We start from the raw sequence: 57,671 nt of genomic DNA on the forward strand, positions 1-57,671 counted from the left end.
GTCACTAGCTGTCTAAGAATATTTGGCTACGTGTAGGATTCCGAAGAGTCATATTGATTTATTTGAAGATTGGCTCGACACCCACCTCCGAGGAGAGATCATGCAAATTGATAATGTGGCAGAGCTATCTGATGAGTTGGGAATTAAAGAGATTTTAGCTTCTCAGGATATCCAAAGCCTTGTCGCAGTCCCAATCATGCATGAGGGGAAACCATGGGGATTTATAGGAATTGATTCAGTAAGAGTGCAGCATACTTTTACAGAGAATGAGATCAATCTGGTGAAAGTATTTGCTGCCATGCTGGAAAATATTCATCAAAAATTCCAGAATCTCAATAGTTTGAATGAGAGGATCAAAGAACTGTCCTGTATCTTCAAAATCTCGGATTTAACCCAAAAGAAAGATCAAACATTAGAGGAGTTTTTTTCGGAGATAGTGGAAATTCTCCCATCTGGCTTTTTGTTTCCGAAAGAGACTAGTGCAAAATTAATTTACGATGAGCAGGAGTTTGAAAATTCAGGATTCAAGCCTTCAAAAAACATCTTATCAAGAAGCACTTCTCTGGAGGAATCCAAGTGTTTGAGTCTTGAAATCCACATACCCGAAAAAAAGTTTTTTTTAGATGAAGAAAAGCAATTGGTCAAAGGAACCCTTTTGATTATTCAGAAACATCTGGAAAATCAGCTGCACCTTGCTATCATCAAAAAAAATGGTGAAGAACTTCAAAATATTTTAAGCTCCCAGACCAACTACCTTGTACGATTTGATCAAAACTTTGAAATAACCTTTGCTAACAACAAATTTATTCAAAGCTATGAGAGAGAAATAGGCCCTAGACCTGAAAACACATCAATTTCATTTTTTGAGGTCATCGCTGAATCTAATAAAAACTTACTACAGGAATGTATTTCAAAAGCATCCCAAAAACCAGGAGAGATCATCACGAGCGAGTTAGCATGCTCCAAAGAGGGCGATCTCCAAAAAATCTTTCTCTGGGAGTTTGTCTGCATTAATAAAGAAACAATTCAACAATTTGAAATACAGGGTATTGCGGTAGACATCACTCTCCAAAAACAAGCTGAAAATGCTCTAGCAGCAAGTGAAGAACGCTTTAGAAGCATTGCCGATAATTCGGGTTCCGTTATTTGGGAAGTGGATGCTACCGGACGGTATACTTATTTAAGCGCTGCCTGCCACCGTGTTTATGGTTACCTCGAAAAAGAATTATTAGGCAAATATTTCTTTGATATTTTTCCTGAAAATAAACGAGAAGAATTTAAAAAGATAGGTATTCAACTATTGGAAAAAGGAGGAGATATTCAAGCCTTCGAAAACCCCATCCAGAAGAAAAACGGGGAAACTATTTGGGTAAATACCTATGCTTCTCCTATCCTGGATGACCAAGGAAACCTAGTGGGATACAGAGGAGCGGACAGTGACATCACAGCGGAGAAAAACGCCAAAGAAGAACTCCTCAAATTCGAAATCATTTCAGATCAGGCTCATCAAGGAAATGTCATTATCGATGTGGATGGAAAAATAACCTACTGCAATGAGGCTTTTGCCTTAATGCATGGATATCAACAGAGTGATTTGATAGGTCAAAAAATTCAGTTGCTTCATACACCAGATCAATTAGAATTTCTAGAAAGAGAGTTATATCCCAATGATTTAAAAAACAGAGAATTTAAATTCAAGGAGTTAAAAAGAAAACGAAAAGATGGAAGTATTTTCCCTTCTATTTCATCATCTAAGCCAATCTTTGACGAATCTGGCAAGCGAATTTTCAATGCAGGTTGGGTCATCGATATTTCAGAGAAAAAAGAACAAGAGGAACGGCTTTTTGCAATTTTGGATGCTATTCCTGATATGATATTTGTCAATGATCGTGAAGGGAACTACTTAGAGCATTATGACTCCAAAAGCGGAAGTGAGATTGGTGATTTCAGCCACTTAGTGGGACAAACAATTGGTGATGTTTTTGACCCAAAATGGACCAAACTACATCTTAAGAAAATCGGTGAATGTCTAGATACTGGCACTTTGGTCACTTATGAATATCCTCTAGCCATTCAAAATGAGGATAAATTCTTTGAGAGTAGAGTGGTCAAGTTGAGTGACACAAAGGTTCTCCGGTTTATTAGGGATATTAGTCAACGAATCCGTTCTGAAAAAGAGATTCAAAACCTCAATCAAACACTAGAAGAAAAGATAAAAATTCGAACTCAAGAGCTCGAGAGAGCAAACTTATCACTCGAAGAAGCAAAATTAGAGGCCGAAAAAGCCAATAAAGCCAAGAGTGAATTCCTGTCGCGAATGAGCCACGAGCTTCGCACACCGATGAACGCGATTTTAGGTTTTGCTCAATTGCTTGAACTGACTCCACTTACAGAAAAGCAGCTAAAAAACCTGGAATATATTCTCAAAGGTGGCCAACATCTGCTAAGTCTGATAAATGAGATTTTAGATCTATCCAAAATAGAAGCTGGTAAGATCAAAATGAAAGTAGAACCAATTGATCTCAATGAGATTTTGGAAGAAACCATTCAGACTGTTCAGCCATTTCTAATAAAAAAATCAATCCATCTGATCAAGAATCAATCAGAGTCACTTTTTGTATTAGCCGACTGGCAAAGGTTAAAGCAAGTATTTCTTAACATTCTTAACAATGCTATCAAATACAATAAAGCCAATGGGAAAATTGAAATTTCTCAATTTGAGGTTTTAGATAGGGAGCACAGTAAAATACGGATAGAAATAAAAGATACTGGAAAGGGGATTCGAAAAGAGGATTTCCCTAAGCTTTTCGAGCCATTCGAACGAATTGGGGCCGAAATGACGGAAACTGAAGGTACGGGATTAGGCCTTGCCGTGGTGAAAAAACTTCTCGAATTGATGCAGGGTGAAGTAGGTGTGGAAAGTGTTTTGGGACTAGGAAGTACATTTTGGATAGAGCTCCCCTTAGCACTTAATCAAAGCCAACCGACTTCTGTGAATAGTATAACAGGAAATAATAAAGGCGAAGAAATTGAAATAAAGAAAGGCACAGTTATCTATATTGAGGACAATATTTCAAACATTCAATTAGTCGAAGAGATTTTTGAAACTACGCTTCCCGAAATTGCTTTGGTTACTGAAAACTATGGTCAGGAAGGGATAAAGTCCTGTTCCAGGATTTTACCGGATTTGGTTCTACTGGATATTCATCTTCCCGATATTTCAGGAACCCAAGTTCTTTCTGAGTTAAAATCGAATCCATTGACCAGAGATATTCCAGTCATTATCCTGACTGCCGATGCACAGACTGCCAACTCGGAAAGCTTAAAAAGTAAAGGGGCTTTTGCGATTCTTTCTAAACCTTTCTATGTGCCTAGCTTTATCAGTTTGGTGAAAAAGAGCTTAGAGATAAAAGCAAATCAATCATGATCTAGAGAATTATTCTCAGTAAAGACATAATGATATTCTAAATCCAAATTAGGAATACCAGTGGAGTGAAACATATTTAGCAAAAATTGTAGAAGGAAAAAACGGTATTCCTACGTCAAAAATGCAATATATTAGAAAACCGAGAAATAAGATATTCTCAAAAATTTGATAAAAGGCTTTCTTGAAAAAACATTTTTGCACAATTTGAAAAGATGCCGCTTTTCAAAAAAAGAAATTTTGTCTAAATCGCCTTTTTATAGACTGGTAATTTGAAATTTGATTAGAAATGCCCGGATGCATTAAAATATAAAAACAGAAAATGACAAACTTTGACCTCTTGATCGTCGACGATGATCCTGCTTTTCGAAAAATCCACGAAGCACTCGTTAGACGTTCAGAATTCCATGATGCCCCTGTTCTACTAGAAAATGGCCAAACAACAATTGAATACCTAGAGTCTAATCCTAGCGGCAACAAACTCCTCCTTCTTGACATTTTTATGCCAGTAGTGGATGGTTGGGCAGTTCTAGACTATATCGAAGAGCTCAAAAAACCTGAATCAATCAAGGTTATCTTAATCACATCTTCGGTCAATAAGAGTGATAAAGTCAAAGCCATGGATTACGTAAGTGTAATCGAATATATTGAAAAGCCGCTTGTCGAAGATTACCTTCGAATGCTGAAAAATCAATTCCTATTCTAATTATCGAATCAGGCGGAAGGTCAGATTAATTCTTTCGCCTGATACTTTTTTTGATTTGGGGATTTGATGCTCCCAATGATCCTGACAAGCCCCCTTCATGAGCAAAAGACTTCCATGTCCCAGCTCAATTTGTAGCTTTTCTTTTTTGTCCACATAGTTTCGAAATTGAAATCTGCGGGGAACCCCAAAACTTACCGAAGCGATTACAGGCTCAGGTCCTAGACTTGCTTCATTATCTCGATGCCATCCCATAGAATCTTGACCATCGCGGTAGAAATTCAGTAAAACATGAGAAAATCTCGCTTCAGCCACTTCCTCCACTTTACCTTTGATTTCAAGAAGAGTTTTGGACCAAGGAATCGGCTCCATCGTAATCCCTGAATAGCTGTAAGTAACACTCTCGTCACCATAGAGGGCTGTTAACCGAGGTTGCATCACTTTTTTTCCAAACATCCAAATGGCCTCATGCTTCCAGGAAATATCATCTCGGAGGATATTGAAATACTCATCAGCTTTTGTTATTTCAAAAAGACTATCAAAGTAAAGCACTTCACCACTGTGAGGTAATAAGTTTTTTGTATCAAACGGAAACAAGTTAGCCATCATAATGCTCAAACTCGATATCAATTAGCCTGTTTAAAAATACCTACAGAAAATAATTTTTCGACAGACTGATTATATTTGATAAAAATCAGTGTTATGAAGAAATTTGGCTGGATAGTAGGAATTTTCCTCATCGTTTTCCTTTCTGTATTCATGTGGTGGAAATACTTTTTCGTTTTTGGAGAAGGTGTCAAAGCCGGATCTCTAAACTATTTCGTAAAGAAAGGAGTGGTTTTCAAAACTTATGAGGGCAGAGTAGTACAAGAGGGCTTCCAAAGCCCAACTGCAGGCGCATTGCAAAGTAATGAGTTTCGGTTTTCCGTGATTGACGAAGAGGTAGCACTACAGCTTGAGCGATCCTCTGGAAAATTCGTAGAACTCAGATACAAAGAATACAACGGAATGCTACCCTGGAGAGGTGCCAGTAATTTTATCGTCACAGAAGTGCTGGACGTAAAGGAGTCAGGCAAGACCTCTACCTCAGGGGTACCTTTCGATCAATAAATCAAGGCCGAGTCCAGTAGTCTACTACCAAAACCTCCTTTAGGTGCGGACCTAGTATTTCACCAAACTTCTGATGAGCAGGATGCGGTAAGTAGGCATCTCTGTCTTCATTGGAGTGAAAAGTGAGCGTAAAGGCATGCGTCAATCCTCTGTTCAACCCCTCAGGACTTGAATTTTCTCCCCATTCAAAGGATTGGATACCAGGAATGTCATTTTGAAGATTTCTAAAAGCATCAATTACCATTTGGATATCTTCTGGAGAAGAAGAGTCTTTAAATGAAAAGTAAACCGCATGTCTTAATACAGAATCCGGTTCATTTTGTACGGTAACTTGATTTTCACTCATTTGATCGGCATTGTTTTCAGGGTTTTGACAAGCAAAAGCAAATAACAGAAAGGCAATTAATCCAAGGTTCTTCATCATATGGGTTTCTTTATTAGGTTTTTCATTGATAGGTTTCAAACTCACTCGCAAACATTTTAATAATTCGGTAGTGTGAGCAAAAGCAAAATCAAATTAATCAAAAATATTGATCCGCCATCTTGGTTTTTGAAGTAAGTCTAATTACCTTAAATTAAATTTAAATAGTAAAACTATTTTATAAATAGAAATGAATTGTAACCTCCCTCCTACAAGGAGAAGGTTATGACTGACGAAAACTGATAAAAACAGATGAAAAACACCCTCCCCTACTTCTTGACTTTGATTTTTTTAGCTTCTTGCGGCCAAAATGAGACAAAGGAAACCGAAACGAGTATTTCCGAGTATTCAATTACAAAAATTGATTCTTTCGAGGTAAATAATTTAACCCGGGTATTTATTCGGGATTACTCAGCAGAACTAGACAGGTATTTTGGCTATGCCATGGTCGAAGATGATCTTTTGGAGATTTCTGGCGAGGGTGAAATCATCAAACGGACTCATAAAAAAGGTGACGGTCCTGGACTTTATGGTAACTGGAATCCAATTGGAATCAGTTTTGGACCAGAGCAAGAACGAATCGTAGAGTTGCCATTTCAGATACTTTCCTATGATTCTACGTACTCTGTGATTCATAGCCAGCGCATCCAGTCACCACTGCCGATTCGAACCTTTGGCCCCATGGGCCGAACGGAATACTTCCAAAATTCTGATAGTACTTTTTACCTAGTTGGGCCTAGCAATTATCTTTCTTCCCATTACTTGATTCAAAATGAAGAAGGTCGGGACACCTTGAAGAACTTTTACAAAATCCATATTCAATCAGGGGATATGAAATCCATCATCCCCTATCGCGAATCAAGTCCCTACCGACAAACTGACAATATTTATCAGGAATTAATGACTAAAAGCTTTCTGGTCGATCATGAAAAGCAGGAACTACTTATCCTTCATGCTCTCTCGAAGGAAATAGAAGTCTACAACTTACCTGCCTTGGATTTTTCCCGGAGCATACCAATTACCCACTCAGAATTTGTTGAATATTCCCCTGTCCCATTAGGAACCATGGGAAATGATGACCGAATCAAACCGCTACGCTTCATGGCAGGGCGAAATCAAAATTTGATCAAAGTAGATTCCGATACTTATCTGATCAAATATTTTTCAGGAGTATCCGAAGCTGAATATGAAACACGAATAGCCAATGATGCCACCTACCTTCCCAGTTCTGACCCTGAAGAACAGGCCATATTGATCATCAAAAATGGAAAGCAAGTAAGTCAGGAGCTTTCAGGAATTGCAGGTAGTATTTTATTTGGCCTAGGTGATGGCAAGTTTTTGGTTCAGGAACCTGAAAATCAAGAAGTAGAGGAAGAAAAAACCCGCTTTTCTATCTACCAAATCAAAAGTTCATAATCATGCGAATAGCCTTCTTTAGTACCAAAAAATACGACCAGGACAGCTTCTCCTCTTTGGTCAAAGATTATGGTTTTCAGATCGATTTTCTGGAGGCAAAACTCGATCATCAATCAGCTATGTTAGCACAAGGACATGATGTAGTATGTGCATTTGTCAATGATCAAATCGATTCTAAAACGCTAGAAATACTTTCGAAGGAAAGAGTCAAATTGATTGCGCTTCGATGTGCAGGATATAATCAAGTGGATCTAGAAAAAGCGAAGGAACTGGGAATCCGAATAGTCAGAGTGCCTGCATATAGCCCAGAGGCAGTCGCCGAGCATACTTTTGCACTCATCCTGACCCTCAGTCGCAAAACCCATAAAGCCTATAACCGAGTCCGAGAATCAAACTTTTCCCTCGAAGGGTTGACAGGATTTAATATTTTTCAAAAAACCGTCGGAGTCATCGGTACAGGAGCAATTGGTAGAGCATTTTGTAAAATCGCACTAGGATTTGGCTGCAAAGTATTGGCATTCGATGTCTTGGAAAATGCCGAAATGAAAAAAATCGGTGTTCAATATTGTTCGTTAGACAAGCTATTTGCCCACTCCCAAATCATTTCCCTACATTGCCCCTTGACTCCTGACACCCATCACATCATCAATAAGAAGGCGATGGAAAAAATGAAGGACGGCACCATGCTGATCAATACTTCAAGAGGTGCACTTATCGACACGAAGGCTGTGATTTCTGCTTTGAAAAAGGGAAAAGTGGGCTTTTTGGGAATCGATGTCTATGAGCAGGAGGAGGACCTTTTTTTCCAAAATCTATCCGAACAGATCCTTAAAGACGATCAGATTTCCCGCTTGATGACCTTTCCCAACGTATTGATTACAGGTCATCAGGCTTTTTTGACCAAGGAAGCCCTTCATCAAATCGCCTTCACCACCCTCGAAAATATAGCCGCTTTTGCTTCAGACTCCGAGCTTGTAAATGAGGTAAAAGCATAAAAAAAGCCCTGAACTAGAAAGTCCAAGGCTCGCTCATTGTATTGGAAATTATCTTACCACCTTTACATTGACGGCATTCATTCCTTTCTTCCCTTCGATGACATCAAAGGTAACCTTGTCATTTTCTCTGATCTCGTGTACCAAGCCAGTGTGATGTACAAATACATCATCGCCATTGTCAGCTGGTGTGATAAAACCAAAGCCTTTGGTTGTGTTAAAGAATTTTACTGTTCCTTCATTCATGATTACTACTGTTTACTGTGATTTATTGGAGTTTTGTTGATTACTTTTTTTGCCTTTAGGATCTTCGGGTTCGGGAGGAGTTTCGGAGAAATTGCCGAACTCATCTACATACATAATCATGTCCTCAAGCTTTCCACTTTTCGGCTGATCCTTCCGGGCTTGCATTTTTTCTTTCTTTTCTTTCTTTTTTCGTCTTTTCAGTTCAGCTTTTTGCTTTTTGATAAAGGTGTTCTGATTTTTTGACATGTATTAGTTTTAGGTTACAGAAAGAGCCATTAACCGTCTGGTCAAGGCAGAAGCTCCAGACTTTTCAAATTGAAAAACAAGAAACGGGAATTTAACAGGGCACTGTTTATTCTGATACAGAAAAAGTAGATCAGAAAGCGAAAACCTTGGGGGCACTTACGCCGAGGGATACTACTCAGGCAGGTTTAAAAACCAATTACTAAACTATTTCAACGTGAAGGTCCTATCTTGGCGGAACTTCTGGTTTCAAATGTCAGCAGAAGTTTTTGTTTTTCCTAATTTTTAAAAAAATCTAATTTTTCCCAAACTCCCTGAAAGACAAAAGATTCAGTGTTTATTGAATTCTAAAATTTGCAATTAAGTTGACATGAAGCAAGCCCACTTTATTGTATCGCTGACCTGCTGTCAAACCATCAGCATTCAAGGCTTCCTTATTCATCATGAGCAAATGGAAATCCATCTTCGGGGTGCTTGATGGTCTGTATTTCACCCCAAGATTAATCTGCCGATAAGAGGGTAAAGCATATTTATTTGCCGCTGCATTCTCAACCTCAGGCAACCAATGAAATCCCAAATGGCCATAAACTGTCCAATTAGCCGAAGGATAAAACTCAGCCAAAAAAGTGGTCGCTGTCAAACTTTCAAAGCCTTCGTTTCGCTCTCTTGGAATGAATGTAAACCAAGCGTCTTTACCCCACTCTCTAGGACTTAGCCACCTGCCATTTCCACCAGTTTTTGTGAAAGCAGAAATCAGTTTCCACTTTTTGATTTGCAAACCTCCCTGAGCAGAAAATGCCCAATTTTGATCCATCGGATCTTTATACCTCAAGATCGGATCAGGATTTCCTCCCTCCCCTATTCCATATTGAAAACCTGCCTGAGCACCCAATATCCAATTAAGCTCCTTTGAAGAATTCGTCAAATTATAATTCCACTCAGCCCAAAAAGTAGAGGAGATATTTTGAGCTAATGTCTGTGATAAGCTAAACTTGTGGTCATTGGTATGAAAGTCTACCTGCAGAACACTCACAAAATCACTTTGGGTGTTTCCTACATATTGTGAGGGGGATCCATTCAGGTCGCGACCACTTCCATAAATACCGATTGACTCTCCGATAGGAAGATACCGATTTGTACCCCTGACGAGAAAACGATTGATATACCATCCAGAGAATTTCCATTTTGAATTGGGAGTAAAACTGGCCGAAGCCCCTTCCATCAGTGTAGGAGCCAATCGTCCATCAGCAGGATTGACCCAAGCGGTATTAATCCCCATCCGCCCAATAGCTAAATGCCACTTCTCAGTTTGATAGCTTACATTTAAAAGTTCTAAGGTCCCAAAAAGATCCTTTCCAGGCTCTAAATAATTGAAAAGACCTGTTTCGTATCGATTAGATTGGCCGGAAATCGGATCTACCTCCCAAATATCCGAACTCCAAATATTGGCAAAACCACGATACGCGGCTTGAATTTTCCATCGATCTGAAATTGTCCCTTTGACTCCCAAAGAAAGGGAAGAACCTAAGGCATAGTCATCCTTGAACTCACTGGAATACGAAGTGCTCATCCAAAAAGTCCGCCAATGAACTGTCGGCTGGATATCCAGCTTATTTTCTTTGACTTGACTGTGGGATAAAAAAGGAAGGAAGAATAAAATCAGGTAAGCGCTAAACCTCATTGAGTGGAAGCTTTTGCTTCTTGAATAGGTTTAAATGGACCGTATTTGTGCTGCTGCTCTGAGAACGGATCGCTGTAAGGCCCAAACGGATGATCCATCGGTTTTTTGGAGATATCGGGCCAATCACCAGTCAAATCTTTACTAGGTCGCTCAAGGCTATTGACATAAGCAGCCACATCCCAAGCATCCTCATCTGACATCAAGGGATTTTCATAAGTCGCTCCAAGTGGCATATTGGCCTTGACATAGCCCGCAAATCTGGATAATCTGTAAAGTCCGGCTCCTTGATTGTAGCTATTTGGACCCCACAGCGGAGGATAGATATAACCACTTCCATCAGCCTTTGCTATTCCCTGACCATCTGCTTGATGGCAGCTTTGGCATTGGCTATCGTAGACCGTTTTACCTCTCACAGGATCAGCGGCTCGATCTAAGAGCGGTAATGCATAGATTCCGGCCCCTTTTGGCTTTTCACCCTTAGGCACACCCTGTCCCAGCCATTCCATATAGGCTACCATGGCGATCATTTCTTTGGAATCACGCTCAAGACCTTGACCATTCAAGCTCCGCTCAAAGCAATCATTGATTCGCTTCGGAATATCTTCAGATTTCCCTGATCGAGCTCTTACTTTGGGATATGTGGCCAATGCTGCCCCATAGTTATTTCCTAAAGGAGCGGTCCCTGCATTGAGGTGACAGTTTTGGCAATTAAGGCCATTGGATATCTTCCGTACACTTCCATTTGGCCCCAAGTAAGCTGCTGTATTTGCAATCAATTCCCGCCCATATTTGATATCCGCTGCATTAGCTTCCGCATCGACAGTTGACCAATCAGGAGCTGTCCACATTCCGACGGGATCCATCAGTGCTTTACTTTTAGGCTCTGGAACTACTGCTGCTGCTAAAACTTGCTCATCCCCTGTTCCAAATTCAGGCAATTGCACACCAGCATAGGATAAATAAATTACCACACCTATGACTGCTACCAGGGATGTAACCAAAGCCAATAATCCGACCATCAGGCCGATTAATTTTATGAATGTTTTGCCGAGTTGATCCATTTTCATTTCTAATCTAAAAACAAAAATCGAGAATCATTCCCTATTGGTGCTGTGACTTGGATCACATGATCAGATAGATCTTTTAAAATCAAATCTTAACGACAGCTGAAAACACCTTCTTTTCGCCCACCTGACCCAAAATCTGAAGCTCAGAATCCAGCCTTTTAATGAAAAAATCTACTTGATCTCCCAAAAAACATTCCGCTAAATAGTTGATGGATAGAGATTCAATTTTTAAGCCTTCTTCCTGCATGAAATCCTCCACCCACCTGATATAGCTTGTGTTATTGACGTGATTTTGCAAGTCTAAATCTGATGCACATACCTTGATTCCGGTTGCAGACTTCTCAAGCGATTTCAACCGATGTCGCTCAGGAATCCATGCGGGTTTTGAATTAACTTTGAAAAGATGATCAGGCAAAGCCTTTTCCGGCGCAATGATTTTTTTGCTTTGACTATCCAACAAAAGCCAGCTACTCATCCCTGCGGCAAGTGTTTTTCCTTTATCCCCTAGCATCAAAAACTCCCTAAAAGCAAAGAGCCCTTCTACTCCCCGACCAGCTGTGAAAATTTCCACCTGATCTCCCCAACTCGGTAAATCTTCACATTTGATTTCAAAGCGGGAAAGAACCCACATCTGATTAGCTTCTTGGAGTATTCTACCAAAATCTGCTGAATCCGCATGTCTCCAAGCTACTTCCTGAAAGAGATCCTCCAAATCCTTCCATCGAAGCTTTCCATCGGGATTGACTTGGAATGAACCTATTTCGAACACTTTACTAAACTGAAATGACTCGGACTTACTACTCATGCATAAATGGTTTTGGATTAAAAACCTCAGTTCTGATCGTTGATAAAAGTGCGATTCCCAATCCATTAACTGCTATTAATGAAAAGGATGTCTTTAAATTGAAAAGATCGGCAATAAATCCAATCAAGGGAGGACCTATCAAAAAACCGAAAAATGAAAGCGTCGACACTATCGCCAAAGCCACTCCAGGTGAATAAAGAGTTGATCTTCCGGCGACGCTGTAGGAAATCGGGACTATGGAAGCAACTCCAAAACCAACCAATAAGAAACCTATCGTAGCCCAAAGCAATACCGGTGCTAATACCGAAATCAAAAGACCCGAGAAAATCAAAACACCGCTGAATCTCAAAACGGGTACTTTTCCAAAACGCTGAATAATCCGATCAGAAATAAAACGCCCAGATGCCATCGTGCCCATAAAGGCCACATACCCTAAAGTGATCCATTCGGCAGGCGCTTCCACTACTTTTTTGAAATACACCCCACTCCAATCAAACATACAACCCTCTGTCATCATTCCCAGAAATGAAATCAGGCCCACTCTTAGCAATAGCGCATCCGGTCTTTTCAATACAAGCCCTCCTCCATCTCCTCTGGATTTTTCCTCCTTGATGTATGGCCGAGTACTCAAAATGATAGCAGCGGAAATAAAGGCCACAAACAAATAATGGTAAAAAGGAATCCAGCCTAGGCCAATCATCACTGCACCTATCCCTGCCCCTACAAATCCTGCTGAACTCCAAAGTCCATGAAAAGAAGCCAAGATACTTCTACCCATCTCATCTTCGAAGTCAAGCGCCTGCGTGTTGAGTGCAATGTTCATGATATTCCCAAGCATACCAAAGAATACCAAAACGACAATCAGCATCCAGAGTGAAGGACTAAGCCCTATCAGGGGCAAACTGAATGCATATAAAAAACTACCCCAAAGAATAACCGAACGGCTCCCATAGTGGTGGACCACCCATCCAGCAATCGGTAAACCTATCATGGACCCTATGGGCAGAAAAAGCAAAATACTTCCCAGCTGTCCTTCGGAAAGATCAAACTTTGCCTGAATATCAGGAATACGGGCTGCCCAGCTGGCAAAACATAGGCCCAAGAAGAAAAACATGCTGCCTAAAGCAATGCGGCGACGCAATAAAGACTTCATAAGATAGGTTTGAGGAATCGGACTGCAAATTACGGATTTTATACCGCTTGTAAAGATTCGTATCCCCTCTCAAACTATTCATGATTAGCAGAGTTAAATCGGAAAGTCAAATCATGGAATTTATTATCGTAGGCGGCATCATCCTGACCGTTATTTTTCTGATTCGTTTTATCATCCAACGGGTATTTGGAAAGCCTTAAGTCCTTAAGATTCTTTCCCTCCACTTCCTTTAAATTGATCTTCCTTGTAGGCAAAAAGCACATTGAAAGTAGTCAATGAGCCATAGCATCTAGTAATGTATTGTTGTAAATGAACCCGATCTTCATCGTCTAATTTAGGGTGATTATTGATGTTTTGCTCTAAAACCCGAAGCTTTTCCCGGACCATGACTACCTTATGGAAAAAAGTATCAATGGGAATTTCCTTATTCTGCAAACCCTCATCACCGGGATAAATCACCACTTTGCCTCCAATCCATTTCCCTCCTAACGGGACGATAGGCATTCGCTCTGAAGTCTGAATCAGTGCCTCTCTGATGGCCTTTTCGACATCCTTTTGTGTTAATATTGGAAAATCCGGTTTTTTGGCCTCTTCGATTTCAAAGCCATCGTAATCCCTTGCGAGTGTTTTTATTTCCTCCGTATTGTAAAAATAGATCTTGTAGTAGCTTTCATCCGCTGATAAAATCATCCCAAGTCCAAACTTGGGATGTCGTAATTTGCTTCCTGGAGCGAGTTCACTGGTGGACATATCTTAGATTATTGTGTTTGAAGTGGTCTAAAATAGAAATAAATTGGTTTTCAAATATCAAGTATTACTCCAATAAGTAACATTTTGGAATCTCAATCATTTCTTGGAAAAACTGAATTATGAAGCCCAGACAAAAAAGAATACTACTCAATCTAATTGCTATTTTTCTTGGCTTTACCTTTTTCGGTGCAGGTATGAGTAAGCTTTTTGCTGATCATCAGTTTATCGGCTGGATAGGTCCGACTTGGCTAGTGGAGCGCCTCGAAGAGTACGGATTGGGTTTTTACGGGAAGTTCATAGCCTACTCACAGGTACTCATTGGCTATCTGCTGATCACTACCCGATACAAATTGATAGGGGCAGTCATGCTGGTTCCTATGCTTTTGAATATACTAATGATTACGATTTCGCTTGAATGGAGAGGCACTCCTTATGTATTGGTCTTTCTTCTTTTTTTGAATGGCCTTATCCTTTGGCACTACCGAGACTTTTGGTATATACTTTTACATGAAGGTAATGGGGATAAAAGAATTCGCTTGAAAGGGAATAAAACCCCATTTGGGGACGCTGTTTGGTTTATAGGCTTAACTCTTCAATTTTTGGCTATTTCGGTGTCTTTTCATCAAATATGGATTGGGTTAGCACTCTCATTAATCGGCTTGGTCATATCACTTCTTTCATTTCGTCTTGATCAGATAAATTCAGTTAGAAAAGCTGAGATTACCTGAATTTTCGATTCAGAAAAATTCAATTTCATAAACACGCAAATTTCATTTATCCCCAACATAAAGAGCCTCAGCTTACTAGATTCCTGTTCAGGTTTTTCAGGGATAATCTTAGAAGAAAAAATTGGATTGAGTGGAATTTGCCGTATCTTTGCGCCCTAGCGGCACGACCAGCTCCTGCCAAATCCCCCAGGTCCGGAAGGAAGCAAGGGTAGGCGGTTGTAGCGGTGCGATGCCGCTTCTTTTTTTGCCCTTTTTTGGCTGTAGATTTTAGGATTTCAGTTCCTTATCCTGATTTAAATTTTAACTTTGTCAGATAGCCTAAATCTAATCCGAAAAACCATTATCCTATGAAATTCTTTATCGATACCGCCAATCTTTCCGAAATTCAAGAAGCTTATGACCTTGGTGTATTAGACGGTGTCACCACCAATCCCTCACTGATGGCCAAAGAAGGCATATCTGGGGATGAAGCCGTAAAAGCTCATTACAAAGCAATCTGCAATATCGTAGATGATAAAGTTAGTGCAGAAGTGATTGCTACCGATTTTGACGGAATGATTCGTGAAGGAAAGGAGCTTGCTAAAATTGATGACAAAATCGTGGTGAAAATCCCGATGATCAAAGAGGGGGTCAAAGCCATCAAATACTTTCACAGTGAAGGAATCAGAACCAATTGCACCTTGGTTTTCTCAGCCGGTCAGGCACTTCTAGCTGCGAAGGCAGGAGCTTCCTACCTTTCTCCTTTTATCGGGCGTTTGGATGATATTTCTTTTGATGGACTGGAGCTTATCCAGCAAATCGTACACATTTATCGGACCTATGATTTTCAGACTGAAGTGCTTGCAGCAAGTATCCGTCACACTATGCACTTGATCAAATGTGCTGAAATCGGTGCAGACGTAGTCACTTGTCCCCTGAAGGTAATCACCGGTCTATTAAATCACCCATTGACGGATAAGGGTCTGGCACAGTTTCTGGCAGACCATGCAAAGGTAGCCGGAAAATAAATTGAATAACCAAGGAAGCGATCCATGTACATCATCAAAGTAAAAGGCAAGGCCAAAATCCCGGATTATATACAAATACGGGATGAGAATTTCGTTCTAGTGGCCTATTTCCGTGCTGATCGACCTATGAAAAATCCGGAGAAATTTGGATTAGAAGGGAAGGAAGAGGCCCTTCAAAAATTGATCGATGAGTTGCCTTTTGGAAAACTTCAAAAACTGGAATTGTAATTAATGGATTTTAGCAAAGACCCTGTACTTAAAGTTGAAAAAGTGACTGTTTTTCAGGGAGTAGATCCTGTGCTCTCAGATGTGTCTTTTGCTGTAGAGCAACATGAATTCGTGTTCCTCATTGGGCAAACTGGAAGTGGTAAAAGTTCCCTTCTCAAAACACTCTATGCTGATTTGCCTTTGAAGTCAGGCTCGGTTGAGATTGCAGGATTCGACCTGAATAAGATAAAATCCAATGAAATTCCTTTCTTGAGAAGAAAACTTGGAATTATTTTCCAAGATTTTCAACTATTCAATGATAGAACAGTCGCAGAGAATTTGGCCTTTGTCATGAAAGCGACCGGCTGGAAAGACAAAGTGAAAATCAAAGAGCGAATGGCAGAAGTCTTATTGCTTGTAGGTTTACATAACTCCTCTAGCAAAATGCCTCATCAACTCAGTGGCGGAGAACAGCAACGTGTGGTAATTGCAAGAGCTTTGCTTAATGAGCCATCTATTCTGCTTGCAGATGAACCTACAGGAAACCTAGATCCAGATGTGGCAGATGGTATTTTTAAACTCTTCCAAGAGATCAATAAAAAAGGAACAGCTATCTTGATGGCAACCCATAATCATGACTTGCTTCGTAAGTACCCCTATCGAGTACTCAAATGCGAAAAAGGAAAACTACTTGATAGTCAGACACACGACGTTTCTTTCGGATCAAGTTACTAATTATAACAAGGCCTAGCTCTCTTACGTTATCAGATAAATATATTCGCTTTAATACCAAAAGAACTATTTGCCGTTCTAAGTTTCCGTAAACAATTTCCGAAGATTTCGATCTTTAGAATTTTATCTCTTGAGCAGGGGTAATTTTATGGAGATTCTAGTCCCAAGACCCAGATAGTTATATTTCACTCGAGTATGAAAAAAATAAAAATCCAGAAAGCTTTCTATCTGATAGCTTTCATTGCACTAGGTGCTTGTAATAGTGAAGATCAAAATCCTCCACCGGTAGATCCCGGAAGTGATGTAGCCGTGAACCGATGGATTCAAGAGGTCATGGATCAGGTTTACTTTTGGTTGGATGACATGCGCCAACCCATCGCTGAGACTTCCGCACCTGAAGATTACTTTGAATCTTTACTTTTCAGACCCACAGATCGATTTTCAGCCATTTTCTCAGATTATCAAGAGCTTATCAATTCACTCAATGGAGTGACTTTGGAGTCTGGATATGAATTTATCCTTTTTAGAGAAAGTTCGACTTCTGACAACGTCATCGCTGAGATAACTTATATCAAGAAGAATAGTCCAGCTGCATCGGCGGGATTAAGACGTGGAGACATCATCCGGACGATAAATGGTCAACAAATGACTGTGGAAAATTTCCGAGATGTTTTGGAAGATATATCCTCCACTCATACGGTTAATTTCCTACGATTCAATGAAGAAACAGCCGCTTTCGAAAATCAAGGAGATGTAGAGCTTAATGCAGTTCAACTTGCCGAAGATCCTAATTTCCTTGACACGGTCTACACGATCAATAATCAAAAAATAGGCTATGTAGTTTACCATTTCTTTGCTCCAGGTCCTGGTAGTGGCAGCACTGCTTATGATCAAGAAATGGATGCAATCTTTGCAAAATTCAAGGCAGAATCAATCAATCACCTAATTGTCGACTTTCGGTATAATGGGGGTGGCTTTGTTTCTTCTGCTGTTAACCTAGCGAGTCTTATCGCTCCTGGAGTCACTCAGAATGATATTTTCTCGAAGACAAAATACAATAGTTTCCTGAGTGGCTTCGACGATTTCCAAAATGTACAGACACCATTCCGAACCAAAGCACAAAATCTAGGAAATATCTTGAGCGGAAATCGGGTATATATTTTAACCTCAAGTCGCACGGCTTCGGCTTCAGAATTAATAATAAATGGGCTTCGTCCTTACATGGACGTGTTTCTAATTGGTGATGTGACTACAGGAAAAAATGTAGGTTCTATACCTTTCGAAGACGAGGAAAACCCACAAAATACCTACGGCATCCTACCCATCGTCACCCAAAGTGCCAATAGCCAGGATGAGTCTGATTATACCAACGGATTTACTCCAAATATCTCTGCTAGAGAAGTGGAAGAGCGCTTAAGACCTTTTGGTGATGTCAATGAGCAACTATTGAGAACAGCGATTGCTGAAATTACAGGTCAATCTCCATCTGGCCGTTTTCAAAAGCTATCAAGGTCAGATTTGGGAAGTACCCTTGATTATAAAATCAGAACTGGTCGAATGATTGAAAACATCAAGTTTGAATAATAAAAAATTTAAACCTCCGGTTCGGAAGCAAGCTCAAGGAGCTTGCTTTTTTGCTTTATTATCAAATCGTTAACATTTGAATCCACGGTTTTAAAAGCGCTTAATTTTAAGTTATTTCGAGCCTATGCAAGAGATCGCTAGCTTTGTCTTGATTTTGGCGGTATACTTCCTGGGAATATTGGCCATCGTTCAAGAAGTCTCCAATCCGAAGTACATCAACTTTAGAAAGAATTCCAGAGAAATGGTGAGAGTACCTGTCAACTATGGAAAAATCCTAACCGTCAGTTTCCTATTGGCTCTTTTAACCACTGCTCTCGCTTACTATCTTTTTATCTAAAAAAAAACAGCTCCCAAAAAGAGAGCCGTTCTTCAATGCGGCCTGATCTAATTATGATTGTGCCTTCTTCAAATTTTCTTTCGCTAGATCAAAAGCAGGATCTAATTCGATTGCTTCTTGAAAAGCGGTAGTTGCCTCAGATTTAGACCCCTGATCCAAATAGATCATGCCCTTTAGATTAAGTGCTGCAGCCTTGATACTCACTTCCTGAGTTTCTGTCTGAGACTTTGGAAATCCGATTTTTTCATCCGATTTAGCATTCTTGATCAGCATATTGGTAGAATTGAGTGCTTCCTCATATCGCTTTAAGGAATATTGTAAAAATGCTGACTTATATAGGCTGAAGTTATCTCCCGTCAAAAGGTGTAAACTCTCATAATGAGGGAGTGCTCTATCAAGTGCCCCTACCTGCTCCAAAGAATAAGCGGCTATTTCTAATGCGCCAATATTTCGATCATTTACCTCGAGAATATCCATGGCAACGAGGGCTGCAGAGGTGGATTGGCCCAATTCGAAATATAATGATCCCAAAAGCTCTTGATATCTCAAGTTTTCTGGATTTCTAACGATTAATCTGTATAAAGCAGATTTAGCAAGCTCAGGGTCATTGTATCGCATTGCTAGCTGATAGGAAGCCTGATCCTGAATATTAAGAGCAATTTTGTCTTTGGGATCCATTTGTACTGTGGAGTCAGCACTTTGTGCTTGTGCGTATCCTATTGAGAGGACAAAGGCAAATAGGGTGAGTAAACGTTTCATCTGTTTATAATTTGTTTTTTAGAGGTCAGATGGAATCTTGCACATTTTACAATCATCCCAGTGTGTATTGCTTGCGTTGTGCTCGATTTCATATAATTAAACTTTCTGTTGTGGTATATTTCTTTGAATTAAGTCGGAAAGTAAATGCTTTTTTCTAATTCTATTTATTCTTTTGATTTGACTTAAACAGATTTTAAGATCTTTTATTTATCGGAAATCCCCATCCGTTTTGCTATGTCGTGCATCAGGCCTCTAGCCTCTTCGGGATTATTTTTGATTTTGCCCTCTAATATAGCTTCTTTGATCTCCTCTTTGATATCGCCTACTATTTTGGAAGGCTTTAGATTGAAAATTGACATAATTTCCTCCCCACTAATTGGTGGCTGAAAGTTTCTAACTTGATCTTTCTCTTCTACCTCTTGCAATTTACGCTCTACTTTATCGAAGTTTTCCAGGTAGCGTTTTACCTTTTTATCATTCTTGGAAGTGATATCAGCCCGGCAAAGCATCATCAATTCGTCGATCGCATCTCCCGCATCAAAGAGTAGGCGTCGCAAGGCAGAATCCGTGACTTCATCCTTGACCAAAGCTATCGGCCGAAGGTGAAGGCGTACCAATTTCTGGACAAACTTCATCCGCTCATCCATCGGCAATTTGAGACGCTTAAATATCCCCGGCACCATCCGTGCGCCTTTATCTTCATGCCCATGAAAGGTCCAACCAACTTTAGGATTAAACCGCTTAGTGGCAGGCTTGGCAATATCATGCAAAATAGCCGCCCATCTAAGCCAAAGGTCATCACTCACTTTGGCTACATTGTCGAGTACTTGAAGTGTATGATAAAAATTATCCTTGTGAGACTTATCGTCAACAGTATCTACACCTTGAAGCTCGACCATCTCAGGAAAAAACTCATGGATCAATTTACCTGCAAAAAGCAATTTAAAGCCGTAAGAAGGAGTAGGTGTTTCAATGATTTTATTTAGCTCGGTAATGATTCTTTCAGCGGATACAATCTTAAGGCGGGCTGCATTGTCTTGAATAGCAAAAAAGGTATCTGCTTCTATGTCAAAATTAAGTTGAGCTGCAAATCGTACCGCCCGCATCATCCGAAGAGGATCATCCGACAAAGTTACATTGGGTTCTAGGGGTGTTTGAATGTTTTTTCTTTTCAGGTCCTTTTGTCCGTTGAAAGGGTCCAACAACTCCCCGAAATCCTCCTGATTGAGAGAAATAGCCATCGCGTTAATCGTGAAGTCCCTCCGCTCCAAGTCTTCCATCAAAGTACCGTCTTCCACGATTGGCTTTCTGCTTTCAGATCGATAAGATTCCTTCCGGGCTCCCACAAACTCGAGTTCATAGTCTCCCCAATTGATCATCGCAGTCCCAAAATTCTTGAAGATTGATACAGGAACATCATTTCCCAAAGCCTTTGAAACTTCTTTGGCAAGTGCAATTCCACTACCCACGCAGGTAAAATCGATATCTTTATTTTCTCTTTCCAAAAGTAGATCACGAACGTATCCGCCTACTACATATGTGGGAAGCCCCAGTCTTTGACCTGCCTCTCCTACAATTTTGAAAATTGAATTTTGATCTAGTTTCTCTTTAAAATTCATCCCTTGATGATTTTCACATCCCCTTCTGGGCTCAAAAATAGCTCTTTCAAATTAGGACTAAAAAGCGGAAAAAGCTCCTTCACCTGAAAGTCCACCGGGCCTTTTACATTTTCCCATCTAGCCATGAGGAGTTTACTTGCTTGAAACAAAAAACCATTCCAGGCCTTATCCCTGATCAATGCAAAGCGAATCTTTCCATTTTCAGGCAAGGCTTTGGGAAGTAGGTCAGATGCCGGGCTGTGATAGATGGTTGGTTTGGAAGCATAATCTACGATATCTAAAGATACCTCCGAAAACTGCTCTGCTACCGATCTAATCTGAAAAACATCAAACAAAAGAAATATCCAGTCAGACCCCAAATCCTCCTGCCAGGTATCTGCATACTGGAAATGAATGACACTTCCATTTCCTTCCTTGATGAATAGACTGCCCTTGGTTTTTAATGTTTCGATTAATGGTTTGTAATCCAATTTCTATTGATTTTTTGCAAAATTAATCAGATATCTGAGAGCTTACAGATTAATAGAAAAAATGTACTCCTTAAAAAGAATAAATTACCCGAATAGAAAAGGAAAAATATTCCTGAACATATGAAATCAACCAAAAACGAAGTAATAAAAAAAGCGGAACTAGTCCGCTTTTATCAAAATAAACAAGTGATATTTATCCTCTTAGCCAGTTGATAAATGTCTGATAACCAATACCGATCTCTCTAGCAAAAGCAGCTTTGGTCTTTTTACCGGTAGCTTCTACCTTCTTCCACTCTTCAAGAATTTTTGATTTTTCTTGATCAGAGAAAGTTCTTCTTTTGGATGTTTTAGCACTTGACTGTCCTGTAATTAAAGCAATTAGTTCATTTAGGTCATTTAAAAAACGTCCGTCTGTTAGATGCAATCCTGCATTCTCCAATTTTTTAATAACATCATCTTTTGGGTTTACAGGAGTAACTGCAATACCTCTGGCAGCAGCTTCGTGAAGATCTACTCTTTTACCTTCAGAAGTTACATAAATAAAACCATCATTCTTTTTAAGATCTGCAATTGCCTCTTTAATAAGTTCTCTCATAATCGTTTTTGTTTTTAGGTAAAAATGATGGAGCAATATATTATTTCATAATGAGAATGAAAAAGCTTTCTGATATTTTATATAAAAAAAATTAAAAACTATTTACTATTTATTTCTTGATAGAGTATTAGCACTAATCATTGAACAACAAAAGAGGTAAAATGCTAAACCAAAAAGTTTACTCTAAAGCATAAAATTAAAAAGTTTTAACATAGATAGGTTGGATTATATTACAAATTCGTTGAATTACATTTTATATCTAAAGCAAAAAATACTGTTTAACCAATCATGAAGCAAAAGAAAAAATTAGGCGATCGTAGTTGGATTTTTTAGCTCAGAAAAAATCTCCGTTCAGTTCTTTCTCGGATATTTTCCGTAATTTTGAGCCCCATAAGAATCCAAATAGAAACAACACGCTCACCCCATTCTTATGGCCTCATCAACCAAATACATTTTCATCACCGGAGGAGTTACCTCCTCATTAGGAAAGGGTATTATTGCCGCTTCTTTAGGCAAATTACTCCAGTCCCGTGGCTTTTCTGTCACTATCCAGAAATTCGACCCCTATCTAAACATTGATCCAGGCACTCTCAATCCATACGAACATGGAGAATGCTATGTGACAGATGATGGAGCGGAAACTGATTTGGACCTTGGCCACTATGAGCGATTTCTAAATACCTCTACCTCCCAAAGCAACAATGTCACGACAGGGAGGATTTACAACAATGTCATTACCAAAGAGCGTAAAGGAGAGTTTTTGGGAAAAACCGTACAAGTCATTCCTCATATTACCGACGAAATCAAAAACAACTTTTACAAGCTAGGCCAAGAAGGTAAGTATGATGTGATCATCACCGAAATCGGAGGTTGCGTAGGCGATATTGAATCTTTGCCATTCATTGAGGCAGTTCGACAAGCTCGATGGGATCTTGGCCCCAATAATTTCTTGGTTATTCATTTGACGCTCATCCCCTACCTGAAGGCTGCGAAAGAGCTCAAGACAAAGCCGACTCAGCACTCAGTAAAGCAACTCCTAGAGGCTGGTATTCAACCTGATATCTTAGTATGCCGGACCGAATATCATCTTCCCGCTGAGGTAAAGAAGAAATTGGCGCTTTTCTGCAACGTACAGCTAAATAGTGTCATTGAAGCGATGGACGCTGATACTATTTATGATGTGCCACTTTTGATGAAGAAAGAAAAGCTAGACGAACGCGTATTGTCAAAGCTTAAGCTTTCATCCAAACAAAATACTGACCTGGAAGAATGGAAGGACTTTTTGGGCAAACTCAAAAATCCAACGCAAGAAGTCACTATCGGGCTTATCGGAAAATATGTTTCCTTACCCGATTCCTATAAATCCATTATTGAAGCATTCACACATGCAGGGGCATCCGTAGAATGTCATGTAAACTTAAAGTTGATCTCATCCGAAGAAATCAATCTGGACAATTTCAAATCAAAGCTCAGTGACTTGGATGGGATTTTGGTAGCACCCGGATTTGGTGAAAGAGGATTTGAAGGCAAAATCGAAACGGTTCGCTATGCTAGGGAAAAGAAAATTCCATTTTTTGGAATCTGCCTTGGCATGCAAGTGGCAGTGATAGAATTTGCAAGAAATGTCCTACAGCTACCAAATGCAAACAGTACGGAAATGGACGAAAACACCCCGCATCCTGTCATAGATTTGATGGAAGAGCAGAAACAGATCGAGCAAATGGGTGGAACAATGCGATTAGGTGCGTATACTTGCGAACTCAAAAGAGGAAGTAAGGCCTATCAGGCCTACGGAACCAAAAAAGTTCAAGAACGACATAGACATCGCTATGAGTTTAACAACAAATACTTAGAGCAGATAGAAAGAGCAGGAATGCTTGCTACGGGTAAAAATCCTGACACTGGTCTTGTAGAAATTATGGAGATCAAAAACCATCCTTGGTTTGTAGGCGTTCAATTTCATCCCGAGTACCGAAGCACCGTCTTGAACCCACAGCCACTTTTCGTGAAATTTATTGAAGCGGCGATAGAAAATAAAAAATATAAGTAAGTAGTCCCGGTAATCCCGGGCAATAGCATTTATGGATAGAAATCAAGCGACAGGACTGATATTATTTGCAGCAGTCATCCTTATTTACTCAATTTTCTTTGCCTCGGGGCCTGAAATTGATCCAAGTGAAGAAACCATCGCAGTAGAAAACACCGTAACTCCCAATCAGGGAAGTATTGAAGAATTCCCGCCGATCCAAAAGGAAGAAACCGACTCCCTATCAGAGGACAAAATCAACAGATATGGTGTCTTAGCCACACTTACTCTCGGTAAGGAAGAAATAGTCACTTTGGAAAATGATGTCATCAAAGTCGATGTATCCACCAAAGGCGGGACCATCAAAAATGTAGAGCTAAAGGAGTACAAAACATGGGAAGGCAAGCCCCTGCTTCTTTTGGATGAAGAGTCCTCCTCCATGTCTCAAATGCTAGAGACTACCAAAGGCCCTGTTCTTTTGGAAGATTTCTATTTCTTTCCCGAACTGACTTCAGAGACTTCAGAGGATGGCAAGCAGATCCAAGTTCTCACACTTCAGACTGGAACGGAAAGCGGTACTTTATTGCACCGGTTTGAATTAGTAGAAGGGTCATATCAAGTCAAAAAGTCTTTCGAGATTAACGATTATCAAGGGGTTTTTACCCAAAACCACTTAAGCATTTCTTGGAATGATGTGGCGAGAGCCCATGAGCAGGATTTGGCTGAGTCTCGTAGAAAAACAGAAGTCAACTACTACACAGCTGAAGGTTCCTATGAAAACCTTGGCGTAGGAGATTCTCCAGAGGCTGAGAGCCCAACCGAAGCTGTAAAGTGGATTGGTTTTAGCCAGCGCTTTTTCACGGCAGGGATTATAGCTGACCAAAATTTCTCCAATGTTAATGTAGCTCAAAGCACCCCAACAGATAGTGCCTTTGTCAGACAAATGGAAGCAAGTTTTTACGTTCCTATGACAGAGGGAAAGGCTGATTACACCTTTTACTTTGGGCCAGATCGATATAAAGTACTTAAGCAAGTAACAGAAGGGTTTGAAAAAAACGTTGACATGGGTTACTTCTTTGTCAGTTGGGTGAATAAGTACATCATTGTTAATCTATTCGCATTTCTTGAGAAATACTTCAGCAATTATGGAGTAATCATCATTTTGATCGTATTGATTATCAAGTTGGCCTTATCTCCTCTTACCTATAAGTCCTACATCGGCATGGCAAAAATGAGGGTGATAAAACCTGAAATCGACGAGCTTAAAGAAAAATACGGAGAAGATCCAACCAAGATGCAGCAAGAGCAAATGAAGCTATTTTCGCAACTTGGCGTTTCGCCAGTAGCGGGCTGTCTTCCTTTACTCTTCCAGATGCCCTTCCTTTTCGCGATGTTCTTCTTTTTCCCGAACTCGATCGAACTTAGGCAAGAATCCTTCCTGTGGGCCAATGATCTTTCTACCTATGATGAGTTTATCAAACTGCCATTTACCATCCCATTTTATGGTTCTCACGTCAGTTTATTTACTTTGCTGATGACCATTTCGCAGATTGTTTACACCCACTTCAACAATCAGCTTACCACAGCCACTGGCCCGATGAAAAATTTGGGCTACATCATGCCCGTAATGTTCATGTTTATCCTGAACTCTTATCCAGCAGGCTTGAGCTTTTACTACTTCGTTTCTAATATGGTGACTTTTGGTCAGCAGGCATTGATCAAGCTATTTGTAGACGATGAAAAGATTCGCCAAAAAGTAGAAGCCAATAAGGTCAAAAACGCAAATAAGAAGAAGTCTAAGTTCCAACAAAGACTAGAAGATGCCATGAAGGCTGCCGATGCAAATCGGAAAAAATAAATAAGAAAGGGCTTCGGCCCTTTTTTTGCGGATTAGGCTGATTCGTGTTTCGAATCAAATTGAGTATCACTTGAGAAACTTTAACAATCAGGCATGCCATTCTCCACTAACTTTGTTATCTTCTTGATCTTCAATCAAAACAAATAATCTAGCCTAGAACAGCATTCAAAAAACCATGTGATTATTTGAACTGCTTCCTAGAAAAAAGAAAAAAATGAGTCGACAGAGCCGGGATTTTGTTTAATATTGAAGTTAAATTTATCGTATCATCATGGGAAAAATCATTGCAATCGCCAACCAAAAAGGTGGAGTAGGAAAAACTACTACCGCGATGAATCTTGCTGCCAGTTTGGCGGTTTTGGAGTACAAAACCTTGGTGATTGATGCTGATCCACAGGCAAATACAACTTCAGGCCTTGGGCAAGACCCAAAATCCATCAGTACCAGCATCTATGAGTGTATGGTGGATGGAATTCCCGTCGAGGAAATCATTATCCATACCGAAATCGAATACTTAGATCTTGTCCCTTCTCACATAGACTTGGTCGGTGCAGAAGTGGAAATGATCAATATGGAAAACCGAGAGGAAAAGATGAAGGAAGTCATCTCTAGTTTGAGAGAGAAATATGACTTTATTATCATCGACTGCTCTCCTTCCTTAGGCTTGATAACGATTAATGCACTGACTGCGGCCAATTCGGTAATTATCCCTGTGCAATGTGAATATTTCGCATTAGAAGGTCTAGGTAAGCTTTTGAATACGATCAAGATCATCCAAACCAGACTCAATCCTGACTTGGAGATCGAAGGAATTCTTTTGACCATGTATGATGTGAGACTCCGCCTATCCAATCAGGTTGTAGAGGAAGTTCGCCTCCATTTCAAAAACATGGTATTCGAAACCATCATTCCAAGAAATGTGCGATTGGGCGAGGCACCAAGCTTTGGATTACCGGCTATTGCTTTTGATGCAGAAGGAAAAGGATCTATTGCTTACCTCAACTTGGCCAATGAGATTGCTGAGAAAAACGGACTAAAAAAACCAGAACAAGCTCATGGCTGATAATAAACCCAACCGAAAGAAAAGTGCACTTGGTCGCGGCCTAGGAGCCCTTCTTCAGGATAGTCCTGCTAAAAATAAAGGGGAAGAGATCCTTCCTGAAGTTCAGAAGACCGGCATCTTTGAATTGGAGCTTTCTCAAATTCAGGTCAATCCTTTTCAACCTCGGACCCACTTCGACAAAGAAGCGCTTGAAGAACTTGCAGAATCCATTCGCGTCCAGGGAATTATTCAGCCAATCACAGTTCGAAAACTGGATCAGAACGATTATCAACTAATCTCAGGTGAGCGGAGATTTCAAGCATCCAAGCTTGCTGGCTTAGTAAAGATACCTGCCTATGTAAGGACAGCCAATGATCAGCAAATGCTGGAAATGGCCTTGATCGAAAATATTCAGCGGGAAAATCTTAATGCGCTAGAAATCGCACAATCCTATCAGCGACTTTTAGCTGAGTGTAATCTCAAACAAGAAGAACTAGGCGACCGGGTAGGAAAAAACAGAACTACTGTCAATAATTATCTACGATTACTGAAACTTCCTCCATCGATTCAAGCAGCTATTCGAGATCAAAAATTATCAATGGGGCATGCCCGGGCACTTATCAATGTGGAAGACATTGACAAGCAATTGGCGATCTTTAAAAAGGCTATTGATGAGGAGCTAAGTGTAAGAAAGGTAGAGGCCCTAGTCAAAGCATTGAATGAGGCACAACCGAGCAAAAAGGAAAAACCCGAATTAGATCCTGTCAAAAAATATGAGTTGAACAAGCTACAGCAGCGACTAGCATCTCATTTTGGGACAAAAGTGGCCCTCAAATCTGATCCAAAAAACCGGGGAGAAATCAAAATCCCTTTTCATTCAGCATCTGACCTCAATAGAATTCTCGAAATTCTTGAAATCATTTGATTTTGCGTAGCCATCTACTTTGTAAAAGAATCCTCTCCAAATTAAGTCGCATTGGAGCGATGGGGTTTCTCGTGTGGCTTTTGGTCAATTCCGCAGCCTCCGCACAGCAGGATACCATACGAGTAGAAGAGCGAAAAAATAAAAAGGAAAAACCTGATTACTCTTCACTTCCGAAAAACCCTAGAAAAGCCACCATGCTTTCGGCTATTTTGCCTGGAGCTGGACAGGTTTACAATGGTAAAGCATGGAAAGTACCCATCCTTTACGCAGGTTTTATGGCTGATATTTATTTCATTGGATATAATAACAGCAGATACCAAGTTTTCCGAGAAGCCTTATTTGCCTTTGATGAAGGGGAAGACAATTTATTCCCTAGTCTGAATCGGGATGCTTTGGTTCGAAATGTAGATTATTGGAGGCGAAATCGAGACTTGACTATCCTGCTGCTTGGAGTCATCTACGCCTTGAATATCATTGATGCAAATGTGGACGCACACCTTTCCGGCTTTGATATCTCAGACGAACTCAGTCTTGCTATTGAACCCAGCGTGCAACAATTCGCAGCCCAAAACCAATCCTTGGGTTTAAGTGTAAAATTGAAATTCAAATAAATGAACATTATTATTCTAGGATATGGAAAAATGGGGAAAATAATAGGTGAAATAGCCGAAACCCGTGGTCATTCCATCCTTGCCAAAATTGACGAAAACAACCGAGAAACGCTCAATGACTTGGATCTATCCAAAGTCGATGTAGCAATCGAGTTCAGCCAACCTGAAGCTGCCGTCACCAATATAACTTGGTGCCTTGAGAACGGAATCCCAATTGTATCAGGTACAACGGGGTGGTTAAAACACAAGCCTAACATAGAGAAATTAGCAATCGAGAAAGGCACTCCTTTCTTCTATGCCTCAAATTTTAGTATCGGTGTAAACGTATTTTTTAAAGTCAATCAGTATCTTGCCAAACTGATGGGTGAAACAGCTGGATACCAGGTAGAAATAGAGGAAATTCACCATACGGCTAAAAAAGATGCTCCTTCTGGCACTGCTATCACTCTGGCAGAGGGTATCTTGGAAGCCCAGAGCGGCTTGAAGGGCTGGTACTTGTCCGGGGAAGCGCCCGAAAATGGACAAAAACTTCCGATCATTTCTAAGCGCATTGATCCGGCACCTGGCACACATATCATACGCTATCAATCTGAAATTGATGATATTGAGATCAGCCACACAGCTCACAGTAGACAGGGATTTGCGCTTGGCGCGGTTTTAGTTGCCGAATGGATACCTGGAAAAAGTGGAGTATTGAATATGAATGATTTTCTGTCTTTTTGAATATTAAAGTATGAGTTCGAAGAATAAAAAGAAAAAATCTGCTGCGAGGGAATGGCTCGATGCCTTGGTTTTTGCAGTAGTAGCGGCCAGTTTGATCCGCTGGTTATTGCTGGAGCCATTTACCATTCCTACAGCTTCTATGGAAAAGTCCCTATTGGTGGGAGACTTCCTTTTTGTAAGTAAAATGCACTATGGGACTCGGATTCCCAAAACTCCCTTACAGGTACCACTAACCCATCAAAAGATTTGGGGAACGGAAATTCCCTCCTATTCTGATGCTATCCAGTTGCCATACATGAGACTACCTGGCTTTGCCGATGTAGAGCGAAATGACGTTGTTGTATTCAATTACCCAGTTGAATTTGAATACCCCAATGACCTGAAAACCAACTATATAAAACGGGCAGTCGCTGTTCCGGGTGATGAATTGGAAATCAAAGATGGAGTTCTATATATCAATGGTGAATCAGCCATGCAGCCGGAAGAAATGCAGTATTCATACAATGTCTTGGCAAGCCGAATGCTAAATGCCGATTTTTTTACAGAATATGGAATTAATCCTGCTAGCTTTCATATAATGTCCGATGGTTCATATGTCGTTTTTGCCACAGATCTAGTGATAGAAAGATTAAAAGCATCTCCTTTAATCACCACTGTGAGAAAACAAATCATGTCACCAAGAGGCGAGGACAGAATTTTTCCAGATGGAATGAAGATGGGTTGGAACAGAGACCAATATGGTCCTTTGACCATTCCCGGAGAAGGTACAACGATCGAATTGAATGCAGATAATATCTTGCGATATGGCTCCACCATCAAAAACTATGAAGGACACGAGCAGGTAGAGATCAGAGAAAATGAACTTTTGATCAATGGACAAAAAGTTGAAAGCTATACCTTCAAGCAAAACTATTACTTCATGATGGGAGACAATCGTCATGATTCGCTTGATTCACGCTATTGGGGTTTTGTTCCTGAAGATCACGTAGTAGGAAAAGCCTGGTTCCTTTGGCTTTCACTGGATGAGTTCGAGTCATTCTTCAACAAAATCCGTTGGAGCAGGATATTTAAAAGCATCGAATAAATAAAAGGCCCTCATAGGGCCTTTTCTTTTTGTGTTGAAATCACCAATCAATTGATTTCAAACCTTTCTGCTCTAAATAAGCATTAGCCTGAGAGAAATGGCGACACCCTAAAAACCCACGATGAGCAGAAAGCGGGCTCGGGTGAGGCGCTCTCAATACCAGATGCTTTGACTGATCGATTAAATCAGCCTTTTTTCCCGCATAGGCTCCCCAAAGCAGGAATACCACATTTGATTTGCCATCGCTGATTCGTTGGATCACCCGATCTGTAAATTCCTCCCAACCTTGTTTTTGATGTGAACCTGCCTCGCTCTTTCGGACGGTAAGTGTAGCATTCAACAGAAATACACCTTGTCTTGCCCAGCGGGTTAAATCTCCATTTGGAGGCATGGCTTTTCCTATATCCGATTGGATTTCTTTGAAAATATTTAAAAGACTTGGAGGAAAAGGAACTCCAGGCTTTACCGAAAAGGAAAGCCCATGCGCCTGACCCTCGCCATGATATGGATCTTGTCCCAGTATGACGACTTTCACTTGATCAAAGGGACACTGATCAAACGCGTTGAAAATAAATTTCCCAGGTGGAAAAACTGGCCCTTTCTCGTATTCAGACTTTACAAATGTCACTAGTTTTTTGAAAAACTCTTCCTCAAAAATGTCGTTCAAAACATTATTCCAGGAATTTTCAATTTTTACTTTCATAGGTAAAAGTATTGATTTTCAAAGGCTTCATTGTATATTTGGAAACTTTTAATATTATTAAGAATGGTCACAGCAATCACTCAGGGAATAGAAGTCAGTATAGAAGTCACCTATCAGGCCGAATTTTCTAGCCCTCTACAACATCATTATGTTTTCACCTACAAGGTAACCATTCATAATAAAAGTGACATTACCGTTCAATTGTTGCGAAGGAGATGGGAAATTTCTGATGCTGCGGAAAACCGAAAAATTGTGGAAGGTGATGGAGTGGTCGGACAGCAGCCCACGCTAGAACCCGGACAAAGTCATAGCTATGTATCAGGATGCAATCTTCGTTCTGGCTTGGGTAAAATGAAGGGAAGCTACACCATGCGAAAAGTCTATAATGAGAAGGAATTCGATGTAGAAGTTCCTGAATTTCAAATGATTGCTAATATTTTTCACAATTAAGATTTCTTGATCAAGAGTCTGTTTCCATTAAAAGGGTATTTTCAATATTGGCTTGAAAAAAAAAAAACAAAGCCTCTTTCCAAAACCCCCACCTTGTTTCTTTAGTCTCTGAGTTGGAAATTTTTCTTGAGGAAAGAAAACACTTGGATCTTGACATCGAAGATTGGCGGGCTCAGTTACTTCAAAATCATCAAACTATTGAGATCTTAGATCTGGGAGCAGGTTCTAAAAAAGTACCGTCTAATCGACGAAAAATCTCCGCAATCACAAAATACTCGACATCGGGAAGAAAATTCGCCCAACTCTACCAATACTTTGCCTCACTCACTCCAGCTAATCACCTTTTGGAATTGGGAACCTGCATGGGCCTCACTACCCGATACCTACAGCGGGTAACAAATAAAAAGCTGACAACCTTTGAAGGATCGGAATCCATTCAGAACATAGCAAAAACTGGAATCGAGGATAGTCAAGTAAAATTTATCCTTGGCGACATAACCGAGACCTTGCCACAGTATTTGTCAGAGAATAATCAAGTGGACTTTGCGCTGTTAGATTCATCACATACTTATCAAAAAACCATAGAATTTACAGATTTACTGATGAAGCAATGTGACTCAAAAAGTATTTTGGCAATAGCTGATATCTATTGGTCCAAAGGAATGAATCGAGCTTGGCAGGAGCTAAAATCACGAAAAGAAGTCCAATTGAGTCTGGACTTTTATGAATGCGGGATTTTGATTTTTGATTATCCCGGAGAGAAAACTCACTTGATCCTAGACTTTTGATTTTGAAGCATGAAAAACAACTCTGCCCCCCTTCTCGGAGGAATGGAGTTGTAGCAGGGCTCCATTTTTATTATATCGAAGTATTTAGAAAACAGCTTTTCATAGTCCCTTATTTTCCCACCAAATGGAGGGCCTTGCCTTTCAAATTCTATAGAAAACAACACTCCGACAATCTTTCCATTTGGCTTCAAGAGTGTTTTCATTTTTTCACAATATGCCTCCCGCTGGTCCGGATGCAATGCACAAAAAAATGTCTGCTCTAAAATCAGGTCATAAACTCCTTTGTGGGTAAAGAAATCTTCGTTTAATAGGTTTTCATCTGGAAATTGAGGATTGGACTTCCTAAACTTTGTTAAAGGGAATTTGGCGAAATCCAGCAAAAAAGTATTCTGGAAGCCTTTTTCAAATGCATAAGCGGCTTCATGCCCATTCCCTCCGCCTGGTATCAACACTTTGATATCCCGATTCTCAATTTGGTCTAAATATTGTACTAGCGGTGTAGAAGCGTAACCGATATCCCAGCCCGTGGCACCTTGCTCATAGCGCTGGGTCCAGTAGCTCTCATCCAAATAATTCATCAAGCCCTAAGTAGTTATGGACTCAAATTTTGAAAAAGATTCTCAACCAAAAAAAGACCAAGGCAAAAATATCATCATCATTGTCTTGGTGCTACTTGTAATCATTAGTGGGATCAAGTTATACACTGATTACGTAGACCGCACCAAAAAGACTGAAGAAATATTACTTCTGTCTACCGAAAACAATCAGCTCAACCAGCGTCTAGATTCGGTGACTTACCAGCTGAATCTGCGTATTCAGGAAATCGAGAAGTTGGGTGGAGATATCGCCGCGCTTGAAGAAGTACGCGACCAGTTGATAGCCGAGCGAAACTCCAATCGACAGCGCACCGCCAATGAAATCGCCGAACTAAATCGCCGAATTCAGTCATACAATGGTATGCTGCAGGAAAAGGATCAGGAAATTCTTGAGTTGAGAGCAATGAACCAACAGCTATATGCTGAGAATCAAGATCTCAAAACGACCCAAGCTGAAATCGAGGAAGAGGTCGCTCAACTGAACCTTCAGAAAGAGGATCTTCAGGCAAAGGTCAATGTTGCCTCCATGCTGAAAGCAGAAAATATCACCGTTGCAGCTATCAACAGAAGAGGTAAAGAACGGGTAGAGACCACCAAAGACTTTAGAAATCGACAGATCGAACGGATCAAAATCAGTTTCAATTTCTCTGATAACAAGGTAGCTCAGCCAGGCCCTAGAAACGTCTATGTTCAGATTCTTGCTCCGAATGAGCAACCGATCTTTGATGTGGCCAAAGGATCAGGCACATTCACTGTGAATGGAGCCGAGCAGTTCTATACCGTCAAGCAGGACATCCTTTTTGATAATACCGGAGAGCCTTTGACTTTCTACTACGAAAAGGGATCTGACTATGTCTCAGGAGACCATGAAGTCCGTATCTTTGTGGATGATTATCAGATTGGATCTAGAACATTTTCAGTGAAGTAAATCATCACAGACATGTCTTTTAAGCCTCTCAAAATCAGAGAGGCTTTTTTTATTGGGTGAGAAAAATAGATAACAGATGTTATTTGGATAAAACCTAAAATCAACCTACTTTTGCGGTCTGTTTAATAAATTTCACACAAACACATTCAAAATGTTCCAAAGAAATTACGAGACGGTATTCATTTTAACTCCCGTTTTGTCTGATGTTCAGATGAAGGATACTGTCGACAAGTTTGTAAACTTGTTAAAAGAAGAGGGGGCAGATGTGATCAATGTGGAAAATTGGGGTCTTAAGAAGATGGCTTACGCTATTCAGAAGAAGACAACCGGTTTTTACGTATTGGTTGAGTACAAGGCGGATCCTACAGTGATCAAAAAGTTGGAGACTGAATTCCGACGTGACGAGAAAGTAATGCGATTCTTGACTACCGTATTGGACAAGCATGCGATCGCTTACGGCGACAGAAGAAGAAAAGGAGAGTTTAACAAAAAATCCGAAGCTAAGGAGGAAGCTGCCCAATGACACTATTCAACGAACCAATCAACAGAGGCGAAGTAAAGAAAAAATACTGCCGATTCAAGAAGCACGGGATCAAGTATATCGATTACAAAGACCCTAACTTCCTTTTGAAATTTGTCAATGAGCAAGGAAAGATTCTTCCAAGAAGATTGACTGGTAACTCTGCAAAGTATCAGCGTAAAGTTGCTCAAGCAGTGAAGAAAGCTAGACATTTGGCTTTACTACCATTTGTAACTGACGGATTGAAGTAATTCACATCATCCTATCATTCTAAAAGCTAAACAGAAATGGAAATTATACTAAAAACAGACATCAAAGGTCTCGGCTATAAAAATGATTTGGTAAGTGTGAAGCCTGGATATGGACGCAATTACCTCATCCCTCAAGGATATGCCGTTTTGGCCACTTCTTCTAATAAGAAGATCCTAGCTGAAAACATCAAGCAAGCCGCTCACAAAGCTGAGAAAATCAAAGCAGATGCTGAGGAGATCGCAAGCAAGCTTTCTGGCGTAACGCTTGAAATCAAAGCTAAAATCGGTGAAACTGGAAAAATCTTCGGAAAAGTAACCACCCTTCAAATTTCTGACGCCTTGGCAGCACAAGGATTTGATATTGATCGAAAGAAGATCGCTATCAATACTCCTGTCGACGGTGCCGGTGAATTTGTCGCAGAGGTTGACCTTCACAGAGAAGTAAAAACAGACGTAAAATTCGTAGTAGTCGCAGAGTAATCTCGACTTGATAAAAATAAAAAAGGGCTGAAATTCAGCCCTTTTTTTGTTTAGTTAAGTACCAAGATCTTCTCTAGGTCTTCCACCAATTTCTTGGAAACAGCACGGCTGTTTTTTTCACGGGCTGCCTTAAACAGTTCTAAGGCTTTCTCAGACTTCTCTACAAGTCCCACTGGATTTTGGTCATTCTTGTAGCTAAACCAGCACCAAGACAATTCAGCAGCCAAAGATTCTCCCACCTTCAGCTTCTCAAGCTTGTTGACTGTGTCGATTACAGTCTTTTCCATTTTTTCTACTTTCATAGCTTTCGAGTTGTGTTTTCTTAAAATTCGAAGCAAAACAAGGTAAATATTTTCATTTTATCAATATAAGTAACTGAATATTAACAGTATTGTAATTTTTCAATCGATTGCGAAGAAAAAATTAAGCGATATTTTTTCATAATTTTTTTATTAACCTAATGAAAAAGTCTTTAGTTTAAGTAAATAATTGAAAAATCTTTCATTTCTAGCTTGGAAAAAAAAATACAGAATTCTACCTTTGTGTCACTTTAAGGGAGGTCGAAAGGACTTCCGTCTCAAACTGGTCTATGGTGTAACTGGCAACACGTCTGATTTTGGTTCAGAAGAGTCTAGGTTCGAGCCCTAGTAGACCAACAAAAAGCCCTAATTCGAAAGATTTAGGGCTTTTTTGCTTCTAGCATCCTGAGGCGATAAGCATTCATTGCATTCTTACCTAGCTGCTCACTTAGCTTATAATTAGCCAAGGCTCCGACAGGTGCTCCTACGAGAGGAATGAGCTGAGCAAGCTTAGCCAGATCAATATAATCCCGATAGTCCAGCTGAAAGGTACGCCAATCAAACTCATCATAGGTCTTGGGAAGACTCCCCTTAAACGAATCCCAATTTTCTATATGCTCAATCAGTTCGTTCCGACGTTTTTGAGAGGAGAAGCTTAGCTGAAAAACATAGAGCAAAAAAAGTCTCTCCTGATAATTCTTGGTATCATATCCATAGAGAGCAGCTATATCGAAGAGCATTTTCATCTTGATCGCCAGGAAAGCTGGAAAATCCGCAAAACCCATTAGAATCCCTCCTGCCCCAGTGATAGCTCCCTCTGCAGAAGCCGAATTACGATACCATTTGATTCGGGTTCGCACTTTCATTTCACGTTCTTTCAAAGAAAGGCTTTCAGAAGCTTTCGGTACAATCCAAGAAGATCCCGTAATGACAGCTTTGACTATATTCTCAATGGCAGTGGTCACTACTTTGTGAATTTTGTCTGGGATAATCTGATTTATTTTTCGCTGTACACCGTGAGTCAGCCTACCTCCTATCGAAGGTGGTTTTTTCATCATATATAGCCATGATGTAAGTTCAGCCTGAACGTAGTGCTGATAAGTATCCATACCTCAATAAACGAAATTGATGAGAGGAGTTTAAACTTTGCTGAAAAAAAAGCCATATCCTTATTAGAATATGGCCTTTCAATTCGGAATCTTAATTATTACTTATAGAGCCCGTTAAACAACATTTTGAATGTGCCATGCGATTGGGCTCGGAAGGTGATTTCGGGCCCAAAGGCATAGAATTTACCCTTTCCTATTTCAGCTTTGAATGCGGTGACTCCATTTCTCAGGTAGGATTGACCCCAAGCCCAGCCACTTCGAAGCGGCTCTTCTTCACCAAACCAAGCGATCGCTTTCACTCCTTTATTACTTGCTTCTGGAGTAAGCTTGAATACTGGAGATCGATTGAACATGATATAGCTAGTTTCTCCCATACCGTAATTGATAGGCTGGGTATTATCTACATGCATCTCCAAGACTGACCCCGGGATATAGTATTTCTCTCCACTAAGCGGACTCTCTTCTCCATCGGCGTTCATTTCTACGAGCGCATCTTTGACTGGTAGACCCAGATGAAAAGCCAACTCAGTAGCCGACCCAACTGTGATCACTTGCCCTCCTTTTTCAATAAACTCTCTGACTGCAGGAACTGACTCTTGAGCGGTGAAATTACCAAGCATGTGATGGTATTGCTCGTCAATTTCAGACTCATCGGGCTGCGAACGACCTCCACCACGGCTTCCAACCGAAGGGATTCCAGGCCCGATGAAAAGAAGCACGTCATAGTTTTCGTTCAGGTTACCAGCATTTATTTCTTTTGGAAATACCTGCTTAAAGTCAAAATGAAACTGCTCTAGCATCCATCTTACCCAACCTGACGGCATAGATCCACCATAATAATCATACAAACCTATTCTTGCGGGGCTGATTTCTTTCAGTTCTCGTGGCTTGGAGCTAGGCTTGCCATAGACACCATACTCTTGGGCAGCTTTTTGTAAGACCGCTTTACCAGCTGAGCCTACATAAAATGACCCTGCCGGCAAGCCATTCATCTCCTCAGTGGTGCGATAAACTTTCACTTTAGCATCAAAAAGATCATTTACTGCCATAAAGGCATTATTTCCACGCACATCGATTAAATAGCCAGAGCCATTAGCCAAGGTCTTTGCTGGGGGAGTTTGTATTTCCCCATAAGGAACTGCCTCAAAAGGCCCATCAAAGTCTTCCATGATCCGATCAATCTCTGAACCCATCTGGAAAGCTAAAGTCCAACCTGCTGCATCGTAAGGACGGATCGGAGGTCCTCCAGGATACAAGAAATCATTGGGGTGATCTTGTGGCTCAAACATATCGATCACATGGGGACGAAATGCCTGAGCTGTCTTCACAATGTAGGAGCCAGCTGGATAGGTCTTGCCATTGACATTGAAATCTTGTGTGGCTTTGTGAACTTTTATCCCTGATTTGATCAAGGCATTCAAAAACTTAATAGCAGTAGGAAAATCTGCCTGATCTGCAGGCAAAATATAGCCATAGGGATCCTTGCGCTCCTGATCTTGGTACACCTCCTCATAAAACTCACGAGGCAAACCTGAGCGCCAATTTCGAGAAGCCTGCACTTTTCCTTCATCACGAGCCTTCTCATAAGCATCTTCTACTGCTTGGGCATATTTTGGATAAGGAGTCCATGTATCCTTTTGGCCTTTCTCTATGGATCTTCTACCCATGAGATAAATATTCCTCAACAATTCATCCCCATGCCGAACCGCGTGATTGAGAATCGCATAATTCAGTGACACAGAATAATCAATGGAAGTCTTGAAGTGCCAATCTCTTGGCGTAACTGGGTATGGAGTACCATTATTTGGAATCAATCGCTCAGGGACCAATGGCACTTGAGACGGGGTAGGATTACCAATGATTTCGGTAAGAATACCTATCTGATTGTGATAATATGGTGTTGTACGAAGTCCACCATTCCACCAAGTAGAAAAAACTGAGCCATCTAAGCGGGTGTATCCAGGCTTGTCTTCTTGATGCATTCGGTTGATCATGGCCGCGCCAACTGCATCTAGGCTAGTAATGATTAAAGGGTCAAAAACGTGATTAAAGGGATCTCGGTAAGGAGGTCCAGCCACTACCGATCCGGGAGGGCCTGACTGATGATGATTGTAGATGATCTGTGGGATCCACTCTACATATTGCTGAAGCGAAATATTGGTAGCCTCAGACATATTGTTCATGTAAAAATCCCGGTTATTATCATGCCCAACATACTTTTGATAAAGAACTGGGATGTTTTGATCCCTTTTTGTCGGGTCTTCCTTTCTCATATACCAATCCGACATAATTTCCATTCCATCTGGATTCGCATGAACTAATAGAATGATGACATTTTCGAGAATCTTCAGTGTCTCCTCGTCATTACTAGAAGCGAGTTCATAGAGTGTTTGGATGAGTTGATGTGCTCCCACCACTTCATTCGCATGAAGGCCACCATCAATCCAAACCACAGGTTTCCCTTGTTTGATGAGTTCTTCTGCTTCCTCCCTTGTCATTTCAGCCCGAGCGAGTTTTTGAGAAATTTCCTTGTAGCGATCCAGTTCTGCAAAATTCTCAGGTGCTGTGACAATCATCATGGGTTGATTCCGCCCAAATTCAGTCTTGCCAATACTGGTCAACATGACCCGATCAGAGGCCTCTGAAACCTTCTTGAAGTAAGCCTCAGCCTGGGTAAAGTTTGCCAGCATATAATCATCCCCTATTTCAAACCCAAAATGAGATTGAGGTGTAGGCACTTGCTGAGCTTGAAGTTTTATCCCTGAGAAGAGAAAAACAAGTAGAAACAGTTTGAATAAATTTTTTGTCATAAGCTTGATTTGCGATTGATCATTTCTCTAAAATAAACTAAAAAAAAGAGGTCCTTATAGTAAGTAACCTCTTTATCGGAATTTTTACAGGATCGGAAAAATTAGGATTCGATTTTAATATACTTTTTATAATCAGGATCATTTTTATTCTGCTGAGTCTGAAAACCGCCTGCATTAAAAATCCCTGGTTGAAGCTTCCAATCTTTTAAATCTATCTCAAGAGCTCCTATAGGTATTTTTGAAGCAACGTTTAAGGCCGATGATCCTTCTTTACCTTTTAAAATCAATTTCTGAATTTTAGAGAATCTCTCTTGAATTGTCAGATTGAATCCGTAGGCCATTTCTTGATTATTTTCTTCAAAATTGAGTGATTTGAATCCATCCAGAATAATCTTCCCATTCCCCTCTATCCAAAGGTCTGCCTGAATCTCAGAATTACTCAAATCAACTTCAAACTGATCCCGTACAACTACTCTATTGGGAAAATAAAGTTCCTGTATTTTAGTTCCTTTTTGTTGAAAGCCAAACCGGGCCCCTTTTTTATCCATAAAAATTGGGTTAAGGATTACAGGCACCACAGATTTTGGATTGACCAAATGAGGATGATTCGAAAGCTCCACTTCTGGCTCAAACAAATTATCCAAATTGCTATACCAACTTATTCTACCCCCTTTTATTTTAACCCGAAAACCATCATTATCTGTCAATAATTGGCGAAGCCGCAGACCCTGTGGTCGATAATCAATACGCTCTGAGTAGCATGGACTTAAATCCTCATTTACAAAAAACACATTCTCAAAACGGGCCTCAGAGCATAATGAATACATACAAGTTAAAATAGAACCTTTGGGAAAAGTCCCAGATAACTCTTTAGGTTCTACATAAACCCTCTCTGCCTTACCAGAATAGCTTTTTGACAAAACAAGCTCTTCTTTTATCCCTGAATGGGGATCGAAGAGAACTACAGACATTCCTTTTTTCCAACTATCGCTTCCCAAACTTCCAACCGAAAAGGACTTTATAGTTCCAGATAGCTCATCACTTATTTCGGTCCAAAGAGGCCTGGAGGTACTACGGATCATTCCATGGATTTCCACATTCCTCATTACCATGTTTACATTGTAGTCAGTATACATTAAATGCCCTGGTGAGTCATTACCAAAGTTCCAAACGGCTTGACACCCTTCAATTACTCTCCCATTCAGAAGGTGTCCTAGAGCACTTTTTTCTACTTTCAGCTCAATTGACGAAACCGGATCATCTATAGGCTTATCCAATTCAATTTCAGTATATGTCACTCTTCGATCTCCTCGTTTTAATCTGGAAGGAGGAGAAGAATACTGCTCGGCAAATTGTGCCCAAGTCTTCCATTTTCGATTGGTTTTGATTATTTCAAACTTTTGGCCTGCAAACGTGAATACATCTCCCTTTTGGACGCTCCACCCCCAGATTTCTAAGACATTAGGGCCTTTTTTACCTATGATTCCATTCTTTGAAAAGTCATCTAGATCTTGGGAAATTATATCGCCTATTGTAGGAATTTTATCAAAGGTCTTGACCTGCCTTGCAGAAAAGGAGACACCTGATAAGTCTTCATCCCCGTGAACCAACCAATGATCCCCATTAGAATTCAACCCAACTCTATACCCATTTACAATTAAATGGACAGTTTCCGAACTTGTACTTGTTCCTCCTGTCCATTCCTGACATGCCAAATGATACCAGCTAAAATTAGGATCATCAAGTTCGATAGTTTGATGATCAAGCATCCTAAGCCTGATTCCTTCAAACCTAAAGGGTTTTAGGGATTCCAATTCTATGAATCTCCCTCGCTGATCAGGGCTAACCCCTTCCCACTCTATACGTAATCCACCACTTTGCCTGGCTTTCATGTTATTCAAATCTTTCGAATACCAGTCCCCTTCAAAGCGATAGGTGCAAAACTCCTTGACATCTCTTTCGTCATGAATACCTCCACCATTACAATATCCTTGGTTGGGCATTGAAAAGGAAGTTCCCGGCCGAACGAATCCCAAAGCATCTTCCATTGCCTTTCGAATACGATATTGATCTGTGTTTCTAAACCTTTTAAGCCCGTATTGATAACTGAATGCGGAAGAATCAGAAAAAATCAAGCCATTAGGAGACCCAAATTGCACTACTCGCTGTGAATAATTAGAAGGCAAAAATTGCCATTCAAAATTTATATCCACTTTTCCCATGTCCGGTAAATGGAATAGCGCTCCATTTTCGCCGAAGGTTTCAGTAAAACTGCCCGGCTGCTCCAAACCTCTCCCATATTTATCACCATTGAAAGCATCAGACCACATTAAATGAATAGCTGCTGAAGGTCCTTCCCCTAGAGTTTCAAAGTTCCACGTACTATCGGGAGGCACCACTATTTTCGGCATCCCTAATACTCCATAAACTTGTCCCGCCCTAGCTTTAAGCGTGGATTTTCTACTGATTGAGGACGCCCATGACTCGATAGCAAATCGATTGTCAAAAAAGAAGGTCCCATCTTGCTTTTCCATTACCTTGGGGCTTTCAAGGTTCCCTCCATTGTAAGGGAAATCAACGAGTAGATTTTTATCATCCAAAACTTCCAAAACTCGTGAGTAAACAACCGTAAGGGCTCCTGGAAAATAATTTCGCCCTCTCTCTGGATATTCAAAACTACTCCGGTGAACACGAGAAGGCTCTAACCACATTCCGATATATTCGGGTGAAAAAACACCTTCTTCTCCCTGATATGTGACTTTACAGCGATTATCACCTAGTGCTTCATATTTCAAAGTACCCCAAAACATCCGATGGAAGGCGTTCCCTCCAAATTTTTCCAGCGTATCATATTCATCAGAAGAGTCAACTGGTTTGATTTCTTGGATTCCAATCTTATCCTTTTCTTTTGGTGTACTTTTTTCATCTTCTACAACGTCTGTCACAATCGGTACCACAACCGCATCTTCAATCACTTTTTCCTCCTGAGATTCCTTTTTATCTGAAAACTCAGCCGAAAAAATTTTTCCATTGATTTCAATTGTTTCTATAGGAACAGGATTCCCATCAGCGTCATTTAGACTTATAGTTAAGTGGAGAGGTTTTGAATGGTTCATGTCAAAAAGAGTTTTAAAAAGCTGATATTCTTAAAGATAAAGATTCATTGAGGTTCATAAAAAAACCTGAGCATTTTTTTTAAACATCCGAAAAATCAACAAACCATTTAGAAAATCTTTGTCCTTTCCCATCCCCATCAAAAATTCTTACTTTTGTTTCAAATCAAAACAAAACCGCTTCCTTCTAAATCAATCCATTCATGTCCGAGGTCAAAATATTTGCAGGATCAAACAGTACGGATCTTGCCAAGAAAATTTCAAAGAATTTTGGAAAAAATCTTGGCGATTTAACTCTATCAAGATTCAGCGATGGGGAAATGTCTCCAAGCTACAATGAATCCATTCGTGGATGCAATGTCTTTATTATCCAAGGAACCAATCCTCCTAGCGATAATATTCTGGAACTTTGCCTCATGATCGATGCGGCCAAGCGAGCCAGTGCTTACAAGGTCTGTGCAGTTATCCCTTACTTTGGATATGCCCGACAAGACCGTAAAGATCGACCCCGGGTATCTATCGCGGCAAAATTAATAGCCAATATGCTCACTTCAGCTGGTGCGGACCGAATCATGACCTGTGATCTACATGCTGGTCAAATTCAAGGATTTTTTGACATACCATTGGATCATTTGAATGGATCAGCTATCTTTGTGCCCTATTTGCAAATGCTGAACCTGCCTGATCTCATTTTCGCATCTCCTGATGTGGGTGGCGTAGCTAGAGCAAGGGCTTATGCAAAGCATTTTGAAGTAGAAATGGTCGTCTGTGATAAGCACAGAAAAAGAGCCAACGAAATCGCCTCTATGCAGGTGATTGGAGATGTAGAAGGAAAGGATGTAGTTTTGGTAGATGATCTGGTAGACACTGCAGGTACACTTTGCAAAGCTGCCCAAATCATCATGGACAAAGGAGCTAAATCAGTCAGAGCAATTGCAACGCATGGAGTTCTTTCTGGAAAGGCTTATGAAAATATCGAAAACTCTGCTTTAGCAGAATTAGTCATTACAGACACGATTCCACTCAAGCAAAAATCATCCAAAATCCATGTGCTCAGTGTAGCAGACCTTTTCTCAAAGGCAATCCACGCTGTCACAGGCAATACCTCCATCAGCTCCTTATTTATTTGAAAAACTAATTTTAAATACAAATACACATGAAAACACTAGAGATTATAGGGTTTAAAAGAGCAAATCTCGACAGTGCGAGTTTGAAAGAAATCAGAGAATCAGGTAGCGTACCTTGCGTAGTGTACGGCCCAGGTATCCCTGAGCAGATTCACTTCCACAGTCCTGCTATCCTTTTCAGAGACTTGATCTACACTCCTGAGGTTCACTTGGTAGACCTTAACGTTGAAGGAACTCACATCAAGGCTGTGTTGAAAGATGCGCAGTTCCATCCAGTCAGTGAAGTTTTACTTCACGTGGACTTCATGGCTTACACTGAAGACAGACCTATCAAGTTTGAGATTCCAGTGAAAGTAGTAGGTAACTCTCCTGGTATCACAAAAGGTGGTAAACTAGAATTGAAAACCAGATCATTGAAAGTAAAGGGACTTGCAAAGGATTTCCCTGATTTCATTGAGGTTGATATTTCTAAGCTTGACCTTGGAAAGTCTTTCAAAGTAGGTGAATTGAAGCCTGAGAACTTTGAAATTCTAACCAGTCCAAATGTATCCATCGTGACTATCGGAATTCCAAGAGCTCTTCGTGGCAAAAAAGGTGGCGACGAGGAATAATCAATTAGAATCTTGATCAAATCCTGCCTCCCAAGGGCAGGATTTTTTTATTTTAATGCTACAAAGACATTCGTATGAAATATCTGATAGTAGGACTAGGTAATATTGGACCGGAATACGAGCTCACAAGGCATAATATTGGGTTTCTGACTTTGGATAGACTAGCTGAAAAAACAGCTGCAGACTGGAAAAGTGACCGATTAGCCTTCAAAACTGAAATCAAGCATAAAGGGCGAACGCTACATTTGATCAAACCTACCACTTACATGAATCTCAGTGGTAAGGCCGTAAACTATTGGATGAAAGAGCTCAACGTATCGAAGGAAAATATACTCGTTCTAGTCGATGACGTTGCTATTCCATTCGGCAAATTACGAATGCGTGCCAAAGGGAGTTCTGCCGGTCATAATGGACTAAAAAACATTGAAGCGCTTTGCGGAGGGCAAGACTATCCGAGACTAAGAATGGGGATTGGAGATGACTTCCCAAAAGGGCGACAGGTAGATTATGTCTTAGGTAGATTTACTCAAAACGAGTTTGATGAGTTACCCATTATGATGGACAAAGCCATAGAAATGATTTTTGGATTCTGTACCATAGGCATATCCCAAACTATGACCCAATTTAATGACTGATTTAAAAGGGAGATTTGGAAATGACCAAATCTCCCTCTTTATTTGTATCACTTCAGGCAACTGATTTATAAAGAAGAGGCGAGAGAATAGGCTCTATGACCCTCTGGCAACCATCCCGAAATCTCTTCGAGAAAGGTGCCAAATCCTACCCAAATTGGGAACTATAAGTTGGCGTAAAATCTACCCCTATTTCTGGTTCGGTGTGAATTTTTGGGAAAATCTTTATCAGTCGCATAGCCTGATTTTTCCAAAAAAATTATTCTATGGCACATTTCGAAACAGAGTCAATCCGAACCCAATCCCGAACCAACGAGCGGGAACACTCAGCCCCTATTTTTCTGACATCAAGCTTTACATTCGATTCTGCTGAAGAAGCTAGAGCTACTTTTGCAGATGAAACCTCAGGAAATATTTATTCCAGGTATGCTAACCCCAATTCCTCAGAATTGATCGAAAAGGTCTGTCGAGCAGAGGGAACTGAAGATGGGGTAGCTACTGCTTCTGGTATGGCAGCGATGTTTGGAAGTATAGCCTCTCTCCTCCAGCAAGGAGACCATGTCTTGGCGGCACGCTCACTTTTTGGCTCTACTCATCAATTACTCACTCGAGTCTTTCCAAAATGGGGAATCACCTCCACTTATGGAGATATTTCGGACTATCAAAACTGGGAAAAGCTTTTACAGGCAAATACGAAAATGCTCTTTTTGGAAACCCCTTCCAACCCAGGTCTGGAAATCATCGACCTGGAGTGGGCAGGAAAGTTCGCCACTGCACACAATCTGATTTTGGTAGTGGACAATTGCTTTGCGACTCCCTATTTGCAGCAGCCTGCCAAATGGGGTGCCCATATCGTCACACACAGTGCTACGAAATACATCGATGGGCAAGGACGCGTCCTAGGTGGACTGATTTTAGGCAAAAAAGACCTGATCAAAGAGGTTCAGTTTTTTACCCGCCATACGGGCCCTGCTATCTCACCTTTCAATGCTTGGATGCTATCAAAGAGCATGGAAACACTGGCTGTTCGTATGGACAGGCATTGTGAAAGCTCATTAAAAATTGCAAGCTACTTTGAAGGGAAATCGGGCATAAATGAAGTAAAGTATCCATTTCTAAAATCTCACCCTCAACATCACCTTGCTCAAAAACAAATGAGTCAGGGAGGAGGAATAGTCACCTTAAATCTCGAGGGTGGCATAAGTCGGGCACAACGATTCATTGATCAGCTACAAATGATCTCAATCACTGCAAATCTTGGAGATAGCCGAAGTATCATTACACATCCTGCCTCTACCACACATAGCAAGCTCACTGAAGAGGAGCGGGAAAGAGTAGGGATTCATCCTGGACTTATCAGGCTATCGGTTGGATTAGAACATCCTGAAGATATTGTAAAGGATGTGGAACGAGCATTGGAAAGATCCAAATAAAAAAAGCGACCTAGAGTCGCTTTAAATTTCACCAAGTCGTATGCTTGAGTTTGGGAAAAGCCCGAATGATATCACTAAGACTGATTTGCCCTACTAATCTATTGTCCTTCAAAACTGGAAAACGACGAATCTTAAGTTCTAAAAACTTTCCTGCTGCATCAAAAAGCGATAAATCCGGTGATAAAGTCATCACATCTGTGCTCATGTGCTCTTTTACTTTTGCAGGAAACTTCGGTGTATTGGTGTATTTCCCTTTGATGATTTCTTTCAGGCAATCTACCTCTGAGATGATTCCTACCAAGCCCCCTGATTCATCCACCACAGGAGCTCCGGAAATTTTCCTTTTTGTCAGCACCTCAAGTACCTGGTCAATGGTGTCTTCCGGATGAAATGTCACCAAATTGGTACTCATGTGATCTCTGACCAAAATGGGAGTTGGAGTATTTCTTTTTGGCTCCGCTAGTCTTACTCCTTGAAAACTTTTAACCATGATTGAGATTTTTTTAAAGTGAACTTATAAACTACTGATTTTCAGCTTAAAATCCAATCATTAAATTAAAAAATATATATTTTCAGATTTTTATTTTGATTTAATTAATTAATTAAAAATTTTATTCTTTATGAATAAAATTGGTCGCCACTTTTCAGAAGGTCCTTTGTAAAGGTCATTAAAATCAAAACTTCCTACCAAAATATCCAAATCCCCATCCTCATCAACATCGCCTTTTGAAAGTATCAGGTAATTGGTATCAAATTGAACTTTTGGTAAATAGGGTTTAAACTGATTCTTGCCCTTATTTTCAAAGAAAATCAAATCCTCTTTTGGTTTTTGACTTTTATCTGGAAAAAAGGAAATCGCTACGATATCCAAGTCCCCATCTTGATCAAAATCAGCGACTTCCACTCCACTTGCACCATACATGGGATAAAACCAACTTTCCTCAAATTCATTTTCACCGAGATTATGGAAAATTCGCACACCATGATAGTTTTTCAAAATCTGGGATTGGTCTGCATTGTCCCCATTGACGAGGACAAGATCCAGCTTCCCATCGTCATTCATATCTACGAGCTGAAAATCACTGGAGCCGAATGCAGGTTGGAACTGAAGCAAAATCCTTTCGAAAAATCTTCCCTCGCCTTGATTTTCCCAAAGAAAAATACCTTCAGCCGCCTGTGTCATCATCCCTACAATGTCCAAATCTCCATCCCCGTCCCAATCAACCAACTCTGTCTTTCGGGCACCAGGCAGTGCCTTCAATACTACTTCCTCATTTTCTTCATCCCCACCGAAAAACACACTAAGCTTTCCCAAGTGATTTCCAAATTGCGAAATCACCCGATCTTGAAGGCCATCCCCATTTAAATCCCCCCAGGAAACATGAACCGGACGCATTAATTTTTCCTGAATAATTTCCCTTTTCCAATCTCCCTCATTGGGAATAAAACGTACAATATTACCAAGGGAATCATTTGATGGGTCCATACGTCCCATAGTCAAGAGTTCGAAAGAACTCCCTCTCTTCGCTATAGAAACTGGAGCAATACCGGTATTCAGGGAGTCGAGGAGCGTAGGGTTTTCTGAAAGATCCAAATAAAAAAGTTTTTTGAATCGATGCCCTAGCCAAATCCGCGAAGCACTGTCAACATGAATCATCGTGGTCAAATCAGGGTAAACGAAATCAAAGGCTGGCATCAACACCTCAAATCCAGGAATTCCCAATTCAGGCGCTATCTTTTCTTTCTGTGGAAGAGGAAAATCCGGAGCTTTGGAGAGATAATAATCCCGCAACTTCTCCCAATCATCCTTCTTAATAAGTGGAATGTCTGAATAAATCCCTGAAGGAACTCCTCGGTCTCGAGGTAGCGTTACCCCAAAATCTTCCTCAAGGTATAGGCCCATTCGCATTCGCATATCCGGCAGCACATTTTCTTTCCAGGTTACCTTATCCAAAATGGATGGATCTGGCATCAAATGGCAATTGCCACAGTACAATTCAGCTAATTTTTCCCCGCCCAAATTCAGATCCATTTGAGAAAGCTGATAAAGGCTAGGGACAGGTTGCTTTCGCTCAGAAATAGGCTCACAAGCCCAGTTAAGTACTAGAAAAAGTAAAACTATCAATCTTCCCTTCATTTCCCTGCCTCCAGAAATTCCTTTACCAAATCAGCGTCTATTCCCAGATGATACTTGAAATCATCCGGATTACTCGTAAAACTAACCTCAGGATTTATAAATTGATTGGGGGAAAGGACTTTTGTTTTGCATGAAGCATGGATCTCTTGAAAGTTTGAATACTTCTGAAGATGACTTACATGCTCAGGCTTTGACCCACCACCAGGCATGATGATAATTCGATCACCTGCCATTTGCAATAGCTTCTCGATCAAATCCATTCCTTCAGAGACGGAATTTCGAGCCCCTGAGGTCAAAATACGTTGAAAACCTAGCTGAATAATAGCCTCCAGACTTCTTTCAGGATCTTGGCATGCATCGAATGCTCGATGAAAGGTACAGGGCTTCCCCGATGCTGCTCTAAGTAAGCTCTCGCAAGCATCATTTTGTACAGCTCCTTTAGAATCCAACACTCCAAACACAAAGCCGTCAGCACCCGCTTTTCCTAGGGCTTCGATATCACGTTTCATCACCAAGAGTTCTTTTTGCGAATAGCAAAAATCTCCTCCTCGGGGGCGTATCATTACAAAAACTGGAATATCCAGCTCGCTTTTTAAAACTTCCAGCATTCCTACGCTCGGTGTTTCACCTCCCTCAGGAAAATTGGCGCATAACTCCAGGCGATGTACCCCAAATCGGGCAGCATCTAGAGCTGATTGTATATTAAAAACGGGTGCTTCTAGTAATATGGACATCAAAAGTGACTTTTGGAGTCAATCAAATCATTATTAGAAAGGGTGGCTTGGGCAAAGTTGAACCCCGGCTGCACGGCAAACGCACCAACTTGCCCCTCTTTATTGATAGCGAGAAAGCCTGCTTGAATATCTGCAATATCCTTTTTGTTTTTGGAAATCAATCTCCGAACAGCTTCCTCACAAGCTTCCTGAGGAGTTCTGCCTTGGCGCATCAACTCTACAATCAAAAAACTACCGCAGATACGAATAATTGACTCTCCCAAACCGGTTGCCGTTGCGGCGCCGACTTCATTGTCTACATAGAGACCGGCTCCAATAATGGGACTGTCGCCAACTCTCCCATGCATCTTATATGCTAAGCCGCTAGTCGTACAGCTTCCTGCAAAATTCCCTTTATCATCCATTCCAATCATTCCAATGGTATCATGATTCTCAATATTGATGACAGGTTTGTATTTACTGGTTTTTTTCCATTCATCGTAAGCTTTTTGAGCCTTTGGACTGAGTTTTTCCTCCTCGATGGGAAAACCTTGTGAAATAGCAAATTGTCTCGCTCCTTCCCCTGCGAGCATCACATGGGGAGTCTTTTCCATCACTGCCCTTGCCAGCGAGATCGGATGCTTCACCTGCCTGACAAAAGCAACTGACCCACAAGATCCATCACCAGTCATTATCGAAGCATCGAGCGTGGTGATGCCTTCGCGGTCAGGAAGCCCTTGAAGACCCACTGATAGATTCTCCATATCGAGCTCTGTATCTTTTACACCAATCTCCACTGCATCAACAATACTTCCACTCTTCTTGTATGCACTGATGGCGGCGGCGTTGGCGGGAATTCCATGATTCCAAGTGGATAGAATGAGTGGGCCATCTGCAGGTTTTGATGATGGTTGAAAAATCGGCAAAGCGTGGTTCACACCCGGGATTAAAACTGCCGAGCCAAAAAGTGTTTTCTTGATAAATTTTCTTCTTTGAGACATGGAAACTAAATTGGGTTAATTCTTGAAATTATCAATTTCAGGTCTATTTAATCAAAAATTAAAGTAAACCCTACCAAATTTTTATGAAGCCATATCTGCTTAAAGAAACAAACTGGAAATATTTAAAAAAGCATCGCTATGAACTCGCCGTATTGCCATGGGGAGCGACTGAAGCTCACAATTACCATATGCCTTACGGAACGGATGTCTATGAAGCGGATGCTATCGGTGCAGAGGCTGGAAGAAAGGCTTGGGATAAAGGTGCCAATGTGGTGATACTGCCGACTATTCCATTTGGGGTCAATACAGGCCAGGCAGACATTTATCTGGATATTAATATGAATCCAAGCACACAAATGGCCATCATTTGTGACATCTTAGAAGTGATGGATCGACAAGGAGTGCGCAAATTTTTGATTCTCAATTCTCACGGAGGAAATGACTTTAAAACAGCGCTACGGGAATTAGGCCTAAAATTTCCGAATATGCTTCTTTTCACCTGCAATTGGTTTCAGGCCTTGGATAAAAGCCAGTTTTTCGAAGAAGCGGGAGATCATGCCGACGAAATGGAAACCGCATTAATCCAATACCTTCACCCCGAATTGGTCCTACCACTTGAAGAAGCTGGTGACGGACACGAAAAGAAATCCACCATTAAAGGTATTCGGGAAAAATGGGCTTGGGCAGAACGCAAATGGTCTCAGGTGACTGAGGATACTGGCATAGGAAACCCAAAAAAAGCAAGCCCTGAAAAAGGACAGCACTATTTTGATGCAGTGACGGACAAAGTTGCTGATCTTATGGTAGATATCTGCGCAGCTAAATCTGATGAGCTCTACCGCTAGTTCAAGATACTTAAATCAATATCCTTACTATTCCCTTTGTAATCAATCACTTTGAGTGACTTCAAATTAGTAGGAAGCCGAACTTCCCGCGAACTTTGAGAGAGAAAACCAGAACCTATCACAGGTTCGTGACGGATAGATCTTCCATCGGTCGTTTCGATGAGTATAGCAGTTATTTCCTGACCAGGCTCGATAGTTTGTTCGACGGTTTGATTGGAATGAAATGCCTTCAACTCCCCTCTGTTTTGCGAAGCTATATACAAAGGACTACCTGAATTTCGAGCTAGCTTTACCAATGCTTTGGTATCTCCTGGAACAATAAATCCGCTCTCAGAAGCATTCATTGCATCAAAATTACCTTTGCCATCTCCGAGTAAGACCAAACCATTCAATGCATCCAATCTACCGATGAATATCTCATTCCCAAAGTCATTTCCTACCAACAGAATATCTAAAATCCCGTCACCGTTGACATCATCTGCCACTATCCCATTAACTGGCGCTAACTGAGCCTCGATTGGTAGTTCATGAATCTTGAACTTACCATTACCCAAATTCTCCACATAAGACGTACGATCAAAATTACCTTCTAAGATCAAAGCTTCCTGAAGCTCTTCCTCTGTGAAAAGGGTTTGCTCAGTGGCCATTGCGTAGGTTTTATACCGCTCAAACTTCCTCCTAAAAAGCGTACTCTGCCCATACAAATCATCCCAGAAATGGCTTGGAAATGAATTGAAATTCCCTGCCCGATCCTTATACCAAGAAAATACCACCGGGTCTACACTTCCGTTTTTATCAAAGTCTTTTGCATATACTTTATAGGGCCTTTCAGCCGTAGGGTGATAGTGATTATTAGCTCCTAAATTCCCCACTACAAAGTCGACATCCCCATCTTGATCGAAGTCTCCTGAAGCAATTGAATTCCACCATCCTAAATATTGCTGCAAGCCAGTTTCTTCCATTGGAGTCAGCTTACCAGAGTCATTTTGGAATATCTGAATAGCCATCAATTCTCCTACCACAACCAAATCCATATCCCCATCCAAATCTATATCTGACCAAATAGCATCGGTTACCATCCCGATTTTCTGAAGCTCAGGAGCCAATTCCTCGGTTTTATCTATTAGACTTCCATTCTCATTGATCAAAAGAAAACTCTCCTCAGGATAAGGGTATTGTGCAAAAGGAGTCCTTCCTCCAACGAAAAGGTCTAAAAATCCATCTTGATTGAGATCAGCAGCTCTTACTACACTTCCACTGGCTTTTACTTGATTAAAACTCTCATCTTTCAGAAAATTCCCACTCCCATCATTCAGATACAAGCGATCATTATATTCTTGAGAATTAGGTAAAAACTCATTGCTTCCTCCCACCAAATACATATCTAAGTCTCCGTCATTATCTACATCAAAAAGTAGAATTCCCATCTCCTCAAAACTGGCTGAATTATCATCCAATAGCTGTCTCTGATTGAAGGTACCGTCCGCATTTTGAAAAAATACTTGAGGCATAAAACCGGAAGAGGAACCTATAACCAAGTCTTCCATTTGATCCCCATTGATATCCCCAACAGCCAATGCAGGCCCGAATTGGGTCAATTTATGAGGTAAAGTCCGCTGTACGTTATAATCGATTTTATCCTGCTCTTCATGCACAAAGTTGAGACCTACCACTTCAGAAACGCTTTCAAATAATTGCTCGGAGCTACCATGATCCAAGATCGCCAGTGTGTTTTTGCCTTGATTTGCCTCCGAATAGGCCACCTTAAGGGTTGAATTAAGTTCTGGGTTTGCGAATTTACTCTCTTTTCCATCTGGCCAAATGATCAAAAGATTCTCAACCGTTTTACCTGGTGCAACACCAAAATGCATGGTAGGCTCCAAAGTTGACATATAACCTCTGACTAGCTGTTGTTCTTGAAATAATTTTTGCCCATCATTCAGTGTCAAAACCACTTTAGCTCCTAGGCCTTGTGAATTGGATTGAGGTCCGGAAAGATCAATTCTAAGGTAGGACCCTTTCTCTTGCCGCTTATTTAGATGATTTTCGAAGACAAAAGCGGGATCATTGATATTATTTATTACATAATCCAAATCCCCATCATTATCCAAATCGACGAGTACTGCACCATTGGAAAATGAAGGTCTATCCAAGCCCCAAGCCTCACCACTATCTTTAAACGTCAGGTCTCCTGCATTCTTGAAAGCATAATTTGGAATTTTGACAATTGGAATAGAATCCAAAAGCTGCCTTACGGTGGCAATACTTCCTACGTCTGCCCTGTAATTAGCAAAGTCCTTATCGGTAATATCTCGTGGAAATCCATTCGTAACCAAAAGGTCTCTCCATCCATCATGATCGACATCTCCAAAAAGTGGAGACCAAGACCAATCAGTTTGATACATACCTGCAAGCATGCCTATTTCACTAAATGGAGCTTCTGGACCGTTATTCATATGCAACATGTTTCTTACATGCTGATACTCATAGCCCCATTGTTCATTACTGATATAAACCTGATAGGAGTTCTTGCCAATGGTGGTTTTCTTCCTATAATTATCCTCACCTAGCATATCCAAGGTGATGATATCAGGCATCATGTCATTATTGAAATCCGCAATATCAGAGCCCATAGAGAATTGACTTTGGTGCTTGAGCTTCTGAGATATCTGATTGGAAAAAGTGCCATCTTGATTATTGATATATAAAATATCATTGGTGACATAATCATTGGAAACATGAATATCAGGCCAGCCATCATTATTCAGGTCTGAAATCAACAAGCCTAAACCAAAGCCTTCGATAGTAATTCCCGCTTCTACAGTAATATTCGTAAATGATCCATCACCATTATTTTGGTAAAAAGCATCATTGTTGATAGCTGAACCATCCGTGATTTTTTCTCGATAGTTAGAAGGAACAATTTTACTTTGCTCATTATTGAGCACGTATAAATCTAAATCTCCATCCAAGTCATAGTCCACAAAGGCAGCTCCCATTCCGTTTCCTGGATCTGCTATTCCGAATTCTTCAGCTTTTTCAATGAAGGAAATCTTACCTTGATCATCTTTCCCCTGATTGATAAACAACAAGTTATTTCGCTCTCCCTCCCCAGTCTTCATAGCCGCTACGACATAAATATCCATCCAGCCATCTTCATTGACATCTGCTACAGTTACCCCTGTGCACCACTTATCAGAAGCTGAAATCCCAGCCTCATCTGACACATCTTCAAACTTGAAATCGCCTTGATTTAGGTAAAGCTTATTAGGAACCTGATTCCCTGTGAAAAACAAATCAACCAATCCGTCATTATCAAAATCCGCAGCGGCTACGCCTCCCCCATTAAAAATATATTCATCAGTCAAAATATTAAATGAGTCGCTTTCTATGATTTCATTATTGAAATCAATACCCGTTTCCGAGGATTGTTTTAACTCAAAAAGTGTATCTGATTTTTGACAAGAAACCAGAAGGTAAAAAGATAAAATCAGAAGTAAATATTGGGTGATTTTCATAGGGATTAGCGGGTATATTGATGATTTGAAATTACAATTTTACTGATGCTTTGAAAAATATACCTTTTAAAAAAAGCAAAAAAAAGAGGCCTCTAAGGCCTCTTTTAAAGTATTTAATCGAATGATTAGAATCCAGGATTCTGAATCAAAATATCCGATCCTACCAAGTCGATCTGATCTTGAGGGATAGGAACTAATTTGTAAGGATCTGTGAATCTAGCTCCTCCTAGTGCACCAGTAAGGATAGATCCATCAAGGGCAAAGTAGAAATCAAGTTCTTCTTGAACAGTATTCCATCTAACAAGATCGAAGAATCTATGACCTTCCATTCCTAGTTCCAGCATACGCTCCATACGAACGGCAGTTCTAGCTGCATTTGCATCTGTCCAAGGCTGATCGTAGGTTGAAATCACATAGTTGGCTGCAGGTGTTCCGTCCTCTCTTAGAAGTTCAGAATTCATGGCTCTCTCACGCACACGGTTTACTTTAGCACGCGCGCTTTCAAGATTGCCTGTTTCAATGTCAGCCTCTGCAGACATCAACAAGACATCAGCAAATCGAATAATCATAAAGTTGATCCCAGTGTAACCTGGAGTCCATGAAGAGTTATCCTGGAAGGATCCTTGCTCAGTACGAGCATACACATACTTCTTAGGTGAGTAAGGGCCTCCGTTAGGTTGATTACGAATCCAAGCTGCACCAGGATGATCTTGCCAATCTAGGTAAGGAATACCTCTACGACCTACTGTATGGTCTAGGCGAGGATCAAGATTCCCAGAATCAGGAGTAAATGCCTGATCTGAGTTTAATCCCATATCACTAACTACACGGTTTGCTGGATCGTTGTAAGACTTATCGAGCAGAGGAAGACCATTGGCATCAGTTCTGAAAGCATTTACAAATGTAAAGCTCGGCTGGAAGAATCCGCAACAGTTACCTGGTCCTGCAGGGCCTGTATTGTAAGGGAAATTCAAGTCAAATTCAGGATTTGCATTCAATACTGAACCAGTTCCAGCAGCTGCTTGATAGGCCCAAACAGATTCCTGATGGTTATCATTTGCTCCACGGAACATGTCATCATAATAAGGCACCAAGTCATACTTCAATCCATTAGAAGTAACTCCATTTGCAATCACATCATCAAACAATGTTTTGGCAGGACCAAATTTTCCTTGATACAGGAGAACTTTCCCCATGTATGCTTTTGCAGCCCATGAATTTACTCGACCTACTTGACCTTGAGTCGGTGGAAGGTTATCAATGGCATATTGGAAGTCTGCTTCAATGAAAGGATATAAGTCCTGGTTATTGCTTACTTCTTCTAAGCCAGATCCATAATCAATATTTTCGTCCACATATGGAGTATTTCCATAGAGACGTTTTAGTTCGAAATAGAAATGACCTCTTAGAAATCTTGCTTGTGCTGCAAGTCTTACTGCATCAGACTCAGTAACATCTGGACCTGGATTTTGCAATAATCTTAATACGTTGTTAGCACGAGCAATCCCCTCATAAGCAACATTCCACTTTGATCCCATCTCTCCAGAGGCAGCGTCATTTTCAAAACGCTGAATAGGATTGATAGTTGTGAAATCACCTGGGTCAGTTCCTTTATTAGCCTCTCCCCCTCTTATACTTCCCCATACCCAATTGGATGGAGAACCAAGACGATTACCTCGACCATTTACCTGCGAATAGGCTGCAATTAGAGAAGCTTCAATACCTGCCAAAGATGACAGCTGGGCTTCTGCAAGCAAACCTGTAGGCGGTACCTCGAGGAACTCGTCGCTACAACTCACTGCTACCATCATCATTGCTGATAATGATAGGGCTCCGAATTTTAATTTGAAATTTTTCATTTTGTTAATCTATTATATTTTCTATAACTCGATTCGTAAGGAATTGTTAAGCTTAGAAGCTGACATTCAAACCAAAAGTATAACCTCTGGTAACAGGGTAGTTACCAACGTCAATACCAAAAGTCAAATCAGCGTCTCCGCCTACTGCAGGGTCAAGACCCTCATAACCTGTAATTGTAAACAAGTTATTAGCCGATGCAAAAACTCTCAATCTCTGAAGGTTCCACTTTTCCAATAAATTTTGAGGTAAAGTATAACCCAATGTTACGTTCTGAAGTCTTAAATATGACCCATCTTCTACATAATAACTATTCTCAACAGTTGAAGTAGAGAAAGTTGAAGAACGATCCACAATTGGGACAGTAGCATTTGGATTCTGTGGTGACCAAGAATTTTTTAAACGCTCTGAAATAGCAGCACCTTCAAATGTAGAGAAGAAGTCAGTAAACCATTTAGATTGATTCCATACCTCATTACCAATAGAGGTATATAGGTAAGCAGATAGGTCAAATCCTTTGTAACCTACTGTGAAATTGACACCACCTGTGAAATCAGGAATTGGATTACCAAGTACTTGTCTGTCTTCAGGAGTTATTACTCCATCACCATCAGTGTCCTCATATTTGAATCGACCTGGAGCTGCTCCTACTTGAGTAGCGTGAGAATTCACATCCTCTTGACTTTGGAACAAGCCCAAAACCTTATATCCAAAGAAGGTTGAAAGAGGCTGACCTACAGAGTTTCTAATTGGTCTAATACCACGATATGCAGGGTTTACAGAAGTGATGATTTCTAGGCCTGGGGCCAAAGAAACAATCTCATTCTTCAATGTAGAACCTGTAACAGTTAATTCATAAGTCAAAGCTGAAGAAAGGTTACCTCTGGTAGTCACCAAAAGGTCTAGACCTCTGTTCAACATTTCACCGATGTTTACCGCAGGAGGTGCAGCATTACTACCCGCAGTCAAAGGAATTGGAACTTGGAACAATAGATCCTTGGTATCTTTTCTCCACCAGTCAAAGATTACATCTAATCTTCCGTTGAAAAATGTACCGTCAAATCCAATATTCTGAGTTACAGCAGTTTCCCACTGTGCATTCGGGTTACCGATACGAGTTCTTCTAAAACCAATCTGTGCAGAAGAGTTAGAGCCTGTAATATCGTAAGAAGAAGCTCCTACTGTACCACCGAATAGTGAGAACTGGTTGTTAGGATCTACGTTATTGGAGTTACCCATTTGTCCCCAACCACCTCGGATTTTCAAGTTATCAATCCAAGTAGCGCTAGAAAGGAAGTCTTCAGATGAAATTCTCCAAGCTGCAGAGAATGCAGGGAAGGTACCATATCGAGCATTCGCTCCGAATCGAGAAGAACCATCGCGTCTTACAACCGCACTGAATAGATACTTGTCGTTGAATGTGTAATTCACA

Annotated in this window: 55 protein-coding genes, 1 tRNA gene, 1 other RNA gene and 1 riboswitch (1 of these 58 running past the window's edge); of the genes, 31 read left to right on the forward strand and 26 right to left on the reverse strand. The window is 40.6% G+C overall.

Annotated elements, in window-relative coordinates; translation table 11 throughout:
* The first annotated feature begins 22 nt into the window (after positions 1-22).
* Positions 23-3,427, forward strand: coding sequence for a PAS domain S-box protein (locus OU792_RS12160; protein WP_342453735.1), 3,405 nt, complete (start codon positions 23-25; stop codon positions 3,425-3,427).
* A gap of 319 nt (positions 3,428-3,746) precedes the next feature.
* Positions 3,747-4,130 carry a response regulator gene (locus OU792_RS12165; protein WP_051260659.1) on the forward strand — a complete coding sequence of 128 codons (384 nt, stop codon included), beginning with the start codon at positions 3,747-3,749 and terminating at the stop codon, positions 4,128-4,130.
* Here OU792_RS12165 and OU792_RS12170 read toward each other — a convergent pair whose 3' ends face one another.
* The gene (locus OU792_RS12170; RefSeq protein WP_026944937.1) at positions 4,131-4,736 is read right to left on the reverse strand and encodes an alpha-ketoglutarate-dependent dioxygenase AlkB family protein; all 606 of its coding nucleotides are present in this window, start codon (positions 4,734-4,736) and stop codon (positions 4,131-4,133) included.
* A gap of 93 nt (positions 4,737-4,829) precedes the next feature.
* Here OU792_RS12170 and OU792_RS12175 point away from each other — a divergent pair, with 93 nt between their 5' ends.
* Positions 4,830-5,237 carry a hypothetical protein gene (locus OU792_RS12175; protein WP_026944936.1) on the forward strand — a complete coding sequence of 136 codons (408 nt, stop codon included), beginning with the start codon at positions 4,830-4,832 and terminating at the stop codon, positions 5,235-5,237.
* 1 nt (position 5,238) lies between these two features.
* Here OU792_RS12175 and OU792_RS12180 read toward each other — a convergent pair whose 3' ends face one another.
* Positions 5,239-5,661, reverse strand: coding sequence for a Dabb family protein (locus tag OU792_RS12180; RefSeq protein WP_274670302.1), 423 nt, complete (start codon positions 5,659-5,661; stop codon positions 5,239-5,241).
* 249 nt (positions 5,662-5,910) lie between these two features.
* On the opposite strand from OU792_RS12180, the gene OU792_RS12185 reads away from it, so the two are divergent.
* Positions 5,911-7,074 carry a hypothetical protein gene (locus tag OU792_RS12185; protein WP_274670303.1) on the forward strand — a complete coding sequence of 388 codons (1,164 nt, stop codon included), beginning with the start codon at positions 5,911-5,913 and terminating at the stop codon, positions 7,072-7,074.
* 2 nt (positions 7,075-7,076) lie between these two features.
* Positions 7,077-8,069, forward strand: a complete 993-nt coding sequence (locus tag OU792_RS12190; RefSeq protein ID WP_134200743.1) for a 2-hydroxyacid dehydrogenase — start codon at positions 7,077-7,079, stop codon at positions 8,067-8,069.
* A 48-nt stretch (positions 8,070-8,117) separates the two neighbouring features.
* On the opposite strand, the gene OU792_RS12195 is transcribed toward OU792_RS12190, so the two are convergent.
* The 7 genes from OU792_RS12195 to OU792_RS12225 form a co-directional block, all read right to left on the reverse strand.
* The gene (locus OU792_RS12195; RefSeq protein ID WP_026944932.1) at positions 8,118-8,312 is read right to left on the reverse strand and encodes a cold-shock protein; all 195 of its coding nucleotides are present in this window, start codon (positions 8,310-8,312) and stop codon (positions 8,118-8,120) included.
* Positions 8,313-8,324: 12 nt separating this feature from the next.
* Positions 8,325-8,558: a hypothetical protein gene (locus tag OU792_RS12200; protein ID WP_026944931.1), complete on the reverse strand. Its 234-nt coding sequence runs from the start codon at positions 8,556-8,558 to the stop codon at positions 8,325-8,327.
* A gap of 334 nt (positions 8,559-8,892) precedes the next feature.
* Positions 8,893-10,236: a hypothetical protein gene (locus tag OU792_RS12205; RefSeq protein WP_134200742.1), complete on the reverse strand. Its 1,344-nt coding sequence runs from the start codon at positions 10,234-10,236 to the stop codon at positions 8,893-8,895.
* Positions 10,233-11,255 (reverse strand): c-type cytochrome, encoded by a 1,023-nt coding sequence (locus OU792_RS12210; protein WP_274670304.1) that lies wholly within the window; start codon positions 11,253-11,255, stop codon positions 10,233-10,235. Before OU792_RS12210 ends, OU792_RS12205 begins: the two co-directional genes overlap by 4 nt.
* Before the next feature lie 130 nt (positions 11,256-11,385).
* Positions 11,386-12,108 carry an acyl-[acyl-carrier-protein] thioesterase gene (locus tag OU792_RS12215; RefSeq protein WP_274670305.1) on the reverse strand — a complete coding sequence of 241 codons (723 nt, stop codon included), beginning with the start codon at positions 12,106-12,108 and terminating at the stop codon, positions 11,386-11,388.
* Positions 12,101-13,261, reverse strand: a complete 1,161-nt coding sequence (locus tag OU792_RS12220) for an MFS transporter (RefSeq protein ID WP_134200736.1) — start codon at positions 13,259-13,261, stop codon at positions 12,101-12,103. The genes OU792_RS12215 and OU792_RS12220 overlap by 8 nt, the downstream gene beginning before the upstream one ends.
* Before the next feature lie 204 nt (positions 13,262-13,465).
* Positions 13,466-14,011: a hypothetical protein gene (locus OU792_RS12225; protein ID WP_134200734.1), complete on the reverse strand. Its 546-nt coding sequence runs from the start codon at positions 14,009-14,011 to the stop codon at positions 13,466-13,468.
* Between the two features lie 119 nt (positions 14,012-14,130).
* On the opposite strand from OU792_RS12225, the gene OU792_RS12230 reads away from it, so the two are divergent.
* The 7 genes from OU792_RS12230 to OU792_RS12260 all read left to right on the forward strand — a co-directional run bounded on the left by OU792_RS12230 (position 14,131) and on the right by OU792_RS12260 (position 18,606).
* Positions 14,131-14,739: a hypothetical protein gene (locus OU792_RS12230; protein WP_134200732.1), complete on the forward strand. Its 609-nt coding sequence runs from the start codon at positions 14,131-14,133 to the stop codon at positions 14,737-14,739.
* A gap of 155 nt (positions 14,740-14,894) precedes the next feature.
* An RNA gene (gene ffs / locus OU792_RS12235) (signal recognition particle sRNA small type) lies at positions 14,895-14,981 on the forward strand.
* Between the two features lie 105 nt (positions 14,982-15,086).
* A complete protein-coding gene (gene fsa, locus OU792_RS12240) occupies positions 15,087-15,746 on the forward strand; it encodes a fructose-6-phosphate aldolase (RefSeq protein ID WP_134200730.1) in 660 nt (219 codons plus the stop codon).
* 24 nt (positions 15,747-15,770) lie between these two features.
* On the forward strand, positions 15,771-15,974 hold the full coding sequence (locus OU792_RS12245; RefSeq protein WP_134200728.1) for a fructose-6-phosphate aldolase: 204 nt from the start codon (positions 15,771-15,773) through the stop codon (positions 15,972-15,974).
* Positions 15,975-15,977: 3 nt separating this feature from the next.
* Positions 15,978-16,688, forward strand: coding sequence for a cell division ATP-binding protein FtsE (locus tag OU792_RS12250; RefSeq protein ID WP_134200726.1), 711 nt, complete (start codon positions 15,978-15,980; stop codon positions 16,686-16,688).
* A 192-nt stretch (positions 16,689-16,880) separates the two neighbouring features.
* Positions 16,881-18,269 carry a S41 family peptidase gene (locus OU792_RS12255; protein WP_274670306.1) on the forward strand — a complete coding sequence of 463 codons (1,389 nt, stop codon included), beginning with the start codon at positions 16,881-16,883 and terminating at the stop codon, positions 18,267-18,269.
* A 124-nt stretch (positions 18,270-18,393) separates the two neighbouring features.
* The gene (locus OU792_RS12260; RefSeq protein ID WP_026944921.1) at positions 18,394-18,606 is read left to right on the forward strand and encodes a hypothetical protein; all 213 of its coding nucleotides are present in this window, start codon (positions 18,394-18,396) and stop codon (positions 18,604-18,606) included.
* Between the two features lie 51 nt (positions 18,607-18,657).
* On the opposite strand, the gene OU792_RS12265 is transcribed toward OU792_RS12260, so the two are convergent.
* The 4 genes from OU792_RS12265 to OU792_RS12280 all read right to left on the reverse strand — a co-directional run bounded on the left by OU792_RS12265 (position 18,658) and on the right by OU792_RS12280 (position 22,049).
* Positions 18,658-19,365, reverse strand: a complete 708-nt coding sequence (locus tag OU792_RS12265; RefSeq protein WP_134200722.1) for a tetratricopeptide repeat protein — start codon at positions 19,363-19,365, stop codon at positions 18,658-18,660.
* A 203-nt stretch (positions 19,366-19,568) separates the two neighbouring features.
* The gene (locus tag OU792_RS12270) at positions 19,569-20,984 is read right to left on the reverse strand and encodes a CCA tRNA nucleotidyltransferase (protein WP_274670307.1); all 1,416 of its coding nucleotides are present in this window, start codon (positions 20,982-20,984) and stop codon (positions 19,569-19,571) included.
* The gene (locus OU792_RS12275; RefSeq protein ID WP_274670308.1) at positions 20,981-21,454 is read right to left on the reverse strand and encodes a hypothetical protein; all 474 of its coding nucleotides are present in this window, start codon (positions 21,452-21,454) and stop codon (positions 20,981-20,983) included. The genes OU792_RS12270 and OU792_RS12275 overlap by 4 nt, the downstream gene beginning before the upstream one ends.
* Before the next feature lie 193 nt (positions 21,455-21,647).
* Complete coding sequence (locus OU792_RS12280; RefSeq protein ID WP_222582727.1) at positions 21,648-22,049, reverse strand: hypothetical protein; 402 nt, start codon at positions 22,047-22,049, stop codon at positions 21,648-21,650.
* Between the two features lie 430 nt (positions 22,050-22,479).
* On the opposite strand from OU792_RS12280, the gene OU792_RS12285 reads away from it, so the two are divergent.
* The 7 genes from OU792_RS12285 (at position 22,480) to lepB (ending at position 30,318) form a co-directional block, all read left to right on the forward strand.
* Complete coding sequence (locus OU792_RS12285) at positions 22,480-24,099, forward strand: CTP synthase (protein WP_274670309.1); 1,620 nt, start codon at positions 22,480-22,482, stop codon at positions 24,097-24,099.
* Between the two features lie 31 nt (positions 24,100-24,130).
* Entirely contained in the window at positions 24,131-25,933 is a 1,803-nt protein-coding gene (gene yidC, locus OU792_RS12290; protein WP_274670310.1) for a membrane protein insertase YidC, read from the forward strand.
* Between the two features lie 271 nt (positions 25,934-26,204).
* Positions 26,205-26,996, forward strand: coding sequence for a ParA family protein (locus OU792_RS12295; protein WP_134200713.1), 792 nt, complete (start codon positions 26,205-26,207; stop codon positions 26,994-26,996).
* Entirely contained in the window at positions 26,989-27,900 is a 912-nt protein-coding gene (locus OU792_RS12300) for a ParB/RepB/Spo0J family partition protein (protein ID WP_222582725.1), read from the forward strand. Before OU792_RS12295 ends, OU792_RS12300 begins: the two co-directional genes overlap by 8 nt.
* Positions 27,901-27,902: 2 nt before the next feature.
* Positions 27,903-28,511: a DUF5683 domain-containing protein gene (locus OU792_RS12305; RefSeq protein ID WP_246628722.1), complete on the forward strand. Its 609-nt coding sequence runs from the start codon at positions 27,903-27,905 to the stop codon at positions 28,509-28,511.
* The gene (gene dapB / locus OU792_RS12310) at positions 28,512-29,234 is read left to right on the forward strand and encodes a 4-hydroxy-tetrahydrodipicolinate reductase (protein ID WP_274670311.1); all 723 of its coding nucleotides are present in this window, start codon (positions 28,512-28,514) and stop codon (positions 29,232-29,234) included.
* A 10-nt stretch (positions 29,235-29,244) separates the two neighbouring features.
* Positions 29,245-30,318 carry a signal peptidase I gene (gene lepB / locus OU792_RS12315; protein WP_274670312.1) on the forward strand — a complete coding sequence of 358 codons (1,074 nt, stop codon included), beginning with the start codon at positions 29,245-29,247 and terminating at the stop codon, positions 30,316-30,318.
* 40 nt (positions 30,319-30,358) lie between these two features.
* Here the strand turns inward: lepB and ung are convergent, their stop codons facing one another.
* The gene (gene ung / locus OU792_RS12320; RefSeq protein WP_274670313.1) at positions 30,359-31,021 is read right to left on the reverse strand and encodes a uracil-DNA glycosylase; all 663 of its coding nucleotides are present in this window, start codon (positions 31,019-31,021) and stop codon (positions 30,359-30,361) included.
* A gap of 63 nt (positions 31,022-31,084) precedes the next feature.
* Here ung and apaG point away from each other — a divergent pair, with 63 nt between their 5' ends.
* Positions 31,085-31,471: a Co2+/Mg2+ efflux protein ApaG gene (apaG, locus tag OU792_RS12325; protein ID WP_024281717.1), complete on the forward strand. Its 387-nt coding sequence runs from the start codon at positions 31,085-31,087 to the stop codon at positions 31,469-31,471.
* A 143-nt stretch (positions 31,472-31,614) separates the two neighbouring features.
* The gene (locus OU792_RS12330; protein WP_274670314.1) at positions 31,615-32,259 is read left to right on the forward strand and encodes an O-methyltransferase; all 645 of its coding nucleotides are present in this window, start codon (positions 31,615-31,617) and stop codon (positions 32,257-32,259) included.
* On the opposite strand, the gene OU792_RS12335 is transcribed toward OU792_RS12330, so the two are convergent.
* Positions 32,238-32,837 (reverse strand): SAM-dependent methyltransferase, encoded by a 600-nt coding sequence (locus OU792_RS12335; RefSeq protein ID WP_274670327.1) that lies wholly within the window; start codon positions 32,835-32,837, stop codon positions 32,238-32,240. The genes OU792_RS12330 and OU792_RS12335 overlap by 22 nt on opposite strands.
* A gap of 16 nt (positions 32,838-32,853) precedes the next feature.
* Between OU792_RS12335 and OU792_RS12340 the strand changes: the two genes are divergently transcribed.
* The 4 genes from OU792_RS12340 (at position 32,854) to rplI (ending at position 35,034) form a co-directional block, all read left to right on the forward strand.
* A complete protein-coding gene (locus OU792_RS12340) occupies positions 32,854-33,783 on the forward strand; it encodes a hypothetical protein (protein ID WP_134200699.1) in 930 nt (309 codons plus the stop codon).
* Between the two features lie 151 nt (positions 33,784-33,934).
* A complete protein-coding gene (rpsF, locus tag OU792_RS12345; protein ID WP_024281713.1) occupies positions 33,935-34,306 on the forward strand; it encodes a 30S ribosomal protein S6 in 372 nt (123 codons plus the stop codon).
* Positions 34,303-34,554 carry a 30S ribosomal protein S18 gene (gene rpsR, locus OU792_RS12350; RefSeq protein WP_024281712.1) on the forward strand — a complete coding sequence of 84 codons (252 nt, stop codon included), beginning with the start codon at positions 34,303-34,305 and terminating at the stop codon, positions 34,552-34,554. Before rpsF ends, rpsR begins: the two co-directional genes overlap by 4 nt.
* A 36-nt stretch (positions 34,555-34,590) precedes the next feature.
* Positions 34,591-35,034 carry a 50S ribosomal protein L9 gene (gene rplI / locus OU792_RS12355; protein ID WP_024281711.1) on the forward strand — a complete coding sequence of 148 codons (444 nt, stop codon included), beginning with the start codon at positions 34,591-34,593 and terminating at the stop codon, positions 35,032-35,034.
* A gap of 50 nt (positions 35,035-35,084) precedes the next feature.
* Here rplI and OU792_RS12360 read toward each other — a convergent pair whose 3' ends face one another.
* Positions 35,085-35,336 (reverse strand): hypothetical protein, encoded by a 252-nt coding sequence (locus OU792_RS12360; RefSeq protein ID WP_274670315.1) that lies wholly within the window; start codon positions 35,334-35,336, stop codon positions 35,085-35,087.
* Positions 35,337-35,617: 281 nt separating this feature from the next.
* Between OU792_RS12360 and OU792_RS12365 the strand changes: the two genes are divergently transcribed.
* Positions 35,618-35,690, forward strand: a tRNA-Gln gene (locus OU792_RS12365).
* Between the two features lie 23 nt (positions 35,691-35,713).
* Here OU792_RS12365 and OU792_RS12370 read toward each other — a convergent pair.
* The 3 genes from OU792_RS12370 to OU792_RS12380 form a co-directional block, all read right to left on the reverse strand.
* Entirely contained in the window at positions 35,714-36,442 is a 729-nt protein-coding gene (locus OU792_RS12370) for an EcsC family protein (protein WP_274670316.1), read from the reverse strand.
* 98 nt (positions 36,443-36,540) lie between these two features.
* Positions 36,541-39,252, reverse strand: coding sequence for a M14 family metallopeptidase (locus tag OU792_RS12375; protein ID WP_274670317.1), 2,712 nt, complete (start codon positions 39,250-39,252; stop codon positions 36,541-36,543).
* A 101-nt stretch (positions 39,253-39,353) separates the two neighbouring features.
* Positions 39,354-42,368: a hypothetical protein gene (locus OU792_RS12380; protein ID WP_274670318.1), complete on the reverse strand. Its 3,015-nt coding sequence runs from the start codon at positions 42,366-42,368 to the stop codon at positions 39,354-39,356.
* A gap of 200 nt (positions 42,369-42,568) precedes the next feature.
* Between OU792_RS12380 and OU792_RS12385 the strand changes: the two genes are divergently transcribed.
* The 4 genes from OU792_RS12385 (at position 42,569) to OU792_RS12400 (ending at position 46,168) form a co-directional block, all read left to right on the forward strand.
* Positions 42,569-43,495, forward strand: a complete 927-nt coding sequence (locus OU792_RS12385; protein WP_026944900.1) for a ribose-phosphate pyrophosphokinase — start codon at positions 42,569-42,571, stop codon at positions 43,493-43,495.
* A gap of 26 nt (positions 43,496-43,521) precedes the next feature.
* Positions 43,522-44,103, forward strand: a complete 582-nt coding sequence (locus OU792_RS12390) for a 50S ribosomal protein L25/general stress protein Ctc (protein WP_100627603.1) — start codon at positions 43,522-43,524, stop codon at positions 44,101-44,103.
* Positions 44,104-44,177: 74 nt separating this feature from the next.
* Positions 44,178-44,738, forward strand: coding sequence for an aminoacyl-tRNA hydrolase (gene pth / locus OU792_RS12395; RefSeq protein ID WP_274670319.1), 561 nt, complete (start codon positions 44,178-44,180; stop codon positions 44,736-44,738).
* Positions 44,739-44,800: 62 nt separating this feature from the next.
* Positions 44,801-44,908, forward strand: a riboswitch (SAM riboswitch).
* A 93-nt stretch (positions 44,909-45,001) separates the two neighbouring features.
* Positions 45,002-46,168, forward strand: coding sequence for a trans-sulfuration enzyme family protein (locus tag OU792_RS12400; RefSeq protein ID WP_274670320.1), 1,167 nt, complete (start codon positions 45,002-45,004; stop codon positions 46,166-46,168).
* A gap of 28 nt (positions 46,169-46,196) precedes the next feature.
* Here the strand turns inward: OU792_RS12400 and OU792_RS12405 are convergent, their stop codons facing one another.
* The 4 genes from OU792_RS12405 to OU792_RS12420 all read right to left on the reverse strand — a co-directional run bounded on the left by OU792_RS12405 (position 46,197) and on the right by OU792_RS12420 (position 50,019).
* The gene (locus OU792_RS12405) at positions 46,197-46,658 is read right to left on the reverse strand and encodes a CBS domain-containing protein (RefSeq protein ID WP_274670321.1); all 462 of its coding nucleotides are present in this window, start codon (positions 46,656-46,658) and stop codon (positions 46,197-46,199) included.
* 108 nt (positions 46,659-46,766) lie between these two features.
* On the reverse strand, positions 46,767-48,305 hold the full coding sequence (locus OU792_RS12410) for an FG-GAP repeat domain-containing protein (protein ID WP_274670322.1): 1,539 nt from the start codon (positions 48,303-48,305) through the stop codon (positions 46,767-46,769).
* Positions 48,302-49,039, reverse strand: coding sequence for a copper homeostasis protein CutC (locus tag OU792_RS12415; protein ID WP_274670323.1), 738 nt, complete (start codon positions 49,037-49,039; stop codon positions 48,302-48,304). Before OU792_RS12415 ends, OU792_RS12410 begins: the two co-directional genes overlap by 4 nt.
* Positions 49,039-50,019 (reverse strand): N(4)-(beta-N-acetylglucosaminyl)-L-asparaginase, encoded by a 981-nt coding sequence (locus OU792_RS12420; RefSeq protein ID WP_134200679.1) that lies wholly within the window; start codon positions 50,017-50,019, stop codon positions 49,039-49,041. Before OU792_RS12420 ends, OU792_RS12415 begins: the two co-directional genes overlap by 1 nt.
* A gap of 83 nt (positions 50,020-50,102) precedes the next feature.
* Here OU792_RS12420 and OU792_RS12425 point away from each other — a divergent pair, with 83 nt between their 5' ends.
* The gene (locus tag OU792_RS12425) at positions 50,103-50,864 is read left to right on the forward strand and encodes a creatininase family protein (RefSeq protein WP_274670324.1); all 762 of its coding nucleotides are present in this window, start codon (positions 50,103-50,105) and stop codon (positions 50,862-50,864) included.
* Here the strand turns inward: OU792_RS12425 and OU792_RS12430 are convergent.
* The 3 genes from OU792_RS12430 to OU792_RS12440 form a co-directional block, all read right to left on the reverse strand.
* A complete protein-coding gene (locus OU792_RS12430) occupies positions 50,861-54,382 on the reverse strand; it encodes a VCBS repeat-containing protein (RefSeq protein ID WP_274670325.1) in 3,522 nt (1,173 codons plus the stop codon). The genes OU792_RS12425 and OU792_RS12430 overlap by 4 nt on opposite strands.
* A gap of 125 nt (positions 54,383-54,507) precedes the next feature.
* Positions 54,508-56,241 (reverse strand): RagB/SusD family nutrient uptake outer membrane protein, encoded by a 1,734-nt coding sequence (locus tag OU792_RS12435; RefSeq protein ID WP_134200673.1) that lies wholly within the window; start codon positions 56,239-56,241, stop codon positions 54,508-54,510.
* 52 nt (positions 56,242-56,293) lie between these two features.
* Positions 56,294-57,671, reverse strand: the 3' end of a protein-coding gene (locus tag OU792_RS12440) for a SusC/RagA family TonB-linked outer membrane protein (RefSeq protein ID WP_274670326.1). Its footprint extends 1,877 nt past the window's final position; 1,378 of the gene's 3,255 nt are visible here — the last part of the coding sequence; its start codon lies beyond the right edge, outside the window; the stop codon is at positions 56,294-56,296.

It is taken from the genome of Algoriphagus sp. NF, from assembly GCF_028823735.1.
Lineage (GTDB): Bacteria > Bacteroidota > Bacteroidia > Cytophagales > Cyclobacteriaceae > Algoriphagus > Algoriphagus marincola.

Bases quoted from the DNA above. Each gene is read 5' to 3' on its own strand.
- rpsF (WP_024281713.1), top strand. From the start codon at position 33,935: ATGTTCCAAAGAAATTACGAGACGGTATTCATTTTAACTCCCGTTTTG.
- OU792_RS12410 (WP_274670322.1), bottom strand. From the start codon at position 48,305: ATGAAGGGAAGATTGATAGTTTTACTTTTTCTAGTACTTAACTGGGCT.
- OU792_RS12285 (WP_274670309.1), top strand. From the start codon at position 22,480: ATGGCCTCATCAACCAAATACATTTTCATCACCGGAGGAGTTACCTCC.
- OU792_RS12200 (WP_026944931.1), bottom strand. From the start codon at position 8,558: ATGTCAAAAAATCAGAACACCTTTATCAAAAAGCAAAAAGCTGAACTG.
- OU792_RS12220 (WP_134200736.1), bottom strand. From the start codon at position 13,261: ATGAAGTCTTTATTGCGTCGCCGCATTGCTTTAGGCAGCATGTTTTTC.
- OU792_RS12195 (WP_026944932.1), bottom strand. From the start codon at position 8,312: ATGAATGAAGGAACAGTAAAATTCTTTAACACAACCAAAGGCTTTGGT.
- OU792_RS12370 (WP_274670316.1), bottom strand. From the start codon at position 36,442: ATGGATACTTATCAGCACTACGTTCAGGCTGAACTTACATCATGGCTA.
- OU792_RS12230 (WP_134200732.1), top strand. From the start codon at position 14,131: ATGAAGCCCAGACAAAAAAGAATACTACTCAATCTAATTGCTATTTTT.
- OU792_RS12175 (WP_026944936.1), top strand. From the start codon at position 4,830: ATGAAGAAATTTGGCTGGATAGTAGGAATTTTCCTCATCGTTTTCCTT.
- OU792_RS12180 (WP_274670302.1), bottom strand. From the start codon at position 5,661: ATGATGAAGAACCTTGGATTAATTGCCTTTCTGTTATTTGCTTTTGCT.
- OU792_RS12390 (WP_100627603.1), top strand. From the start codon at position 43,522: ATGAAAACACTAGAGATTATAGGGTTTAAAAGAGCAAATCTCGACAGT.
- rpsR (WP_024281712.1), top strand. From the start codon at position 34,303: ATGACACTATTCAACGAACCAATCAACAGAGGCGAAGTAAAGAAAAAA.
- rplI (WP_024281711.1), top strand. From the start codon at position 34,591: ATGGAAATTATACTAAAAACAGACATCAAAGGTCTCGGCTATAAAAAT.
- OU792_RS12360 (WP_274670315.1), bottom strand. From the start codon at position 35,336: ATGAAAGTAGAAAAAATGGAAAAGACTGTAATCGACACAGTCAACAAG.
- OU792_RS12210 (WP_274670304.1), bottom strand. From the start codon at position 11,255: ATGGTCGGATTATTGGCTTTGGTTACATCCCTGGTAGCAGTCATAGGT.
- OU792_RS12400 (WP_274670320.1), top strand. From the start codon at position 45,002: ATGGCACATTTCGAAACAGAGTCAATCCGAACCCAATCCCGAACCAAC.
- OU792_RS12405 (WP_274670321.1), bottom strand. From the start codon at position 46,658: ATGGTTAAAAGTTTTCAAGGAGTAAGACTAGCGGAGCCAAAAAGAAAT.
- OU792_RS12185 (WP_274670303.1), top strand. From the start codon at position 5,911: ATGAAAAACACCCTCCCCTACTTCTTGACTTTGATTTTTTTAGCTTCT.
- OU792_RS12425 (WP_274670324.1), top strand. From the start codon at position 50,103: ATGAAGCCATATCTGCTTAAAGAAACAAACTGGAAATATTTAAAAAAG.
- apaG (WP_024281717.1), top strand. From the start codon at position 31,085: ATGGTCACAGCAATCACTCAGGGAATAGAAGTCAGTATAGAAGTCACC.
- yidC (WP_274670310.1), top strand. From the start codon at position 24,131: ATGGATAGAAATCAAGCGACAGGACTGATATTATTTGCAGCAGTCATC.
- OU792_RS12255 (WP_274670306.1), top strand. From the start codon at position 16,881: ATGAAAAAAATAAAAATCCAGAAAGCTTTCTATCTGATAGCTTTCATT.
- OU792_RS12165 (WP_051260659.1), top strand. From the start codon at position 3,747: ATGACAAACTTTGACCTCTTGATCGTCGACGATGATCCTGCTTTTCGA.
- OU792_RS12250 (WP_134200726.1), top strand. From the start codon at position 15,978: ATGGATTTTAGCAAAGACCCTGTACTTAAAGTTGAAAAAGTGACTGTT.
- OU792_RS12380 (WP_274670318.1), bottom strand. From the start codon at position 42,368: ATGAACCATTCAAAACCTCTCCACTTAACTATAAGTCTAAATGACGCT.
- OU792_RS12415 (WP_274670323.1), bottom strand. From the start codon at position 49,039: ATGTCCATATTACTAGAAGCACCCGTTTTTAATATACAATCAGCTCTA.
- OU792_RS12245 (WP_134200728.1), top strand. From the start codon at position 15,771: ATGTACATCATCAAAGTAAAAGGCAAGGCCAAAATCCCGGATTATATA.
- OU792_RS12430 (WP_274670325.1), bottom strand. From the start codon at position 54,382: ATGAAAATCACCCAATATTTACTTCTGATTTTATCTTTTTACCTTCTG.
- OU792_RS12280 (WP_222582727.1), bottom strand. From the start codon at position 22,049: ATGAGAGAACTTATTAAAGAGGCAATTGCAGATCTTAAAAAGAATGAT.
- OU792_RS12435 (WP_134200673.1), bottom strand. From the start codon at position 56,241: ATGAAAAATTTCAAATTAAAATTCGGAGCCCTATCATTATCAGCAATG.
- OU792_RS12225 (WP_134200734.1), bottom strand. From the start codon at position 14,011: ATGTCCACCAGTGAACTCGCTCCAGGAAGCAAATTACGACATCCCAAG.
- OU792_RS12295 (WP_134200713.1), top strand. From the start codon at position 26,205: ATGGGAAAAATCATTGCAATCGCCAACCAAAAAGGTGGAGTAGGAAAA.
- OU792_RS12265 (WP_134200722.1), bottom strand. From the start codon at position 19,365: ATGAAACGTTTACTCACCCTATTTGCCTTTGTCCTCTCAATAGGATAC.
- OU792_RS12270 (WP_274670307.1), bottom strand. From the start codon at position 20,984: ATGAATTTTAAAGAGAAACTAGATCAAAATTCAATTTTCAAAATTGTA.
- fsa (WP_134200730.1), top strand. From the start codon at position 15,087: ATGAAATTCTTTATCGATACCGCCAATCTTTCCGAAATTCAAGAAGCT.
- OU792_RS12420 (WP_134200679.1), bottom strand. From the start codon at position 50,019: ATGTCTCAAAGAAGAAAATTTATCAAGAAAACACTTTTTGGCTCGGCA.
- OU792_RS12260 (WP_026944921.1), top strand. From the start codon at position 18,394: ATGCAAGAGATCGCTAGCTTTGTCTTGATTTTGGCGGTATACTTCCTG.
- OU792_RS12215 (WP_274670305.1), bottom strand. From the start codon at position 12,108: ATGAGTAGTAAGTCCGAGTCATTTCAGTTTAGTAAAGTGTTCGAAATA.
- OU792_RS12205 (WP_134200742.1), bottom strand. From the start codon at position 10,236: ATGAGGTTTAGCGCTTACCTGATTTTATTCTTCCTTCCTTTTTTATCC.
- OU792_RS12190 (WP_134200743.1), top strand. From the start codon at position 7,077: ATGCGAATAGCCTTCTTTAGTACCAAAAAATACGACCAGGACAGCTTC.
- OU792_RS12170 (WP_026944937.1), bottom strand. From the start codon at position 4,736: ATGATGGCTAACTTGTTTCCGTTTGATACAAAAAACTTATTACCTCAC.
- ung (WP_274670313.1), bottom strand. From the start codon at position 31,021: ATGAAAGTAAAAATTGAAAATTCCTGGAATAATGTTTTGAACGACATT.
- dapB (WP_274670311.1), top strand. From the start codon at position 28,512: ATGAACATTATTATTCTAGGATATGGAAAAATGGGGAAAATAATAGGT.
- OU792_RS12375 (WP_274670317.1), bottom strand. From the start codon at position 39,252: ATGACAAAAAATTTATTCAAACTGTTTCTACTTGTTTTTCTCTTCTCA.
- lepB (WP_274670312.1), top strand. From the start codon at position 29,245: ATGAGTTCGAAGAATAAAAAGAAAAAATCTGCTGCGAGGGAATGGCTC.
- pth (WP_274670319.1), top strand. From the start codon at position 44,178: ATGAAATATCTGATAGTAGGACTAGGTAATATTGGACCGGAATACGAG.
- OU792_RS12335 (WP_274670327.1), bottom strand. From the start codon at position 32,837: ATGAATTATTTGGATGAGAGCTACTGGACCCAGCGCTATGAGCAAGGT.
- OU792_RS12385 (WP_026944900.1), top strand. From the start codon at position 42,569: ATGTCCGAGGTCAAAATATTTGCAGGATCAAACAGTACGGATCTTGCC.
- OU792_RS12340 (WP_134200699.1), top strand. From the start codon at position 32,854: ATGGACTCAAATTTTGAAAAAGATTCTCAACCAAAAAAAGACCAAGGC.
- OU792_RS12300 (WP_222582725.1), top strand. From the start codon at position 26,989: ATGGCTGATAATAAACCCAACCGAAAGAAAAGTGCACTTGGTCGCGGC.